General features: G+C 45.3%; 47 protein-coding genes (1 of these 47 running past the window's edge). 10 read left to right on the top strand and 37 right to left on the bottom strand.

What is annotated here, in order from left to right; all coding sequences use genetic code 11:
* The 3 genes in view from AC3WQ3_RS22840 to AC3WQ3_RS22830 are tightly spaced (at most 42 nt apart) and all read left to right on the top strand, a layout consistent with a single transcriptional unit that may run on beyond the window.
* A protein-coding gene (locus AC3WQ3_RS22840; RefSeq protein ID WP_492473717.1) for an ABC transporter permease crosses the window boundary here: on the top strand, positions 1–49 show its 3' end. It extends 875 nt beyond the left edge of the window; 49 of the gene's 924 nt are visible here — the last part of the coding sequence; its start codon lies off the left edge, out of view; the stop codon is at positions 47–49.
* A 19-nt stretch (positions 50–68) separates the two neighbouring features.
* Positions 69–950, top strand: coding sequence for a carbohydrate ABC transporter permease (locus AC3WQ3_RS22835; RefSeq protein ID WP_492473663.1), 882 nt, complete (start codon positions 69–71; stop codon positions 948–950).
* A gap of 42 nt (positions 951–992) precedes the next feature.
* Positions 993–2,504: an extracellular solute-binding protein gene (locus tag AC3WQ3_RS22830; protein ID WP_492473662.1), complete on the top strand. Its 1,512-nt coding sequence runs from the start codon at positions 993–995 to the stop codon at positions 2,502–2,504.
* 99 nt (positions 2,505–2,603) lie between these two features.
* On the opposite strand, the gene AC3WQ3_RS22825 is transcribed toward AC3WQ3_RS22830, so the two are convergent.
* From AC3WQ3_RS22825 to AC3WQ3_RS22790, 8 genes are all read right to left on the bottom strand, one after another.
* Positions 2,604–4,877: a helix-turn-helix domain-containing protein gene (locus AC3WQ3_RS22825; protein ID WP_492473661.1), complete on the bottom strand. Its 2,274-nt coding sequence runs from the start codon at positions 4,875–4,877 to the stop codon at positions 2,604–2,606.
* A 112-nt stretch (positions 4,878–4,989) separates the two neighbouring features.
* Complete coding sequence (locus AC3WQ3_RS22820) at positions 4,990–6,987, bottom strand: glutaminase family protein (protein ID WP_492473660.1); 1,998 nt, start codon at positions 6,985–6,987, stop codon at positions 4,990–4,992.
* 172 nt (positions 6,988–7,159) lie between these two features.
* A complete protein-coding gene (locus AC3WQ3_RS22815) occupies positions 7,160–8,812 on the bottom strand; it encodes an extracellular solute-binding protein (RefSeq protein ID WP_336780019.1) in 1,653 nt (550 codons plus the stop codon).
* A 67-nt stretch (positions 8,813–8,879) separates the two neighbouring features.
* Positions 8,880–9,776 carry a carbohydrate ABC transporter permease gene (locus AC3WQ3_RS22810; protein WP_127535806.1) on the bottom strand — a complete coding sequence of 299 codons (897 nt, stop codon included), beginning with the start codon at positions 9,774–9,776 and terminating at the stop codon, positions 8,880–8,882.
* Positions 9,777–9,788: 12 nt separating this feature from the next.
* Complete coding sequence (locus tag AC3WQ3_RS22805; protein WP_336780017.1) at positions 9,789–10,715, bottom strand: ABC transporter permease; 927 nt, start codon at positions 10,713–10,715, stop codon at positions 9,789–9,791.
* Between the two features lie 37 nt (positions 10,716–10,752).
* Complete coding sequence (locus tag AC3WQ3_RS22800) at positions 10,753–13,848, bottom strand: alpha-mannosidase (protein WP_492473659.1); 3,096 nt, start codon at positions 13,846–13,848, stop codon at positions 10,753–10,755.
* Between the two features lie 40 nt (positions 13,849–13,888).
* Positions 13,889–16,093 (bottom strand): hypothetical protein, encoded by a 2,205-nt coding sequence (locus AC3WQ3_RS22795; RefSeq protein ID WP_492473658.1) that lies wholly within the window; start codon positions 16,091–16,093, stop codon positions 13,889–13,891.
* Between the two features lie 160 nt (positions 16,094–16,253).
* Positions 16,254–17,402, bottom strand: a complete 1,149-nt coding sequence (locus tag AC3WQ3_RS22790) for a GntR family transcriptional regulator (protein ID WP_492473657.1) — start codon at positions 17,400–17,402, stop codon at positions 16,254–16,256.
* Positions 17,403–17,713: 311 nt separating this feature from the next.
* Between AC3WQ3_RS22790 and AC3WQ3_RS22785 the strand changes: the two genes are divergently transcribed.
* Entirely contained in the window at positions 17,714–19,771 is a 2,058-nt protein-coding gene (locus AC3WQ3_RS22785; RefSeq protein ID WP_492473656.1) for a GxGYxYP domain-containing protein, read from the top strand.
* A 142-nt stretch (positions 19,772–19,913) separates the two neighbouring features.
* On the opposite strand, the gene AC3WQ3_RS22780 is transcribed toward AC3WQ3_RS22785, so the two are convergent.
* From AC3WQ3_RS22780 to AC3WQ3_RS22745, 8 genes are all read right to left on the bottom strand, one after another.
* Positions 19,914–21,065, bottom strand: coding sequence for a glycoside hydrolase family 76 protein (locus tag AC3WQ3_RS22780; protein ID WP_492473655.1), 1,152 nt, complete (start codon positions 21,063–21,065; stop codon positions 19,914–19,916).
* Between the two features lie 33 nt (positions 21,066–21,098).
* A complete protein-coding gene (locus AC3WQ3_RS22775; RefSeq protein WP_492473654.1) occupies positions 21,099–21,986 on the bottom strand; it encodes a carbohydrate ABC transporter permease in 888 nt (295 codons plus the stop codon).
* Between the two features lie 10 nt (positions 21,987–21,996).
* On the bottom strand, positions 21,997–22,944 hold the full coding sequence (locus AC3WQ3_RS22770) for an ABC transporter permease (RefSeq protein WP_095287251.1): 948 nt from the start codon (positions 22,942–22,944) through the stop codon (positions 21,997–21,999).
* A gap of 115 nt (positions 22,945–23,059) precedes the next feature.
* On the bottom strand, positions 23,060–24,697 hold the full coding sequence (locus AC3WQ3_RS22765; protein ID WP_336780009.1) for an extracellular solute-binding protein: 1,638 nt from the start codon (positions 24,695–24,697) through the stop codon (positions 23,060–23,062).
* 212 nt (positions 24,698–24,909) lie between these two features.
* Positions 24,910–26,565, bottom strand: a complete 1,656-nt coding sequence (locus AC3WQ3_RS22760; RefSeq protein WP_492473653.1) for a sensor histidine kinase — start codon at positions 26,563–26,565, stop codon at positions 24,910–24,912.
* Complete coding sequence (locus AC3WQ3_RS22755) at positions 26,534–27,286, bottom strand: response regulator transcription factor (protein ID WP_336780007.1); 753 nt, start codon at positions 27,284–27,286, stop codon at positions 26,534–26,536. The genes AC3WQ3_RS22760 and AC3WQ3_RS22755 overlap by 32 nt, the downstream gene beginning before the upstream one ends.
* A 249-nt stretch (positions 27,287–27,535) precedes the next feature.
* Positions 27,536–28,042 (bottom strand): GNAT family N-acetyltransferase, encoded by a 507-nt coding sequence (locus AC3WQ3_RS22750; protein WP_336780006.1) that lies wholly within the window; start codon positions 28,040–28,042, stop codon positions 27,536–27,538.
* Positions 28,043–28,149: 107 nt separating this feature from the next.
* Positions 28,150–29,064, bottom strand: coding sequence for an arginase family protein (locus AC3WQ3_RS22745; protein WP_492473652.1), 915 nt, complete (start codon positions 29,062–29,064; stop codon positions 28,150–28,152).
* A gap of 105 nt (positions 29,065–29,169) precedes the next feature.
* Here AC3WQ3_RS22745 and AC3WQ3_RS22740 point away from each other — a divergent pair, with 105 nt between their 5' ends.
* Positions 29,170–29,508 (top strand): winged helix-turn-helix transcriptional regulator, encoded by a 339-nt coding sequence (locus AC3WQ3_RS22740; protein ID WP_492473651.1) that lies wholly within the window; start codon positions 29,170–29,172, stop codon positions 29,506–29,508.
* A 16-nt stretch (positions 29,509–29,524) separates the two neighbouring features.
* Here the strand turns inward: AC3WQ3_RS22740 and AC3WQ3_RS22735 are convergent, their stop codons facing one another.
* From AC3WQ3_RS22735 to AC3WQ3_RS22695, 9 genes are all read right to left on the bottom strand, one after another.
* A complete protein-coding gene (locus AC3WQ3_RS22735; RefSeq protein WP_492473650.1) occupies positions 29,525–30,556 on the bottom strand; it encodes a phosphotransferase enzyme family protein in 1,032 nt (343 codons plus the stop codon).
* Between the two features lie 256 nt (positions 30,557–30,812).
* A complete protein-coding gene (locus AC3WQ3_RS22730; RefSeq protein ID WP_492473649.1) occupies positions 30,813–31,271 on the bottom strand; it encodes an NUDIX hydrolase in 459 nt (152 codons plus the stop codon).
* A gap of 143 nt (positions 31,272–31,414) precedes the next feature.
* Positions 31,415–31,891: a GNAT family N-acetyltransferase gene (locus tag AC3WQ3_RS22725; RefSeq protein WP_336780002.1), complete on the bottom strand. Its 477-nt coding sequence runs from the start codon at positions 31,889–31,891 to the stop codon at positions 31,415–31,417.
* A 791-nt stretch (positions 31,892–32,682) separates the two neighbouring features.
* Complete coding sequence (locus AC3WQ3_RS22720; protein WP_492473648.1) at positions 32,683–33,384, bottom strand: ankyrin repeat domain-containing protein; 702 nt, start codon at positions 33,382–33,384, stop codon at positions 32,683–32,685.
* A gap of 9 nt (positions 33,385–33,393) precedes the next feature.
* Entirely contained in the window at positions 33,394–34,902 is a 1,509-nt protein-coding gene (locus AC3WQ3_RS22715) for an S-layer homology domain-containing protein (RefSeq protein ID WP_492473647.1), read from the bottom strand.
* A 119-nt stretch (positions 34,903–35,021) separates the two neighbouring features.
* Positions 35,022–35,714, bottom strand: coding sequence for a response regulator transcription factor (locus AC3WQ3_RS22710; RefSeq protein WP_127535826.1), 693 nt, complete (start codon positions 35,712–35,714; stop codon positions 35,022–35,024).
* 5 nt (positions 35,715–35,719) lie between these two features.
* A complete protein-coding gene (locus AC3WQ3_RS22705) occupies positions 35,720–37,189 on the bottom strand; it encodes a sensor histidine kinase (protein ID WP_336779999.1) in 1,470 nt (489 codons plus the stop codon).
* Positions 37,190–37,396: 207 nt separating this feature from the next.
* Positions 37,397–37,987, bottom strand: a complete 591-nt coding sequence (locus AC3WQ3_RS22700) for a sugar O-acetyltransferase (protein ID WP_492473646.1) — start codon at positions 37,985–37,987, stop codon at positions 37,397–37,399.
* A gap of 36 nt (positions 37,988–38,023) precedes the next feature.
* Positions 38,024–38,986 carry an ROK family protein gene (locus tag AC3WQ3_RS22695; RefSeq protein ID WP_492473645.1) on the bottom strand — a complete coding sequence of 321 codons (963 nt, stop codon included), beginning with the start codon at positions 38,984–38,986 and terminating at the stop codon, positions 38,024–38,026.
* Between the two features lie 297 nt (positions 38,987–39,283).
* Between AC3WQ3_RS22695 and AC3WQ3_RS22690 the strand changes: the two genes are divergently transcribed.
* Positions 39,284–39,895, top strand: coding sequence for a TetR/AcrR family transcriptional regulator (locus AC3WQ3_RS22690; protein ID WP_492473643.1), 612 nt, complete (start codon positions 39,284–39,286; stop codon positions 39,893–39,895).
* Positions 39,896–39,936: 41 nt separating this feature from the next.
* Positions 39,937–42,252: an MMPL family transporter gene (locus AC3WQ3_RS22685; RefSeq protein ID WP_492473642.1), complete on the top strand. Its 2,316-nt coding sequence runs from the start codon at positions 39,937–39,939 to the stop codon at positions 42,250–42,252.
* Between the two features lie 177 nt (positions 42,253–42,429).
* Here AC3WQ3_RS22685 and AC3WQ3_RS22680 read toward each other — a convergent pair whose 3' ends face one another.
* On the bottom strand, positions 42,430–42,903 hold the full coding sequence (locus tag AC3WQ3_RS22680; protein WP_492473641.1) for a GNAT family N-acetyltransferase: 474 nt from the start codon (positions 42,901–42,903) through the stop codon (positions 42,430–42,432).
* A 116-nt stretch (positions 42,904–43,019) separates the two neighbouring features.
* Complete coding sequence (locus AC3WQ3_RS22675; protein WP_492473640.1) at positions 43,020–43,223, bottom strand: DUF6366 family protein; 204 nt, start codon at positions 43,221–43,223, stop codon at positions 43,020–43,022.
* Positions 43,224–43,453: 230 nt separating this feature from the next.
* On the opposite strand from AC3WQ3_RS22675, the gene metE reads away from it, so the two are divergent.
* Positions 43,454–45,748, top strand: a complete 2,295-nt coding sequence (gene metE, locus AC3WQ3_RS22670) for a 5-methyltetrahydropteroyltriglutamate--homocysteine S-methyltransferase (RefSeq protein WP_492473639.1) — start codon at positions 43,454–43,456, stop codon at positions 45,746–45,748.
* Positions 45,749–45,839: 91 nt separating this feature from the next.
* Here metE and AC3WQ3_RS22665 read toward each other — a convergent pair whose 3' ends face one another.
* The 8 genes from AC3WQ3_RS22665 to AC3WQ3_RS22630 all read right to left on the bottom strand — a co-directional run bounded on the left by AC3WQ3_RS22665 (position 45,840) and on the right by AC3WQ3_RS22630 (position 53,123).
* Complete coding sequence (locus AC3WQ3_RS22665; RefSeq protein ID WP_492473638.1) at positions 45,840–46,676, bottom strand: alpha/beta fold hydrolase; 837 nt, start codon at positions 46,674–46,676, stop codon at positions 45,840–45,842.
* 232 nt (positions 46,677–46,908) lie between these two features.
* On the bottom strand, positions 46,909–47,964 hold the full coding sequence (locus AC3WQ3_RS22660) for a YhgE/Pip domain-containing protein (RefSeq protein WP_492473637.1): 1,056 nt from the start codon (positions 47,962–47,964) through the stop codon (positions 46,909–46,911).
* A 129-nt stretch (positions 47,965–48,093) separates the two neighbouring features.
* The gene (locus tag AC3WQ3_RS22655) at positions 48,094–48,525 is read right to left on the bottom strand and encodes a MarR family winged helix-turn-helix transcriptional regulator (protein ID WP_492473636.1); all 432 of its coding nucleotides are present in this window, start codon (positions 48,523–48,525) and stop codon (positions 48,094–48,096) included.
* A gap of 174 nt (positions 48,526–48,699) precedes the next feature.
* Positions 48,700–49,374, bottom strand: coding sequence for a bacillithiol biosynthesis deacetylase BshB2 (gene bshB2 / locus AC3WQ3_RS22650; protein WP_336779989.1), 675 nt, complete (start codon positions 49,372–49,374; stop codon positions 48,700–48,702).
* Positions 49,375–49,397: 23 nt separating this feature from the next.
* Entirely contained in the window at positions 49,398–49,742 is a 345-nt protein-coding gene (locus tag AC3WQ3_RS22645) for a YojF family protein (protein ID WP_095287272.1), read from the bottom strand.
* A gap of 147 nt (positions 49,743–49,889) precedes the next feature.
* Positions 49,890–51,287, bottom strand: a complete 1,398-nt coding sequence (locus tag AC3WQ3_RS22640) for an ATP-binding protein (RefSeq protein ID WP_492473635.1) — start codon at positions 51,285–51,287, stop codon at positions 49,890–49,892.
* Positions 51,288–51,484: 197 nt separating this feature from the next.
* Entirely contained in the window at positions 51,485–52,063 is a 579-nt protein-coding gene (locus AC3WQ3_RS22635) for a hypothetical protein (protein WP_492473634.1), read from the bottom strand.
* Positions 52,064–52,355: 292 nt separating this feature from the next.
* The gene (locus tag AC3WQ3_RS22630; protein ID WP_492473633.1) at positions 52,356–53,123 is read right to left on the bottom strand and encodes a hypothetical protein; all 768 of its coding nucleotides are present in this window, start codon (positions 53,121–53,123) and stop codon (positions 52,356–52,358) included.
* Between the two features lie 261 nt (positions 53,124–53,384).
* Between AC3WQ3_RS22630 and AC3WQ3_RS22625 the strand changes: the two genes are divergently transcribed.
* Complete coding sequence (locus AC3WQ3_RS22625; protein WP_492473632.1) at positions 53,385–54,164, top strand: DUF817 domain-containing protein; 780 nt, start codon at positions 53,385–53,387, stop codon at positions 54,162–54,164.
* A 156-nt stretch (positions 54,165–54,320) separates the two neighbouring features.
* Here the strand turns inward: AC3WQ3_RS22625 and AC3WQ3_RS22620 are convergent, their stop codons facing one another.
* Positions 54,321–55,067, bottom strand: a complete 747-nt coding sequence (locus AC3WQ3_RS22620; protein WP_336779984.1) for an SDR family NAD(P)-dependent oxidoreductase — start codon at positions 55,065–55,067, stop codon at positions 54,321–54,323.
* Positions 55,068–55,393: 326 nt separating this feature from the next.
* Here AC3WQ3_RS22620 and AC3WQ3_RS22615 point away from each other — a divergent pair, with 326 nt between their 5' ends.
* Positions 55,394–55,840 carry an Lrp/AsnC family transcriptional regulator gene (locus AC3WQ3_RS22615; protein ID WP_127535846.1) on the top strand — a complete coding sequence of 149 codons (447 nt, stop codon included), beginning with the start codon at positions 55,394–55,396 and terminating at the stop codon, positions 55,838–55,840.
* 76 nt (positions 55,841–55,916) lie between these two features.
* Here AC3WQ3_RS22615 and AC3WQ3_RS22610 read toward each other — a convergent pair whose 3' ends face one another.
* A complete protein-coding gene (locus tag AC3WQ3_RS22610; RefSeq protein WP_492473631.1) occupies positions 55,917–57,470 on the bottom strand; it encodes an acetamidase/formamidase family protein in 1,554 nt (517 codons plus the stop codon).
* Between the last annotated feature and the right edge of the window lie 201 nt (positions 57,471–57,671).

The following is a 57,671-nucleotide window of genomic DNA, read 5'->3' as shown; positions in this document are numbered from 1 at the left end:
TGTAGCCAATCATCTGGCCAAGAGGTTTGGTGAAGAAGGAATTTACTAAGGAAGGAGCTCATCAAGGAATGCCTATCAAACCTAGCGTGGGAAGTCGAGTTTTCGATGTACTGAATATACTGCTGTTGACTGTATTTGCTCTGCTCACTGTACTACCCTTCATATATGTTATTGCTGGCTCCTTCGCCACCCAGAAGGAATTATTACTACGTGGGTTCATTTTGTTTCCAACAGAGTTTACACTGGATGCATACAGGTACATCTTTTCAACCCCCACACTTGTCAAAAGCTTGCTTGTTACCATCTACATTACCGTGTTCGGCACGCTGATCAACATATTTTTGACCTGTTTAATGGCCTATCCATTGGCTCGAAGGGACATGGACTTCCGCAAACCGATACTCATGCTGATCGTTTTTACGATGTTATTTAGTGGTGGCATGATTCCAACGTTTCTCGTGGTCAAACAGTTAGGTATGATTAATACGTACTGGTCCTTGCTTATACCTGGAGCCATTAGCGCTTTTAACTTGATCATTATCCGGAACTTCTTTCAGCAGCTTCCCGAGAGCTTGGAAGAGTCAGCCAAGATCGATGGATGCAATGATGTAAGCGTATTTTTTCGCATCGTTCTGCCTCTTTCCATGCCGGCAATCGCTACTTTCTCCCTGTTTTATGCGGTAGGCCATTGGAATACTTACTTTAGTGCTGTGCTTTATATTAACGATAACACCAAATGGCCAATTCAAGTGCTATTACGTCAGTTCGTTATTTTGGCTTCTGGTGGAATCGGGGACTCCACTGCCATGGAATCAGACTATGTTTCCCCACCGGAGCAATCTATCAAGATGGCTGTCATTGTTGTATCCACTCTACCGATCCTGCTCGTGTATCCATTTTTGCAAAAGCATTTCGCCAAAGGCGTATTACTTGGTTCTGTAAAAGGCTGATCGTAACTTAAATCATGAAATCACGATTAGGGGGATTTGAATATGAAGAAACCATATCGGAAGTCGTTGATTAGCACTGGAGCTCTTATCGCTTCATTAAGCTTAATGATTACAGCATGTGCCAGCAACAATTCCAACGAGGCTCAGGAGACAGGTACGGGCGGTGCACAAGGTACTCTCTCCTTGAGCATGATGCTGCCAACGTACAGTGCGGAACAGATGAATGCGAACAGCTCCATTTTGGCTCTGCTTGAGGAGAAAACGAACACGGATCTAACTGTGTCCTGGGTCCCCTCCTCATCCTACACGGATAAATTAAGCGCTACCGTTGCCTCCGGCGAGCTGCCCAAAACGTTCGTTGCTTTGGAGCCAAAAGCTTCTTTTATCATCAATGCTGCCCGGTCAGGCATGTTCTGGGAATTGGGAAAGTATCTCGACAGTTATCCAAATCTGAGCAAGATGTCTGATGTCGTGTTAAGCAACTCATCCATTGACAACAAAATATATGGCCTGTATCGCGAACGGGATATTGCCCGTTTCGGTCTGATGATTCGACAGGATTGGCTGCACAATCTGGATTTGGAGGCTCCGAAAAATGTGGATGAACTTTATGACGTATTGAAAGCGTTTGCCACAAAGGATCCGGATCAAAATGGCAGACAGGATACCGTCGGTCTTGCGGTAGGCATGCAGGGAAATAATATCGCTGGATTCAAAGACATCTTGGTCTATCTGGGAGGCCCAAATGAATGGGAACTGAAAGACGGACAGTTAATCCCGGCTCACATGACCAGCGCTTATATGGATACCTTGAAGTTTTACAAGAAACTATATGATGAGAAGCTTATCAATCAGGATTTTGCGCTCGTTCAGGACGGTCGATCGGTGATGTACAAAGGTAAGGCAGGATTGTGGATTGACAACATGGTGGATGGAAAGAACATTGAAGAGAATGTCAAGAAGGTCGCCCCCGATGCCAAAATCAATCTGATTAACCGCATCTCTGGCCCGAACGGAAATGCCACGCGAGCAGGCACAGGTTATTTGGGAATGTACATGATTCCGAAAACAAGTGTCAAAACGGAAGATGAATTGAAGCAAATTCTTGCTTATTTCGATAAGGTATCGGAGAAGGACATGCAAAACCTTTTAAAATATGGCGTTGAAGGCAAGCAGTACTCGGTTGAAAATGGAGAATACAAACAAAACCCGGATCCCAAGTTGCGGTCAGAAATGACGGATAGCAACCAGTTTATGATATTGCAGGATCAGGTGGAGAACTTCGGTACCGAATTGGAGAAGCTCAGCACAGAATTGTTCAAAGACAACGCCACTTTTGCCATTCAAAATCCTGCCTCTCCTTATATCTCTAATACTGCCATTGAGCTCGGTAATGAACTCAATAAAATCATACAGGATGCCACAGTCAAGTACATTATGGGTACCGTTAGCGAAGAGGATTGGAATCAGGCGGTGGATAAGTGGCTGCAAGGTGGCGGAAGCAAAATTATTGAAGAGATTAATGCAGATTACGCCAAATCTGTGAATAAGTAATATCGGATACATTCTCATAAAATCACAAATAGCCCCCAGGACGATGATTTATCTCATCACCTAGGGGCTAATTTTGTCTAAGAAAAGTATGGTAACAAGTTATTGTTCTTCTCTGTACTTTCCGGGGGTTGTTCCTGCAATTTTCCGGAAGGAGCGAATAAAATTGGCCGAATTATTATATTGCAGACGCTCTGCAATTTCAGCAATTTTCATATCCGTCTCCTTCAGCCACTTCTTGGCCATATCCATTCGGTACATTGTCAGGTACTCCCCGAAGTTTACCCCCGTCTCCTGTCGAAACACCCGACTCACATAATGAGGGTGATAATTGATTCGTGCTGAGCAGCTTTCCAAGGTTAATTCCGAGTCGAACTCCCGTTGAATCATGTCGACGATGGCTTCCGATATATGCTTAAACTGCGATTCTCGGCGATGCTCCAGCTCCTTGGCGTATGGCACAACAAATAATGTCCAAAACCAGGACTTCATCTCCGTAACGTTCCGCAGCTTAAATAATGTATCAATTAAAGAGGACTCATCTCCCTCAATGCCTTCCATTGGAATAGAAAGCTCATGACCGAATTTGAGGAAATTCACCAGCAGCCTCAAAAGTGACAAATGATAGTGCTGAAATGGTGTTTGGGCCGGAAACAGTTCCTCCATAAAATGTTCCAATTCGATCTCGGATTGGGCCAGGTCTCCTGCTCGTATGGCATCGAACAGCGCCTGTTCTCGGTGATGTGGAAACCTGCCCGGATCATTTTTCTGCGGCTGCACATCCTCTATAAACAGAATGGATTCTTGCCCAAGTCCTACACTAAACTTCAGTGATGTCATGGCTTCATGCAGCGCATTCCTTGCCTGGTCAAAAAAGTGAAATGGACGGCTAATTCCAATACTAACCCGGATTCCGAGATATTGGGCAATCGCCTTCTGGACGTCCACACACAACATGAACAACTCTTCCTTAAGCTCTGCACCCTCGTTGGATGAGCCGATCAGGGTAACTTGGTAATCAGTGGCCACTACGGGTACCAACCTGCTATCACTTGGTATCAGTTCACCGACCATATTACTGATTGCAAACAATAATAAATCCCGATTCCTCTCCTCATAGCGGGTACCTATAAGGGTATCCATCTGGATCGCAATCAGGCTCATGGACGACCATGTTTGCTTAACGCCATACAGACCCAATTTCTCTTCAAAATCGGTATGAGCAATCTCACCCTTTAGCAATTTATGCATGAAGAACTCTTTCAGCTGTGATTGTTGGCCCTGGAGCTCGTTCATGACAACAGAGTGGTTACGAATCAGATCGTTTACCCGTTCACCGATCACTTGCAGTTCTCCCGAAGCTCTCTCCCTCCCTGCTTCCGGGGTGGCTACAGCTGCAAGGGTCGAATAGATGGATCGAATCGGGCTGTACATTCTCTTCGAACCAAACCACGCCAGAATTAGAGTAATGAGCAAGATCAAAAAGCAAACGAGCAAGGTAATCCAGCCAATGATCTGATTTTGTTCGTTCACTTGTTCATTAGAGGCCACCGAAACATAAACCCAGCCATTGTAGGAAGATTTACGATAGGTAACGGTTACCGTCTCCCCCTCATGCTTGGATATGTACTGCCCGGTGGTGGATTCGGTTTCTTGAAGCTGTTGAAGATAGGACTCCCCCGACATATTGCTTCCTGGTGACGCACCTTCATCACTTCGATGAATAAGCTTTAAATCGCGATCCAATATGAAAGCGCTTGCTATTTTCCCGTTTTGAACGGATAACGTTCTCCTTATCACGTCGGGAGACAACGCTACACTGATCAGGCCTTTGGGATTCGCAGCGTTAAAAGGATATTTTTTGACGAAATAGACAGACTCCGACGAATCATTCAGATTATCCTGCCCTCTGCTCCAGAAAGATCCAGCCTGTTCACGAGAAAACATCTCGAGTTGTGACTTGAATTCAGGGGAGCTGTATTCATTCACACCGGTGCTTGTGACCAGCCATTTATTGTTCAAACTGTACAAATAGATCTCCTTAATCCCCAGCTCGTACGTTTGAATTGTAGCAATACCCTTATACAGCTCATGAACCATTTCAAAATCCTCATTCGTAATCGGCTTGCTGAATGCCTGTCTAACGATCGGGGACTGCAAGAATTGCGTCGCCGAGTTATCAACGGTTCTCAGCATTTGCTCTACACCCATCTGCGTTTGCTGCAGCAGCAATTTATTTCCTTCATTCACCTTTTCCTGAACGGACAAAGAGGAATTATAGTATGAAAAGGTACCCAGAACAATTACCGGGAGAGTTCCTATGACAATAGAGAATAACAATAGCTTCCACAAAAAAGAAAGGGAACGTAATTTCATAATGCCTCCTCGGGAATTCCGGTTCATTACATTATTACATTAGTTCCCAGATGAGGATACGTCAATCCTTTTTAACTTTACCTCGAGAGAGCGCATGTCTGTGAAAAAGGAATTATTTTAACAGATGAATAAAAAATCCCCCAACAACGGATCGATTCTGAAAGTTCAGCTGTTTACCGGTTAGGGTATCGTACCAGTCGGTTACTGGTACACGACTTGTTGTCTCATTCATAAATTGCCATAGTGGCAAAATCATTTGTTCAAACTGCTCTTGTGTTTCGCTCATGGAGGCACACCATACAAGCCAATCGGATTTGGTATACGTATCCCGGCTATCCAGAGGCGTTCCATATCGATTTTGTTGACGTGCATAATAATTGAGTTCTTTCACAGCAATTTCTTTTGGGAACAGATTGAAGCCTAACAGACGATCCCACACCAAATTGTACTTCATACTCCATGATTCATTGGAGCTGTCAAACGTCAGCTTATAGTGTTCATCGGCATCCGCCATGGACACCCACTCTTTTGCCATCTTTGCAGCCGCTTCGCGGTATACGGCTCCTTCTTTTTGCATCTCGAGCTGATCACACATATATGCGTAGGCAGCAATGCCCAATATCGCTTTGATGGAAAGATTGGCGTTATGTGCTAGATGGCCTGCGAAGTCATCGGTGCACAGCTGATTGTCCGGGTCCAAACCATGCTGCAGCAGATAAGACGCCCATTTCGTCAGAAGATCCCAATGCTCTCGGGCAAATTCAGCATGCTCCTCATATTTGCTTACCGCCGCCGCCATCAAAAGCATGTTGCCACATTCTTCGATCGGCATCTGGTACTCCAGCTTGTTCTCCCCATATACTTGCCCGTTCGCTTTGGGGTAAGTCCCGACGTCATGGGGCGCAAAATCAAACGTCCACTCACTGCTTTTGGCATATTTATAGATGGGACGCATCATGCCTTTAACCATTTCAGGATTATATTTCAGAAACAGCGGAATCGACGGGTAGCTTACATCCACCGTGGCAATGCAGCCATTACTGAAGTTTTCCTTGGAGAAAAATAAGACTTCGCCCGCTTCATCAACAACCAGCTTATGCGCAGCAATGGCTTGACGATAAGTGAGCGCCAGAATGTCTCGATAAGAAGCGCCGCCCGCCTCCTTACTTTCCTGCAGGAGTTCATGATTAAAGCTGTCGCATCTCTTCCTAATCTCTTCATACTGTTGCGCTGCCATAATCAGCATGTCATGAAAGGTCATTCCATCTTTTCTCCAATAGGCGTTCAATGGTTGATGAAAATATTCAATCGAGTGAATGTCATCATATGCTAACATCAGATAACCGGTAATCGTTTCTTCATGGATGTGACCCATATCCATCTCGGTTGCCATGACAGGCATATCATCAGATACTGCCCTTGGCTCATGGCCATCCTCGTTTACTTTCAACTCTCCTGTTCGAGCATAATGCTCACGACCTGATACCGATTGAACAACCGATTGGCTTTGGGGGGACAGGGGAACGGCCAGATACATATATCCCCAGTCTATTCTTGTATCATCACCAGCAAGCTTCAATATGGGCTGTTCAACCGTTCCCATAGTCAATGCATGCAATTGTTGATTGATTACAGAAGAAGACCAGGTCACTTGCTGCTCTGGTGTGTTCACACACCATTCTCCTGTTACATCAAAATAAATCTTCAATTGGTGTTCTAGACCATCAATCGCACGAGCAATGAATGTAACATACGTCACGGGTCTGGATAAGACCTCAAGATCATCCAGTAGTAACGGCGTGGTAAATTCAACCTGAAGCTCAATGCCTTCCCCTTCAAACGTGTAACGAGTCGTCACAGGTTCGACAGTCAGATTCGTCTGTACAAGTGTAGCGTTTTCCTCCACATCTGCAGAACGATCGAGTAGATCTATTTTCCCCATAAATCTTCGGATTTTCCCATCGATCACTGCCATGCCTACCATGCCTTGAGTTTTGTTGGTCCAGTGCCGAGTGTGTTCTTCATAGAGATGATCGGCTGTGGACCATACGCTAAAATACGGGTCGACCGTTACAAGCGGCACCGCTGGCGGCCTGAAACTTGTTGTCATGACGCTACACTCCTTCATATGATTGGTTGTCTTTTCTGAATATTAAAATGTATACGCACGTTAAACTTCTACAGGTCGTTGCTCTACTCATCCATAAGGGCTTCGTTTGCCTTCCTGACAAGGCATTACAAAGCCCATGGACTCTCTCATGTTAGTTTACGAGTTAGAAAGATCAGTTCGGCATCTGGACGGTCACGACGTCTTTTCCTTTCAGATTTTCATTGGTAAACTGCATCGCTTGATCGTATCCGGTATTCTTCAGCTGATCCCTCAATTCGTTAATGATGCTCAAGGCATCTTCATCCGATTTTGCAAAAACAGCTTCCTTCCAGGCATCTCCCATCCGGTCCATGGAAGGCTTCAACATTTCCCATTCTGGGGCTTTGGTGATGACATCCCCCGGATTATAGGCGGTAATAACCTGAGTACCGTTTGGACGAAGTATTTTACGAGCATGATCCATGGCATCCAGTCTGTCCTGATCTGCCCAGATATCTCCTCCGGCATATGAGTTGATGCGATCAAGTCCGGTTAGCGATTCCAAACCAATGCCAATACCTACACTCTTGCGAACTTTACCAGATTGATCAGCTGCAAATTGTTCAAACCATTCCTGATTGGCTACAGGTTTGCCATCCTTCATATCCCAGTGAACGCCTTGCACCCCATATCTGGCCAGCATAAAGCCTTCGTCAGAAGCCATGTAGTCCAGAAACTTAAGTGCTGCATCCACACATGCACCTTGGCAGCTTTTGGTGATAACCGTTACGTTGTTGCCCTGAATGCCAAGGTCCACGGGGCGACTCGGATCAACATCAGCACGCTCTAACGGTCCAACCGGAATGTAATCGCTTCCGGGATGAGAGGTGACATATTCCTTCGAAGCATCCAAGATGGCCGGATAATGTGCGGCGAGGATGGCAATCCGGCCTTGATTAATCTTTTCTTTGGCGATGGGGTCGGTTTGGGTAAATACATCCGGATCGAGCAGGCCTTCCGCCAACAGTTTACGATAGAACAGCATGTATTCTTCATAACCTGGAGTGAAGAAACTGTGCTCTAGGGAACCATCGCCTTTGTCTACGTAACTTGCTCCAGAATAGAACATCGTATTGCCAATACCTACTGCCCAACCGTTACTGAATCCGCCCAGTGGAAATACGGGCTGTCCGTTTTCCTGCAGGTTGGCGTCTTTTATTTTTTTGAGAAATGCATAAAAATCCTCTTTCGTTACCACCGACTGCGGGTCCACACCTACCTTTTCAGCAATGTCCTTGCGTACATAGAACCCGTAGAGCCAATCAATACCGTCTTCGTTTGTAGCGGGCTGATTCTGCAAAAGCAGATACTTTTTGCCGTCATATGCATTGATCGCTTTTTCATATAATGCTGGCGGCACATTTTCTTCCGCAATCGACTTGGCCAGGTTGGGATAGTTATCCAACTTATCGGATATGTCGACTAACTGACCTTCTTTGGCGGCTTTGATGATCCCATCAAGCTCCCCTCCCCAAGCAGGTCCAGTATATATATCTGGCAAATCCTGTGTGGCAAAGATCTGATTCACCTTCTCGGTCTCACTGCCTTTGGTATATTCCCATTCCAGAGTCACTCCGGTCTTTTCCTTAATGACTTCCTCTATAGGGGTGATTCCATTATCCGATCCGCCCGAACCATTCCAATTATGCAATATTTTTAGCGTGTTTCCGCCACCCTCTCCATCGCCTTCCCCGTTCCCTGATGAATTCATACAACCACTCAGCAAACTTCCAGTCATAATGGATACGAGTAATACGGAAATGCCTTTCGACCAAATCCTATTCACACCAATCGCCTCCTGGATATGGATATCAATGAATCAAGGTTAAGCCTGATAGATAGAACTGATATGATTAACCTTTAACCGAGCCGATCATGACCCCTTTGACAAAATAGCGTTGAAGAAACGGATAAATGCACAAGATTGGAAAAACCGTAATAACAAGCAGGGCCATGCGCATGGATTCCGGTGTTGCTCCTGCCCCGCCGACTCCACCTATCGTCTGGCCTCCTTGCTGCGCTGCCCGCTGCATGGAATTGGATAATGCTTCTGCTTCCGTCAGCATTTCTTGCAGCAAGGTCTGCACCGGGATCAGATTTTTGTTGGATACGTAATAGGCACCAGAGAACCAGTCATTCCAATGAGCTACTCCGATAAATAGCGAAATGGTTGCGAGCACAGGTCCTGAAAGAGGCAGGATGATTCTCACAAAGATCTGGAAATCGCCATAGCCGTCAATACGGGCAGACTCCTCCAATTCCTCCGGTATGCCTTGCAGAAACGTACGAATAATGATGATGTGCATGAAATTAAATAACAGAGGCAAAACGTACACCCAAAAGGTATTGATCAGATGCAGTTTTTGAAGTGTGATAAAGAACGGAATGAAACCCGCACTGAAAATCGTGGGCAAAAAAATGTAAAAGGTAAAAAAGGAACGGCCAGGCAATGTTTTTTTGGAAAGTGCATAAGCCATAAGGGTACACAATATCACGTGCAGGAACGTACCCAGCACGGTACGCATGAGGGTAATTTGGTATGCCTTCCAGATGCGTGCATTATCAAATACCTCGGCATAGTTCTCCAAAGTGAATTTTCGGGGTAAAAAATAAATTGCCCCCTGCATCGAGTCCTTACCTTCATTTAATGAGTAGGCCAAAATATAAATAAAGGGGTAGATCATGGAGAAACCGACCAACGCAAGAAAAGTATAGTTGAACACTGAGAATACAGACCATTTTCGTTCCATATCGTCACCTCCTTAGAACAGGGATACATCACTGACTTTGCGGGCAATGCGATTGACGGTCAGTACCAAAATAAGTCCTATAATGCTTTGGAATAACCCAACAGCTGCGGCATAACTGAGGCGCCCTTCGCGAATCCCGGAGTTGATGGCATGAACATCCAGTACGCTGCCAATGCTCGCGGTAGCAGGTCCATTCAGAAGAAGCAGCTGCTCGTATCCTGCACTCATCAAGCTGCCTACGGCAAGAATGAATAAGAGGATCGCCACACTGCGAATGCCGGGAAGTGTCACGTGCCACATCTGCCTGAAACGTCCTGCACCATCAATCTTGGCAGCCTCATAGAGCTGCTGATCGATCCCTGCGATGGCGGCCATGAAGATAATGGAGTTCCAGCCGATGTTTTTCCAGATGTCCGATCCAACAATTAGTTGATAGAACCAGGTTGGATTGTTCAGAAACTGGATTGATTCTGCCCCCATCGTTCCCATGAAGTCATTGACTGGTCCACCATAGGGTGTCAACAGCCTCTGCATCAGCGTGACCACTACGATCCAGGATACGAAATAAGGCAAGTAGGATAACGTTTGAACAGTCTTCTTAAACCGGATCATGCGGACTTCATTTAACAGGAGTGCAAGAATAATGGGCATCGGAAAACCGATCAGCAGCTTCATAAGACTGATGATGATCGTATTGCGGATGATGTCACCGGATTGATAGTAATTGAAGAACTGTTCGAAATACTTGAAACCCGCCCATGGGCTTCCGGTAAATCCACCCATAAAGTTGTAGTCCCTGAAGGCAACCTGGATTCCGTACAACGGGACATAAGAGAAAAGAAAAAACCAGACAATACCTGGCAGCATGAACAAATAAAAAAGTTTATGCTGCCAGATTCGCTTCATCAATCGATTGTTGGTTGCTCTTGGCTTGATCACATTCCCACCTCTCCTTTCTCCAAATGACGAACATCTGCTACCTCTTCTGTACCTGCAACAACTTCAAACGCAGAGTCATGATTTCAAATGGCTTAAATGATAGCGATATTTGGGATGGATCTGTCATCGGAAGTGGCGATATGATGTTTTCCATCAGATCAGCTTCCCAGGCCTCAGCGGTATCGAATCCAAGGTGAATGACCGTATGAGCATGTGTTCCAGACGTTTCATACAGCCGAACGATGATCTCGTCACCATCTTCAGCCTTTTTGATGGACTCAACCATGACATGTGTATGGTCAGGTTGCAGAAATGATTTTGAGAAAGGCAGATTTCCATCCTGTTTAACGCCTACCGAGGGTAACGCCACTACACGCAAAGGGATGTTCAATTCATTGCCTCTTCGATAGATCTCGGCTTGAACGTGATTCCCTTGATGCGGATATAACGAGTAAGTGAATTCGTGTTTAGCACGATCTGCTTCCGGATCAGGGTACGAGCTGCTGCGCAGCAGGTTCAGGTCAAGCACGTTATCAAAGGCTCTGTGACCATACTTGCAATCATTGAGTAACGCCACACCGTAATCAGGCTCGGATATATCCATCCACTGATGTGCGCAGATCTCATCCTTCGCAAAATCCCACATGGTATTGCGATGGGTCGGTCTGGACAGACTGCCAAACTGAATCTCACAATGCACCTGATCTGTGCGGACGTTCACTGGGAAAGACGTACGCAGCATCTTGGCGTTTTCTCGCCAATCCACCTTGGTTACAAAATCGATTCTCCGGTTGCCCTGAGTAAGAATAACGCTCTGAGTCAACTCGGATTCGCCATAGCTGTATTGGAAGATCAGTCCAATCCTAGGCCCTTCGCGAAGTTCACGAATTTCATGCAATGTTGGCGGCACACCGGCCTTCACTGAATAATCATGGCTGAAATCCCATGCATCTCCTTCATCATGATACACACGCAGTTTATTTCCCTGATGTCCCTGTGGAATGACTTCTCGTGCTTCTGCTTTATCCAAGATAGAGAGAATGGCACCGTTCGGATCAAATTTCACGAGGAATGAGTCGTTTTCTATGAAACGTTCTTCCACATTTACATGTAACTCTGAATCCAGTATCCCTGATTCCTGTTCAATGCAAGCTCCGGACTCATCCATGCTGTTCTGGTTCGAATATTTAGGAACAACTGTGTATCCCATGGAGGGAACCTGAACCTTCATCCACCGGCCTTGCATGTAAAGCCATTCCTGGCGGTCCCAAGGCAATGAATTAAACACCACTGCAGATGCGGAGGAAGACTTCTCGCTTGGAGCCATCTGATCTGCCAAACGGCTGTAGGTATCTGCAATCATGTTCTCTGTTTGGATGAACAGCTCTTCATACCTGATTAGCGATTCATCGTATACCCGCTTGATCGATGATCCCGGAAGGATATCATGAAATTGGTACAACAAGACTTCCTTCCAAGTGGTTTCAAGTAGATCAGAGGGATAAGAGTGACCTAACTGGGCTGCAGCCAGAACGGATGCAAATTCCAATTCACGCAGCGCTTTCTCCATTTTCCGGTTATACCGCTTGCTACGCGCTTGACTAGTCAAGGTACCCTGATGCTTTTCCAGATACAGCTCCCCGCGCCACGTCTGGAATTTCTCTCGTTCTTCATTGAGCTTTTCAAAAAATGACCATGAAGGCTCCTGTATAACGGGAGACAAGCCGAGCAGGTTCTTGGTCCGTTCAAGCCGTTCCAGATGTTCTTCACCCGGTCCTCCTCCCCCATCGCCTATCCCGAAGAGCATCAGCGCGTGTCCGGATACATTTTTATCCAGATATCCCTGCTCAGCCTTGGCAATAGAACGGGGTGCTGCCGGGCTGTTGTACGTATCCTCGGGAGGCATATGCGTTAATACCGCTGAGCCATCAATTCCTTCCCATATAAATGAATGATGGGGATGTCTATTGTACTCACTCCAGGAGAGTTTCTGGGTCATCATATAATCGACTCCGGATTTCTTCAATAGTTGGGGCAAGCTTGCCGAATAACCAAATACGTCAGGCATCCAAAGTGATTTCATCTCCATCCCGAACTCTTGTTGAAAATAACGTTTGCCATACAGAATCTGCCGTACAAGGGATTCTCCGCCCGGCACATTCGTATCCGACTCCACCCACATGGCTCCCTGCGGCTCCCATCTTCCTTCACGTACTCGTCCCTTGATCTGATCATATAACTTGGGATAATGCTGCTTCATCCAATCGTACAGCTGGGGCTGACTCGCTCCAAACACATAGTCCGGATAACGTTCCATCATGCGAAGCACGGTCGAGAACGTTCTAGCCCCTTTACGGATCGTCTCACGGATCGGCCATAACCAGGCCAAATCGATATGTGCATGACCTACAGCACTCAGGGTTAAGACCGAATCTCCCCCTTGAAAACTGAGCTGCTCATGCGTTTGTCTCTTCGCCAGTCGGATACGCTCTTCGGAGAATTCGGTCAGCTGCAAGGACACGTCATAGAGTGTCTGGTAGATTCTTTCCTTGCGAGCTGTACCCGCTGGGAGATGTTCTGCCGTCTCCAGTAGAACTTCGGTGTCATAGTACAAACTACGAATGTCTTCTCGGCAGACTGCGATAACAGCCTCTCTCAGAGAGCCGCCCTGATACTTGCCAAACAAATCGTTATTGCCTGCTTCTGCCCATACTTCGATCTCATCTCCTCTGATACATGCTTCACGGAGCTGAACGACTCGCTTGCCAGGCAAGCCCAAGGAGAAGTCAAATTCGGAGTTAATGGTCGTCAACCCCTGAACAGGCGTTCCTTCGTGGTCGACCAGACATAGTTCGCCGCTGACGTCCAACAAGAGAACGATGCTCTCATGACTGTTGACTTTATGGGCTGGCGTTTTGCCCGTGAAACGGAACCAGGCACAGTCCCATAGCTCTCCCCAGCGTTCTCCTGGATGGAGCGTAACTTCCGTTCCCGACATCCGGGATTCATAGGATACGGGCTCTGGCGTAACCCAAGCTTTTACTTCCAGCTCGGTAATCGGCTCATATATGGCTTCTCGAAGTTTATTTATCATCTGTTTTAACCGTTCTGGCCTAATCGGTTCGTATGGCATGATCGTTGCTCCTCTCTGTTAAGGTGATTGGGCTATGAAATCAGGAAGACCATCTCACATGTACCTCTGTATTGTTTTCATTTCCATGCTCGTATTGAACAAGCACGGTCTGTGAATCCGGATCCCATTCCCAAGCTGCGGATACCGCTTGACCTTCAACAATGTAATGGGCCGATACAGGCTCAACCTTGCTGTACAGCCGAGCGGTTGCTTGCAGACGGGCAGGTCCTTTCGCCAAAAATTGAAAACCTGTACCCGATTCGGACAAAGATTCGATTCTGGAGGAAGCCGCGATGAGAGAAACTTCTCCAGTTGCTGGACGTCCTGACTCAACATCATAGAGCAGCGCCTGCTCTCCAGGTTTCAGAACCACCTGGCTTAGTACAGAGAGCTTCGAATCGAATAAATCCACCACCGGGCCCGATATGACCAGAGGTTCTTCGCTTACCGACTCATTCAAAGTAGATACGATGATGTAAGGGCCGCGCCTCATTTTGAAATACGGTCTCGGTTCCCACCGGATAGCTGGTGGGTTGAGCGCGGCAATGATATCGTGAACCGATTGACGAAGGCGATCAGCAGCTGCACTGGATCGTGTAAATTCTGCTGGATGTTCGTTCAGCCAGACAATCCCTCCCTTGCCTATCCGGTGGGCGCCGCCCGCTTTCTCCTTCAGACCAAGTTGCTCGAACAAATGCTCACGCGGGGAATGATATTTGGTCCCAGACCTTCCCTCTTCCTGATCAAGATTCCACCACGCGCGAATATCATGATAGGGGTCACTATCATCGCCAACATAAATCAGTGCCCCGCCATCCTGCACCCACTGTGCCAGCACATAATGAACATCCGGATACTGTGGCTTGATAAACTCATAGCTCAGGACAAGTACACGGTAGGGCGCCAGATAACCCGGATACCGCCGCACATTATCCAGTAAAAGGGGACGGACAGGCAATCCGTGTTTTAGCAGTGGAAGCGCGAGACCATAAAAAGGAGAGAAATCGAGCAGTTCGGTATCCCCCTCTTCCTGAAACCCTTCAGGATCTGTTCCATCATACTTTCCTGGATTAGGCGCCTCTGGATCCGGCTTCATTCGCTGAAACATAGCAGAATCGGCAATAAGAACACCAACCTGCAGCGGATTCTTATCGATTTCGGTCACATTCTGGTCCAGGTTACCCAGCGTATGCATGACCTGAAGCAGCGTTGTTGCATAGTCTGCGGGGATTCTCTCCTTGCCGGAACCTTCTTCCGTTGGGTAAGTCCCTTGAAAGATCCTTCGTGGCCATGGTGCGACTTCGTAATGGGCAACCCCGGGATGCAGAAGCGAGGCGACAACGGTCTTTAGATAGTTCTGTTTGTAATCCGCCCAGGTGTAATTCGGGTTATCCTCGATCGGATCATGCAGAAACCACATGCGCCTGTCGGTTCCGCGTACCAGTTCCTGCATCACGCCGTATTCAAGGTAAGCGGTTTCAAAAGTGCGTTCCGCTCGAACCCCTTCATACACATTGGCTGTACGCGATGTCCCTGTCCAGATCTGTGCAATGTATCCATCGATGGAAGCCAGCTCAACAAGTTGTGATTGCGGACTGACGATTCGCCACTGCGTGTAATTGATCAGGCTGTGCGTTGGGACATAGAAGCGGAGGACACGGCCATATCGCTGCAATGCATAATCCTTCATCTCGGCACACAACCGATCAAGGGCCCGGGTATATAAATAGGCCTTTAATTTGGAAGCACGATATTGGGCATCCGGCGAAGCATGCGGCGGAATCCAGGACTCCTTGTAATATAGCTGCCATTCCCTTTTAAAAGCTTCGGAATATCCACCATTCACCCAGAATTCAGGCTCTTCCAGATGGATAGCCTCAACGCCCGCATCTACAGCGATTCGAATGCGCTCGGCTAGATAACGTCCAAACGAAATGGTTGGTACCATGTACGGAATAACCGGTTTATTTCCATGAAGAATCATCTGCTGGTGACGATCCATCTGAGCCTCATCCCAGTGGGGTATGCCATCTACCTCACCATCCAGGTAATCGTTGTATTCTCCCCAGGCAACCCCAGTCATGAGATGCACAATATATCCTTTGTCTTTCCATTGCTTGATGCGTTCCGGCATGGATTCGTCGATGCCATAAACCATTACAAAGTCAGTCTGCAAATCATAGTCGGGATGATACGGAGCAGACTCCTGAAATCCGGTGCGCTCTTCCTTGCGGTCTCGTGACACATTCTAACCCCCTTGTTTTAAATGTGGTTTGGACTGTGTTGTATGATTATCCATCATTTTCTAGACTATAATATATGGATTGAATATATTCAATATGTTTTTTAATAAAATAAAAAAACCTTTCCGTCGTTGACGGAGAAGGTTTTTATGTTCATCCATATCAGGTTTGAGGAGCCTTGCCAGTGGTCTGACGTATCATAAGTTCAGGTTCAATCAGTATTTTACTATAACTTTTCGATTCTTCATGACCATGCAACACTTTGAGTAATTTAACCGCAGCCTGGTATCCCATATCTCGTTCAAACTGATTCACATGGGTAAAAATGCTGAATTCCTCCACAATGGATGTGGGATCATCAAAGCTTACTATGGATACATCTTCAGGCACCCGAAGCCCTGCTTGCTTCGCCATTTGATAAATTTGCACACCTAGCCTTCCGTTGAGCGAAATGTATGCCGTGACCATTCGGTTTACAATATACCTGTATAAGGGGTGGGTTTCCGCATCTTTAAGCACACTTAAGGGTTGGAAATCTGTAATCATATGCGCTGGATTAATTAACGATCCTTTGTCTTTCAATGCCTCAATATAACCTTCGATCCGCTCCTGAACCGTGACGGTTTGCAGTGGCGAATCCGAACAGATGGCGATATCGCGGTGGCCAAGCTCCCACAGATGCTCTACGGCAAGTTTTGTACCGCGTCGTCCATCCGCCGCAATATAGTGTGTCTCGACACCAGGCAAATAGCGGTCGATCAGTACAAAAGGAAAACCGGAAAGCTTCATGCCGAGGATCTCCTCGTTATAGTTTTCCTCATCGACAGGAAAAATTAACAGGCCTTCAGCGCCGAGTGCCTTCAGTTCCTTGATGGCATCCTTCTCTTTATCCAGCCTGCCTTGTGTAAACATGACCATGCTGCGATAACCTTTTTCGCTAAGGGCCTGTTCAATTCCCTCAACAAGTCTTATGGCAAAGTAATCATGGATTGAAGGCATAACCACACCGACCATCCCGGTTGCCAGTATACCTTCTCTTCCCTTCAATGCGATCGCCGTTGCTCGCGGCGCAGGTACGATATCGTTTTCTTCAGCCACAAAACTCCCCTTGCCGGGCACCCTGTCGATCAACTTTTCATTCGCTAATCCGGTCAAGGCATTGGCCACGGTGATTTTGCTGACCTGAAACTGATCCATCAGTTCCTTTTCTGTCGGTATGCGATCGCCGGGTTTCATCTTTTCTGTAGTTATAATATGTCTGACATAGTCCTGGATTTGCTGATACAACGGAATTCGTTCGTTTGTACTCATTCGGATCACATCACCAATTCATTCATAATATTTGAGATATATAATATATCCTTTCACAAGCAAGCGCAATAAACAAGCTGAACTTAACCGCAGTATACTATAACTTTTCCAGGTAAATATCGGGATCGGAATGTCGCTTTTCCTTAAATAAATGGGAAGTTTTGTCGAAACCCTTGCAATAACATATATGAATATATTTAATATATCTTGAAATGAGATGTGTGTCTGGCTTTTGGCCGCAAAAGGAGGATGAGATAACTGAGGGATACACACGCTCTAATTTTTGACTACAAACAAGGAGTGAGATCGCCATGGCTCGTAGATTCAAGATGTTCTGTTTAGCCTTCCTATGTGCTTTTTCCTTAACTGCTGGAGCGGCGTCTGCTTCGGAAACCGTTGTACAAACCACTAAACCTGTGGATTCCAAAGTCAACCGGGAACTACCCAGTTTCAAGAAGCCGAAGCATCTGGATGCAGCTGATATCTATGATGCGCCAGGTGATGTCAAATTGCTCTTTGCAACGTTGCAGGGGATCGTTAACAGGAAACAACCGCGGATTTATCTGATCGAGTCCCAGGAAGAAGGAAAAATGACCTGGCTCAATGATCTCAATGTACCCTATACGCTTCATCAGGATTACTGGAAAGTGTTCTCGGCATACCGTAACGATGTCAAAGGCATGATTGTGTATGACCCGAATTTGCCTGATTCAATTAATGTGGCCACCACTCTTGCTGGTCTGAAAGATGCGGTTGTTGCCAGTCCAGAGCTTGCCGCCCAATTGTCCAAAGCTCCGTATAAACTGAAGATCCTTGATGATCTGCAGGGCAAATTCAGCAGCCGGCTTGATGCTTATACCTGGCAATATGAGAATCTGTGGAAGAAAACGACCCAGCAGATGTTAGTCGGACTTGGTCCGGATACAGCGATTCGGATCCCCTCTGGCCTTCCGGAGTCCTTTGTGACCATTGCTGAGGAAAAGCAGCCAATACGTGATGCCAGCAACCGAGACACATACTCCCTTGACCTTTCTTCCCTACTTGGCAAGTCCGAGGTATACCTTCGGTTTGATGACGCCGTAACCCAGGATGGCTGGGGACCGGCGGTACATGAAGTTACAGTGAAGGCAGATGGCAAAGTCATTGCAAACTTCGTTGCAGGCACCCCTGAAGAAGAAGCATTTCTGTATGACAGACAAAATTCCAAGGTGGCTGAGGGTCAAGGCGGTCATCGGTTCGCCGATAATGGCAATTATTTTGTGTATGAATTCAGTCCTCCTGCAGGAACGAATGAACTGACGGCTGAAGTGGACATGTGGAACCAGTATAAGGTATCCGCTGGGAATATCCGTCCTCTCTCTGCAGAACAGCGTGAACCCTATGGTTATTTACGGGACTATGCGGTCGCCAATAAAGCGATGGTGTTTTGGCTTGACTCTAATGTACCTGAACAAAAAGCTCTTTTTGAGAAAATCATGTCTGATGTAAAATCGGGAACCCCCTACCTTGGCTGGTTCAGCAATGATGTGGAAGGTGAATTCAGCTCTGTTGAGATTGCCTCCCGTTATGGCGTTTACGTACTCGCTGCCGACTGGTTCAGTAATCTGACCGTATTCTCGGGAACCGAGCCGAATTTCAAGCCTGTCAAAAAATCTCCACGTCCCCAGCTGGAGAACAAAATTTATGTAACGTATACCTTTACTGAAGGCGATAATTTTCAGTACAACCAGCATCGCATGCGCGTGATGTGGGACGATCCGGCGAGAGGCAAGGTTCCACTCAACTGGACATCAAGCCCGCTTCTCTATGAGGGCGCACCAGCGATATTGAATCATTATGTGAATACGGCGACTACCAATGATCTGCTGATTGCCGGACCATCCGGTGCCGGATATTTCTATCCGGGTGCATGGCCAGATTCGAGCTTCCGGCAATTTTTGCAACAAACCGAAAAATATCTCAAAAAGACTGGCATGACGATCTCGTATGTTTTAAACCGGGAAGACAGCGAAAATATACCACTCACCCCATTTAAAGCAAACGCTTACGAGAAAGACTATCACTCACCAGGTCTATTCATTAGTTATGAAGATAACTATGGCGTCGAGATCGTTGGCAAGAGTCTGCCGGTATCTACGATTCGCGGGATAAGTACAGCCCAGGATGGGTTACAGGTCCTTAATGAAGCAAAAGCGAACTGGGATGGAAAGTCGCCGTTGTTCATTTCTCTTGGGTTGCTTGCCTGGAGCATGACTCCATCCGATGCACTTGCACTCACTGAAGAGCTGGGAGAAGAATTTGAAGTGGTTCGAGCGGATGACTATTTCTCCCTCATTCGAGAAAGTAAGCATTTACCTGCTATCAAATAGCCTTCATAATAGTCTTCATACTTCATACGGTATAGTACCCCAACGCTTAAAAGCATCGTAACCCTTAATAGGGATACGATGCTTCTTTTCCATGGTGTGACAACCCGAATTGCTCATGCTCAAAAGGTTTCAAAACAAACGCTTATTTTAACTGCTGCTGTTTCTGTTGTTTTCCTGACTTGGAACGTTTACCTGTCTCCAGCTTCGCAGCTGCCTCAAGCAGAAAGACACCGCTTAGCTGGGCCGTAAGATGGAGCGGATTCTGGGCCGGTTGACCCCAGGCCTGACCGAATAATCCATTTTTCCGGCTGCCTTTCCATAACGCATCTGCATTCCGGAAGATTGCTTGCTTCAGAGTCTTGTTATGCCCGGCATCATACAGTTCTACCATGTAACGGATCAATATGCCTTTGAACAAGGCACCATCTCCATCCCCATCCTCTAAGAAAATTCCGGTTTTCTCATTCGTCAAGGACTTCAGGGAGCCTGCAGCTGTCTTCTCTGCATCCTGCAAATACACCTGATCTCCCGTAATCCGGTAGAGCTCCACGCCGGCACCTATGAATGTGCCCTGGTTATAGGTGAAGATCCACGCTTCATTCACATCAAGTGTACCGTCTTCACGCAGCACCAAGCCGTCTGCGACGAGTCCTGTTTGCGGATTAACGAGATAGCGTTTTTCCCATTCGTATATTTTTTGAGCCCATTCCAGATCCTGAGGATCACCAAAACGCTCATACAGCCTTGCTGCCAGAATCGAAGCCGGACCACTTGAACACGCATTACGGTTGTATCGCTGGTCCTTCTTCCAAGCCATGCCTCCCAGGTCATCTTCCCACCAGGCTGTCTTGATATCTGCCCAGAGTTCCAGCACGTAATCTTTCATTTTTTCACTGCCTGTGGCATCGTAAAGACGGAGAGCAGCAAGAGCCAGCCATTCCATATCATCATAAAATTCATTATGAAGCGAACCATTGCGTTCAATAATACTGCGCACCAGCTTTTCCGCCCGTTCCGTATACGCTTCGTCTCCTGTTCGTTCGTATCCGTCTACCAGTGCATCAACAGCATGAGCCTTCCACCAATAATTCAAAGGCTCTTCACCTTCCGGTGTCGAAGGATAAGCGTTATTCATCATTTGTGCTTCATCGTTCCAGTAATATTCATCCAGTTTCTCTTGTGCCCACTGTGCTTGATTGGCATAGTGCTTTTTGCCTCCACCACTTGCACCCATCGTAGTAACCAGAATAATACTGAGAACCACCGTCAGACTTACGATTTTTTTCTTTCGCATTTGCATATCCCTTCCTTTCTTAAAGTCATCAGATTATTCCTTCACTGCCCCGAGGACGATACCGTGGATCAAATAACGCTGTAGAAAAGGATAGATTAATAGTATAGGGATCATCGAGACCAGAATTTTGGCAGAATTCAATGTCGTGTTCGAAATTTTATTGTACTGCTGCAGCTGTTCAACAGAGAGATTCTGCATTTGGTCTCGCGTTAGACTAAGCCGCTGCAGGTAAGTCTGTAGTGGTATTTTAGAGCTGTCGTTAATGAGAATGATTCCGTCAAAGAAGTTATTCCAATGTCCAACGATGACAAATAACATAATAGTCGCCAAACTCGGCATGGAAATCGGGATGAAGATGTTAAGCAGAATTTTGATCGGCCCCGCTCCGTCAATAAAGGCAGCCTCTTCGAGTTCCTTGGGTAGGCCTTTGAAGAAGTTCATGAGCAGGATCACATTGAATACGGGTACCGCACCCGGTAAAACCAATGCCCAGATGCTGTTAATCAGCCCTAGCTTGCTAATCACCATGTACCAAGGAACAATACCTCCGCTGAATAACATCGTAAACACGATAATCCACATGTATGTGTTCCGGGATCTGAACTGTGAAATACTGCGTGACAAGGGGTAGGCCATAAGAATGGTCAAAATCATATTGATCGCACCACCAAGCACCACCCGTTCAACCGAGATCAGAAACGCATTCCAGAACTTCGTATCTTTCAAAATCTGTGCGTAGGATGAGAAGTTCAGCTCCACCGGGAGAAAATAAACCCGGCCTGCATTCACTGCCGTACTGCTGCTGATGGAAACCATAATCGTATTTACAATCGGGGCCAGGGACATGAATGTAATCAGGATCAACGTGAACATAATCAATAGTCGGGATAGCCTGGAACCGAGTGTTTTGGATTGAATCATGCTAACCCTCCTAGAAAATTCTGTACCCCGCATACTTGGAAGCCAGTTTATACGAAATGACAATCAGAACAAAGCTGATCACCGATTTCATCAAACCAATGGCTGTTGCGAACGAATACTGCATATTGATCAGACCCATGCGGTACACAAAGGTATCAATGATATCACCCGTTTCATATACGAGCGGATTATACAGGTTGAACACCTGATCGAATCCGGCATTGAGTACGTTTCCGAGACTCAATGTACCCAGCAGGATAATGGTTGGGAACATGCCTGGCAGCGTAATGTGGAGCGTCTGCTTCCAGCGATTCGCACCATCCATTGCAGCGGACTCATACAAGGCAGGGTTAATGGCCGTTAACGCAGCCAGATAGACAATGGTTCCATAACCAAACTCCTTCCAGGTATCCGTTACGATCAGCAGCGGTCTGAACCAATCGTTGCTGGCCAGAAACATAATGCGTTCCAAGCCGAGAAGCTCAAGGAAGTTGTTAATCATGCCGTCAAAAGAAAATATCATAGTCAGCATCGTGCCCAAGACAACCCATGACATGAAATGCGGTAAGTACACAATCGTTTGAATCGAACTCTTGAACACTTTCAGACGAACCTCATTAAGCAGAAGGGCGAATACAATAGGAACAATCAATCCCAGCACAATTTTCCCGACAGCAATGACCAGCGTGTTGATAAAAATCTGCTTCGCGTCCGGCAGTTGAAACATATAGGTGAAGTTGCTAAGCCCCGCCCATTTGGAACCGAATATGCCTTTGGCAGGAATGAACTTCTGGAACGCCATGATTACGCCGAACATGGGCACAATCGAGAAAATAAACAGCATCACCATGCCAGGCAGGAGCATAAAATGATAGGTCATTTCGTCAAATCGCTTACGTTTCTTCTGGACTGAGCGTAGTTCCCTTTTGGGTGGTATCGTCGTTTCTGCTTGCGCCATTGCCTTCTCACCTCCATCTTGCTATATCTATAGGCATGTCATATCGCTAAAGGCAGGTGCGGAAGTCTGGTATCAGGCTTCCGCTATGCTACAGTCCTGCTTCACACAGCCTGTATTACCTTTGAGCCATCTCGTTGACTTCCTCCGTAATCTCATCTCCGCCTGTACGCTTCCATGTGTCGACAAACGTATCAAATTCATCAATAGGAGCTTGCCCCATAATGATCTTGAGAATTGTTTCCTCTTCCAGCTTTTGCAGGTTCGCCCATTTCAGCTTCATCGTCTCTGTCGTCCCGTAAAAGCCTGCAGGAGTCACTTCCAGATTGGGGTTATTTGCTTCTCGTTGTCCTTCAATCCGAGATAGATATTCGCCATAGGTATTGACGTCAACGGCATTGCCTTTCTCTTTGAATTCCTGATAAGCCTTGAACGAGACAACACGGTCTTCCTGAACAGCGGAAGCATCTCCGGACTCATCGGCTTTCATGAGATCTTCGTAATAGCGCTTCAGCACATCGTCATAATCGACCTGCATTGGAATCTGAGTAGGATCGTTATTCCAGCGGCTCGCATCAGTCAACATCTCATCGGGATGTTCCTTCTTGTAGTTGATCGCATCATCCGTTAAGGAATAAAGGAAATCCGTAGTCAGATTGACCGATTTCATTATGGCTTCTGGATGGGCGAAATTCTTGTTCACAACAACGATTCCTCCCCCCACAGGATCCTGACGAATCGTTCTGAACTTGCCGTCCTGATCCAGTGGTGCAGATACCGCGACCCATACGGCTTCGGGATTTTGCTTGATGGAATCCTTGTAATTGGTATAGCCGATCCACCATGGATTAAAAACAATTCCCGCCTGTCCGTTGATCACCAGTGCTTCCTTCTCTTCACTTGACCGGACTGCAAATTGTTTATCAATCAAGCCTTCTTTGTACATGGCGCTAACTTCAGCAAGTGCCTGCTTCATCTCGGGCTGAACGGACCCGTATACCACCTGACCATCCTTCTCGATCCAATTCGTTGGAAACGCGCCATGCGTCGCGAACATTGGGCTAAAATTCATCGCATTTGAATCCATGACCATACCCACCGTCTTACCTGTGCCGGATACGTCCTTTTCCACAAATGTTCTGGCAAGATTCCACACATCTTCGGCCGTTTCCGGCAGCTTGGCACCCACCTTATCTACCCAATCCTTCCGAATCCACAGCAATTGGTGCTGATTACCGATGTTTGTCATCGGAAGCCCCATAATTTTGCCATCCACCTTCACTTGATCAAGCAGCAAATCACCGTAGGAGCCATAGATGTTCTTCACACCTTCGGATGCTGTCTTCTCATATACCTCAGTCATATCGGCGATCAGATCATTATCTACCAACTGATTAAATATCTCCCGGCTAACTAACATGACGTCAGGCAATTCACCCGTGGTCATGGATAAGGATAGCTTCTGATCCATATCGTCTGTTTCCCAAGCCACCTTCGCTTTGACATTCACCCGATCTTCTACATACCGTGTGGCCAAATTGTCCTCAATGGTGTCACCAGGAGGCAGGTTATTCACATGATTGGTATTACGGCCGATCGTGAATTCGACTGGCGTCTCATATTTGCCGTAAGGTTCGTAGTCCTGCTCTGATATCTGCGGCTGTGCGGTATCACTGTTCCCCCCGCTGCAGCCACTGAATACAACGAGCACCATACAGGCCATCAGCAGTGAAGCGATCTTGCTGCGTTTGTGCATCCTGTCATCCCCTTTATGTGATTTACTTGAATAATCAAATTGTATGCGTTTTCATTTTTCGCGTATATGCAATTATTTTCGGATATGTATCACTTTTTTCATGACCTCAACCATCTTGTGGGCCTTGTCATTTCTAACTCAGAAACCAAATAAGCGGCTGCCGAAGCAACCGCCTTCAATACTTAGCATTTTATTTGAAGTATTCCTGCTGCTTACGGTGAAGATGCCGGAATCACCATGGATACTTCAGTTCCGTAACCGGGTTCACTACGAATCACGAGCTCATAGTCCTGCCCGTAATAGAGCTTCATTCGGTCATTCACATTTCGCACACCGCATCCCCCATTTTCACTGGTTAACAGCTGTGTGATCTGTTCCGAAGTCATGCCTACGCCATTATCCGTAACGGCTAATCTGATGCCTTCACCCACTCGCTGAACTGTAATCTGAATGCCGTAATCCTTCGCTGCTGCTCCCACAAAACCATGCTTGATGGCATTTTCCACAATGGGCTGCAGTACGAAATGAATGACTTGTTCCTGCTGTACCGCATCATCAACATCATAATCCACGTCAAACAGACCATCATTCATAATGAGCTGCAAGTCTAGATATGCCTTAATATGCTGAATCTCAGCCTCAATTGTGGTCATATGCCTTCCTTGGTTCAACGTCGTTCTGTAGAAACGTGCTAATGCAGATACCATATAACTTGTTTCAATATCGGCCTTCTTCTCGGCCCTCCATCTGATAAAAGAGAGTGTATTATACAGAAAATGAGGGTTAATCTGACTGATCAGCCTGTAATACTCACTTTCCTTCTTGGCAATCTCGGCGCGATAGACCTGTGAGATCAGACTGTTGATCCTTCTGAGCATCTTCCCGATCCCATTCGTCAGCTCACCAAATTCATCACGGGAAGAACTCTGAATGATCACATCCAGATTGTTTCGTTCCACCTTGTCAACTTTGGTCTTGAGGCGAAGAATTCGGCGTGTAAAGTTAGTGGAGATGATATATATCAGCAGAAAGGTAATAATCAGACTGAGGATGATAACGAATAGCGTGATTTGAAAAATACTCATTGCATTCGCATAGGCATTGGTATTCAGCAAATTGTAATAGATCGTCCAGCCATTGCTGGCAAGGGATCGACTTAAACTCAGGTCTGTCATCTGCCTTTTCTCCAAATCAACAGCACCAATCCGCTTTCTGTTTTCCTGAAAAATGATATGTTGTTCCGGATCTTCCATATGAACGGATACGTGCTCAGACAGATTATCCAGATTTCCAAAGATGCTGTCATGCTGTATGGATATGACCATAAAGTTGCTGTCTTTTGGATTGCTGATCAGTTCCTGAACCAGGTAGAGCTTCTCTCCGTCCACAATCCAGCGTCTGCCCCGAAAACCATCGTACCAAGCCTTGCTCCTTAGCTCCCCTATGGGCAAAATGTTATTGCGAATTCCGAGCAGTTCTCCCGATGTGTAGAAGGTGATCCCTTCAATATCATCGTCCATCAATTTGATGTTCGAGATCATCGGCTCCATAGTGTCACGAAAATCCAGGTACATCTGATAATAATTTTCATCATAGTCTTTGGTGAATATCTGAGAGAAATCCCGATTAAGTACCATAAACTCGCTTAGTGTATTGTAACGATTGATTTTGTAATCCATAATGCTGGCTACCTGCTCGATGCTTGCTTCAGCTTCGCTTCGCAGCTCTCTCATCTGAATACGATAGGATTGAATGAAGGAGAGTAGTCCAAGCAGAAGAATGGGAATGAGTGCAATGACCAGATGAGACAGCAATAATTTGTTGCGGAACCTGATATCATTGAACCTGCTCTTGATCCACCCGATCATGAAGCACCCCGCACTCTCTGAACTGTAACGGACTAACGCCGAACTTGTTTTTGAACAGCTTGGCAAAATATGAATGGTTGTCTATACCAACAGCCACCGCAACATCATTAATTTTCATATTGGAGTGAACAAGCAGGTGGCTCGCACGGCTCAACCGGTAATCCGTGAGATATTTGGAGAAGTTCTCTCCGGTTTCTTTCTTAAACAGAATGCTTAGGTATCCTGGAGACAGATACACGTCGTGAGCTGCTTCTGTTAGTGAAATATCTTTCTGATAATGATCCTTCACATAATCCTTCACCTGCCGGATCACCTTCATTTCCATCGTTTCAGGCTCAGGCTTCCCCGCATACGGACTCATCTTCGTAATATCCACCATCACCTGCAAAAACTCTTCCTTCATAAGCGGTTTAAGCAAATAATTGACGACGCCGAGCCTTAGGGCACTGCGTGCGTATTCAAACTCATCATATCCGCTGCAAATAACGATATCGATATTTTGCTGTGTTTTGCGTGCGATCCTGCTAAGTTCCAGTCCGTCCATGAGCGGCATTTTGACATCGGTAATCAAAATATCAATTGAATTTCGTATCAATAGCTGCTCTGCTTTCTTTCCGTTCTCCGCTTCCATGATGTGAAAAGGAAATCCATACAGGGCGATCAAATCCTTGATTCCTTCTCTTTGAACACACTCATCATCCACAACAAGAACATTAAACATTCAGACATCTCCTTTGCGCGTGAAAGTGAGAGGATAACCAGCACAAATATCTCTTCCGTTATTCATGGGTTGTCAGTTACAACGTAGTATATCATAGAATGAAGAAAGGGCTTTCATTTATATGCGTAATTTCAGATCCGTGTTTTATGCAATAAAAAAAGCCGCTATTTAAGCGACTTCTCCTCTTATGCTGATCAATAAATCATTCATTGTCTGACTCATCCTATTGAACTGACCTGGAAGCTTCGTTTAAGCAACGTGGATTGCCTTCTCCATAACAAAATCATCCATCACAAACCCATTGCCGATATCCGCAACCTGCTCCCGGACAGTCCGGAATCCTTTTTTCTCATAGACAGCAATACTTGATTCGTTATGGCGATTGACGGTCAACCAGATCAGGTTAATGCCTCGTTCTATACATTGCTGCTCCAGAAAAGCGAACGCCAGGCTGGCGTAGCCTTGGCCTCTATGTTCCTTGCCGATGTAAAACTTACTCAGGAACATTTTGCCTTCCTCTACTTTTACAGACATGTATCCGACAGGCGTATCATCACGTTGCATGAAATAATATTCATAGCCCTGTTCTTGGATTTGTTCTGTAACAGCTGATGCCGATTGATATTGTTGAATCATGTAATCGATCTGTTCAAGCGTAATGATGGATACGTAGTACTCCTGCCAAATTTCGGCGGCCAAGCGGGACAGCGCAGCGATTTCTTCGGGTGTACTAACTTTCGGAAAGATAAGATTCATGGTCAGCCTGCCTTTCTTAGCTCTCTATCAAATTCATTCAGACTCCCTACATCGTATCAAATATTCCGATAGAATGTTAGCCACACCTATGTTCGAAGCTCTGCACCTTACGTATTTAATATCGGTATCTCGCTGAGCAGATCTCTCATATGAATCGCATCCCACGGCATATGCTCGGTTATACCCAGTCCCACGACCTCTGTTTCTTCTGACAGCTCCTTAAGCAAATGCAGAAGTTGAGGTAACTGCATGGTTCCGGCAGGTGAGAAAACATAGGGTTCGTCAGGGTTAGCAAATAGTAGAGAACGGAATTTTTTGGGGTCCAGCACATCCAGATCCACGTGAATGGCAAGATGTTTGATTCCACTTTCTCTGATCCATTTCTTAATCACTTCAGTGCTGCTCGAGAGCTCCTCTGTTCCGGCTGTTTTGATTCCCAGTCTCTGAATGACTTCTGTATCTGATTCCTCAGCGTATACACCCATTCTTTCAAATGCTTCCGAAATCACTTCCATCTCTTGTTCTGTAGGAACTGCCAATCCCGCCATAAAGATATTTTCGGGCTTCAAAGGAACCTTCACATGTCTCGAGAACTCCTCGTCTCCCTCACCCAGAAGATTCCCGAGTGGCAGCGTATGTCCGTTATCATAGCCAACATATCGAACCAGGTCACTGTGTGCATCAATCCAAATTAACCCAAGGTCCCCTCCATATCGTTCGTTAAGATAGGCAAAGGGTGCTTGTTCGACCAAACAGTCGCCGCCAAACATAACAATACGATCCGGCTTGTGAGCCTGGATGATATGCTGGGCAGCCTCCAGCTGTTCCAGCAGTTGTGTTCTTCCATTCATGCCGTTCTCGTTCACAAGTGGTGTTCCATCATAAGCATGAACGGGTACCTTAATTAGGGGTTGATCATTATCTGGTGCCAGCCAGGCTAACAGTTCGGATCCAAAAGAATAGTTAGGATTGTTGCCCCCCTGCCATTGCGGCATGAGCAAGCGTATTGTTTTTGTAGACATATGATACTCTCCTTTACTTGAAAGTAAGGCTAGTATAAACTGAACGAAAATATAATCGTAGTACGCACTTTAATGATAGGTACTACCCGGAAGGATAGTGTACGTATGAGCATGACTGATTATAAAGGTAAAGTGAAGAACATTCAGGATACCCCTTTTGGGTATACGGTGTCTGTCATCGGGGGTAAATGGAAGATGGTGATCCTCTACCTTTTGGCTGAAGGTCAAACCGTTCGATTCAATGACTTGAAGAGGCAGATTGGAGCGATAACCTATAAGATGCTAAGTTCACAACTCAAAGAATTGGAAGCCGATGGTCTGGTGAACCGGAAGGAGTACCCGCAAGTTCCACCCAAGGTCGAGTACAGTCTCACCGCCAAGGCAGAGAGCTTGCTGCCGATTATGGAAGAGTTATGTGAATGGGGAGTTAAGAACCAACCATAACACGTATGTTAGAAATTCACTGTTGAACCTTATCTACGTCCACTGGTTCAATCGGAACAAACAAAAACGGGTTTCCGTTTAAAAATTCTCTGATTAATGCTTGAGCATAGGGTTGTTCATCCAATAAATTTGACGTTTCTTCTGGATTAGAGGCGTGATGACAGTAGTTCTCAATCATGAACATAATGAAGAAACATTCCAAGTCTCGAATATAATCAGTTCCCAGTTTTCTCACGTTCTCGTAACCTTGGATAAAAGTCATTCGCTCTCTGGGATAGAGTCCAATTAAACTGCCTGCCAGATCATATAGAAAATAACCAAAGCCACATCTTCCAAAATCGATTGGATACGGTAAACCATCCTTGAAAACGATGTTACCGGCGTGCAAATCAGCATGAATCATTCCGTAGTTTTGTTCATTGTTGTCCATATCAGCAAGTCTACTCAATATTTTCTCGACAGCATGTTGATATTCCGTCCAGGCTTGATCGGACAAAAATCGGTTATAATATCGATCAAGCTTCACCAACTCACTTCGAAAAGAGTCTGCTCCCCAGACCGGACGCACAAAGTTGGGAGGTAAGTGAACGCCCGAAACAGCTTCATGAAGCTTTCCCATCATTTCTCCCATTCTAGTAACTATAGTTCCCGTCATTTCACCATGTATATGCTCCCCTTCGACCCATTTCATCACCGTAACATACGGTCGTCTATAACCCTCAATCGTATCCATCTCTACTACACGAGAGCCTGTAAGAGAAGTGATCCCCACTGGGACATGAATGTCATCCACTGTATTCAAGGACTGAAGAAATAGAAGTTCAGATTGTATTTCTTCCTTGCTCCAACGATCGGAATGAATCCGAAGCAAATAAGAATCGGGTGTATTTGTTTCAACTTTGTACGTGATCGTATCGGATAAGTGTATAAACTGAATGCGTTCCCACGCCAGATCATACTGCTGTAATGCAGTTAGTGCCACATTTCTGGCTCTAGCTAGCAGAGATTCTCTTTCTTCCATCGTGTCATAGCGAAAAAAGTCCTTCATTTGTTTTCTTCACTCCACTTCATTCGTTAAATTGGTCATGTTCCTCATAAGATAATTATAGGTATCCTGTTGTTTGGGATATAGGTAACGTTTCATTAGAAACTGATTTTTACCTGTCAGGAGGATTAATATATTCCATGTTCCTCAAGCCATGAGAAAAACCATGACATCAGGACTGTCATGGTTTTATCTTTCAAGCATTCTGAAAAGATCTTTTCATATACGATAAGATCTTATGTAACTTCATATTATCAGGCTATCTAGTAACCCCTATACGGTTATTTTTAAAGTCGTCAAAAGCATCTTTGTGCTGCTGGTTAAACAATTCCGGCATAAAGTCAGGATGGAAAAATTTCAGTTCAAGGCTCTCTTCATTGCAAGCAGCTAATTGTCCTCCAATCACTTTTCCATGATACATAAATGCAATGGTCTGAGCCTTATCTCCATTAGGATATTCATCAAAATACTTTGTATATACGCCAACTAGTTCCCCTATGGATATGATTAAACCCGTTTCCTCTCTTATTTCTCTAACTGCTGTTTCTAACGATGATTCTCCCAGCTCCATTGCACCTCCGGGAAACCCCCACGCATTTCGATCCCGCCTTCTCTGGAGTAAAATCTCTTGTGCCTCATTCTCTATGATCGCACCTGAAAAATTTAGAATAATCATATCTTTTCCGACCTTGCTTCTGATCCATTTTATATAATCCATGGTCCCTCCGCTCTGCTCTCTAGTGATTGAACTCAAACACAAACGGATCTTTATGATGAGTACAATACTCAATTTGTTCTTTAAAAAATCGCCGAGTCACCGATCTGCTTCGCCTATTTAAGAAATAACGACTACAATTATTATTAGAGTTCTAATATCGTTACAAGCTCGCCATGACACACTTCACCGTTCTCGTTGAAGCCTAAACTCTCATATAACTTCTTGGCAGCCAGGTTATCTGGGCTATACGGAATCCAGCAAAGTTTCGCCGGACCAGCTGGAAAAGTGCGAATGAATTCAATAACCTTATTCATTGCCTCACGGCCATAACCTTGATTCTGGTGCTGCTTGTCGATCATGAGCCGTAATATGCAGTAGTTATTATCAGCGATGCTGGGGAGATCATAACCTGTAATTCCATACGTAATCATTACAAACCCAACAGGTTGTTCATCTGCGTAGATTGCAAATGGAAAAGGCGAGCCTCCATTGGTCGCTAAAACATAACAGGAAGCTATACTTGAAAGATTGGATGCCACATATTTTTGCTGCTCTTCTGCAACTTCCAGGTTAAAGATCGTACGTCGGTTATCCAATGTAATCTTTCTGAGCGTTATCACGGCTAGTTGATCCCTCCTTATGAAATATCCAGTCCTTATTGAACTGAATACTTACGTCAATGTCTGAAAAAATTTCTTTTTTACTTCTAACTTATTGTGCTCTGCCCATTGGTGAAGCTGCTGTAACCCTTCGCGTTCTTCATTCTTATCAAAAAAGAAACATAATTCCATTGGCACTAACCACCGGCCATGCAGTTTGAAACCAATTCTCTGGTTATTCATGTAGATACACTTGATTTGAGAAGCTTCGAATTTCTTTCCCTTCGAGGAAACAACGTAATCTGTTCCGAACGTAAACGTTAGTTTCGTAAATAACATTTTTAACAGCACAATGATATAAGTCAAAATGTATATGGTAAAAAACGCGAGAAAAATCGTAGACCATCGCTCATCGCTCCTGTTGAGACTAACAAAAAAATAAATTCCCAATAAGGTCATGGTTATCAAATTCCATTTCACTCTTGAATAAACCGTATTAAATGTTCTTTCCACTTTCCCGTTCCTTTCCGCCTAAAATTCACACCACAAGATTCAATCCTCTCAAATGATAACCCATAATACACCAATAAAGATATATTTTTATAAATGAAATGGAATAAGTAACCTTCTCAGTACTGACACGTGAAACGAAGTAATTTGGCCTGTATTCATTTCAGCTTTCAAACTTCTATGTCTAAAACAAAGAAAGCCGCCATATCGGCGACTTCTCCTAGAATCATATGCACAATAGATATTCCACATGCTACGTTGCTATGCTGTTTCTTTTCATATTATCGATCTTCCCATATACTTTATTTCGCACCTGCCTGAAGCAGAATCTCCTCGATTTCCTTGAAGCCCTTTTTCTTGGCATGACTCAGAGGCGATACACCATCAGCATCCGCAAGATTCACATCTGCTCCATGGTCAATGAGCAGCTGTATCGTTTCCTGCTGCCGTGTATTCCCATCATTCAATAGGATCGCTTCAAGCAATGCCGTCCAGCCTAATCGATTCACATGATTCACATCAACTGAGGTTTGAGTCAGAAGCTCCCGTATCACATCCACATATCCGTGCTCTGCAGCGGGAATCAGCGCTGTTCCTCCATATCGATTCGTCATGGCTGGGTCGGCTCCCGCATCAATTGTGAGCTTCAAAATATCCAAATATCCTTCAGCGCCAGCGTACAGAAACGGATTATTCTTCATCTCGTCCTGTATGTTAACATCTGCACCAGCTTCAATCAGCAATTGAGCCGATGCCTGATCATTGTTGTAGGTCGCAATCATCACAGCTGTTCTTCCGCTATCATCTTGAGCATTGATATCCGCACCCTCTTGAATTAGACGTTCAATCCTCTCAGGATCTGATCCTCCTGCTGCCTCTAGCAGCTGTTCATTCAGGGAAGTTTCCTGCTCCTTCACCATGGAGTTGTTATTTACTGCCGGAGCACAGCCTTGGACGACGAACATCGTGCTGATAAGAATAGCTATTAGGATTGACTTACTCATACTGCCTCCTTACTGTAGCGTTACGGTTACCTCCGAAGCGACACTCCAATCACCCACTGGGCTGATTTCATAGGTCGTGTCCGGATTTAATTTGCCATCGTTAACGAGGTCGAAAACTCCTGTTGCGCCTTTCCGGCTTGAATATTTATAGGTTGCCGTCAGGGTGTCACCGCTCGGGGAGGTTAACGTTACGCTTCGGCCCGAAAACAGCTCATCCCCAGGATCTTGAGCAAGTGTAACTTCAATGGAGGTTTCACTCACGGCCTGTGCACTGGTAACTTGCAGCGCATCAAATGATTGTGCGGTGAATGTTGCATTATCGATGTTCGCCCAATCCGAAGATACGGTATATTGGACACCGGATTGCAGCGTTTGTCCTTCAGGCAATCTGAACTTCGGTTCTTGTTTGCCGTCTGTTGATTGCGTAAACGGAACGTATCTGGCAACGATCGGTTCTCCGCCTTCCGGCGTAATTATGACTTGTCTTGCCTGCATGGATGAGATAATCTGATACGTTTGGCCTCCAGCTTGTTCCTTCTCATCCAGCACGAACGCATTAGCTCCTCGACCACCGCTGTATGCCGAAATAATATAGCCATAATCAACGACACCGTTTTCCTGCAATGCTTCAATCTCGAACGTATCGTTCGTTACTTGACTAACCTTCGTCATGTTTAATTTCGTTCCACTGCCTTCGAAGGAACCCGCATCTTGCCCTTTATAAGTAAGGTTATATACCTCGCCAGCTTTTTGAACAGACGTTGGAACGATGTATGTTGCAATGGATCCTGTCTTCAGACGAGGCATATTGGTTAATGTCAATCCGCCACTTAGCGCAAAATCCGTTTGTGCTTTGGCAAATACTTCATCTGCTGCTGTGAGTGGTTTATCAAAAGTCACAATCAACGTAATGGCATTCAGTGATCGTACACTCTCGATCTTAGCCTGCTCGGAAGGAATGGCCTGGCGGGCCGTGTTCAGCAGCACCGCTGTTTCACCACGAGTAGACGACCCATTCTCGGCATAGAACGTGCTCATCCAATGGTGAACGGATTTCACGTCACGCTGCATCGCTTTGGATACAACTTGCTCAAGTTCGGCATCGGAAACTTGGCTTTGCGGATTGAATTGACCGTCATTTGCCTCCATGATGCCCAGTTCAACGAGCTTTGCTGCATAAGGCGCATACCATGCAGACGGATTAACGTCTGTTAAATCTACGCTCTCTCCCGTCTTGTCTTCCAAACTAAAGGTTTTATACACTAGTGAAGCTAGTTCTGCGCGAGTAATGGCTCTTTGTTCACCCATGGATTGATCGGCATATCCGTTCATGATTCCCAAGCTGTTCAGTTCCTTGATGGCAGTGTCGATCTGCTGACTGCTAAGCTGTGCCGTTGTTGCGGCAGCGTTTGTAACGTATGTAGCTGCATGTACTTGGTTCGCAGCAAGCGGTAATACTGCCGTACCTAATGCAGTTATGGTCAGAAATGCAGCGATTTTTCGGGTTGTCGGATTCATGGTTGAATTCCTCCTCTATAGGTTGGTCTTGCTTGTATCTATAGAATAGAGGACAAAAAGAAACTCCCAAGGTCAAAATGATTAACAAAATATAAACTGAAGCTAATTTTTATCGAAACTTATACCGTAAACCGGTAGCCCGCACCCCATACGGTCTCAATGTAATCCGGATTTTTGGGATCTGTCTCCAGCTTACCGCGCAGCTTGCGAATATGAACCGTAACGGTTGCGATATCACCGCTGGAATCCATGCCCCAGATCCGCTCGAACAGATCGGATTTACTGAACACACGGTTCGGATGACTCGCCAAAAATACGAGCAGATCGAATTCCTTGGTTGTAATTGCGACCTCTTCCCCGTTCAAGAAAACGCGGCGTGATCCTTTGTCGATATGCAGTCCGCGAATGTGAATCTCATCCTGCTCAACGGGTTTGCTCATGCCCAGCAGTCTCTCGTAGCGGGTTAGATGAGCCTTTGCTCTAGCAACCAGCTCGCTTGGGCTGAACGGTTTGGTAATAAAATCATCGACGCCCAAATTAAAGGTTCGGATCTTGTCTATCTCCTCTTTTTTGGCAGAGACGACCAGAATCGGTACTTCCTTCACCTCACGAATACGCCTGCAGCATTCGAAGCCGTCAAGCCCCGGAAGCATCAGGTCAACAATGATCAAACTGTAATCTCCCTCCAGAGCGAGCTTCAGGCCTTCCTCTCCATTATGACAGAGCTCCACCGTGAATCCGTTAAGCTCAAAATAATCGCGTTCCAGTTCGGCAATTGTTGTTTCGTCCTCAATGATTAATATGCTTGTCACTGCCGCTACTCCCCCTTGTCCATCAGCCTTTTCAATTGAATATAAATCGTTGTACCTTCACCAGGCATACTTTCTGCCCAGATGAATCCTCCGTGTCCATCAATAATTTGACGGGCAATCGCAAGTCCTAATCCGCTTCCCCCGGTTGAGGAATTGCGAGATTGCTCTGCCCGATAGAAACGCTCGAAGATGTGAGGCAGCGCCTCTTCCGGTATTCCCTTGCCGTTATCCTTAAACGCCATCGTAATCCATTCGTTATCTGCTTGAAGTGTAATGCCGAATCGCTTGTGTTCATTCTCCATGTACTTCAGTGCATTATCGACTATATTGACGACAGTCCGTTTTAGTTTGTCGAGATCCACTGAAGCCATAACAGGACCTGACGACTGGTTATCCCAATCAAGTGCGACCCCGTTATCCTCGAGATCGTATCTCAGCTCTTCAATGCTGTCTTCAAGGAAATCAACAAGGTCTACGACCTTGAACAGGAAAGGCTCCTGATTTAAATCCAGCTTGGAATAGAGGAACAACTCATCCACCAACTTATCCATGCTGACTGCCTTCGAGTGAATGATATTGACGTAGGTCTCCATTTTCTCGGGCGTGTTTGCCACTCCATCACGAATCCCCTCAATATAGCCTTTAATGTTTGTGATCGGTGTCCGGAGATCGTGCGAAATGTTGGAGATGAGCTCTCTGCGATTGGCTTCGTCCTGCTGCCTTAGTTCATTGGAACGCTGCAGCTGGTTCCGCATGCTCTCAAACGCTTCGCTGAGCTGACCAACCTCGTCATTGGAATGAAGCTGGAGCTTGAAGGAGAGGTTCCCTTCCTTAATCTGCTCTGCGGAATTCCTCAGCTGATTCAACGGCTTAATGAAGCTGCGAGTAATCCAGCGGAACAGCAGCAGATTTGCAATAATGAGCACCCCGATGAGCAGGATTGACATCACGGGCAGCAGCTTACGGGTCAATTCGGCAAAAGGACTCCGTTCACGAATGACGAAGATGCTTCCCCGTTCCCCATCCGTGTACTTAAAGTCAAATTTGGCATAGGCATAAAAGCGTTCACCAATATTAAACGTACTGCGTATCTGATAGTTGTTCAGATCATAGGCAGGCAGTGCCTGCTTCAGTTCAGGCTGATTGAAGGTCAGCGATTCGAAGATCTGGCTGTTCTCGCGTCTGACATAGAGACCTGACTTCTCGGCTCGAAGTTTCATGTCGTATTCACGCAGCAAATCTTTGTTTTGCAGCTCATCCGGTTCATTTTTGGCCATAAACTTCATCTCTTGAAAGATCGATTCTCCCTGTTCAGTCAGTGGGTTAATCTGATAATGCACCTTATAAATATCACGAAAGCTCTGCAGATCTCCTGTTGCCGCAATCGTGTACAGACTTGCCGTAAGCAGGATAAACAGCAAACTTATCACGAGCATGCCCGTGAAGGACAGCAGCATTTTTATTCGAATGGACATGGGTTCCCCTTTATAAGCATGGTATAGGATTAGTTAGTGCACATGTTAACACAAGATGGATTCAATTGCCCAGATGCAAAAAAGCCAATATGGAACGCTCTCCATATCGGCTTAGATTTATTTCTATCACCCCATCATGCAGATTTAGCTGTCTACCACGAATCTCAAAAATCAACAAGCTGTTACATAGATATGCGTTCTCAGCTTTCAATACAGCATTGGAGGTTCTTGCGAAACTTCAATGTTCTTGATCACCTTGGCTGGATTTCCTCCAACAACCACGTTGTTCGGAACGTCCTTGGTTACCACGGCTCCGGATGCAATGACTACATTATTGCCAATGGTGACTCCAGGATTAATGATCGCTCGTCCGCCCACCCACACGTTATCTCCGATTGATACTGGCTTACCATATTCGGGCCCTTCATTTCTCTCCAAAGGATCAATGGGGTGTGTTGCCGTATAAATATGAACACCTGGCCCAAACAAGCAGTGACTGCCGATCCTCACCTCACAGACATCCAAGATGGTGCAATCGAAATTGGTGTAGAAGTGATCACCTACATGGATATTGTAGCCATAATCGAAACGGATATTGGGCTCCATGCTCAGATGCTCACCCGTTGAGCCCAGCAATTTTTTCAGAATATCTGTTCGAAGTTCCTCATCTGTTTCGGTGCTCTGATTATACATACGAGTCATCCGTCTTGCGTACGCTCGATCACGCGTCAGTTCAGGGTCCCAAGCTTTATAGAGCTCTCCAGCCAGCATCTTCTGTTTTTCCGTTTTCGTATCCATATATCCAGCATCCTCTCCGTATTGTAATAGTCTTCGTTACCTCCGTTTTTCCACAAGCTGCAGCGAATACGAGAGGCTTTCCAGAGTCATCGATATTAATCCAAACATATAATTCTCATCTGGGTCATTCAATAGCCTCATCTGAGGCATATGCATCTCTGGTATGTACTTCAAGCATTCTTTCCGGATAATCTCTACATCCTCCGGCTGTACCAACGTACCAGTCAATGCAAGGGTCTCGGGGTTCATTACAGCAATCAGACTTGATACGGCACGTGCAGCAATCGAATGAAATGTATCCCGATTATGGAGTAATCTAAACTGCTCATCATGAGAGAGACCGAATGGCAAAAAGGCGATCTCTCCGGCAAACTGGGTATTCCCCCTGTGAATATGCCCATCAATCATGATTCCTGCACCTGGTAAGGAGCCTTCAATGAAGGTCGCGACAATGATAGACTCCTCATCTTCATATTCCTGTTTCTGATATAGACCGTACACCGTCAGGTTCATGTCATTCTCTACAATAACCTCGACCCCATGTCTTTTTCGGATGGAATCGGCCAGTGGAACATGGACCAGGGTGGGGATATCCGACACATTAATGATGCCTTGATGAACTGCACCTGGGACACCGATACCCACAGCTCGGATCTGCGGATGGTTATCGATGAGGCGATCAATGAGCTGAATGATGAATGCTTCATTCATTTGATCCGTTTCCGTATGCAGTTCCCCTTTTTCCACAGTTTCCCCTGTCAGATTAACCACGCCATAGGTGATGGAGTGATGGCTGATTCCTGCCTTTACGATGAGACCAACAATGTAGGCATAGTTTTCGTTGTACTTATAGATCTGAGCAGGCCTGCCCCCACTCGATTCCTCCATATCCAGTTCCACAAGTTCACCTGCATTCAAGAGATCGATTAATATGCTGCGGCAGGTAGCGACACTCAACCCTGTTGCTTGTGCAACCATAGATTTGGTACCTTGTCTCATTGTCCTTAATGTTTGCCGGACCAATTCCTCATTCATCTTCTTCACTCGCATGGTGTTGTTAGTAATAGGTCCTTTTGTAATCCTTCTCGCCCCTCACACTTATGAAAATACTTTCGTTAAGTATTAACATAATTGTTTTTCACATCGCTGTCCACAAATTTCATCAAGCATCTTCCTAACAAAACGATTAAATTCCTTTTGCGCAAAATTACCCTTTGGGTAAAATTGCACAATGGGCAATGAGTTGATATGATAGTACCATTCACACATTCAATGTGGAACTGGAGGTGAGACCATTTGAAACAAAGCTTACGAGCCATTAAAAAGGAAGCGACTGCAAGTGCCCTATCTGAAGCTGCGTTCCAACTCGCATTAGAGCATGGAATGGACGGATTTGTGGTTGAGGACGTTGTGCAGCGTGCCGGATACTCGCGAAGAACGTTCGCCAATCATTTTTCCTGTAAGGAAGAAGCCGTCGTCATGGCCGGTGAGCACTTTCACAGGATGGAGGAATACTTCGATATGATCAGTCAGCTGCCTGAGGATACAACACCGCTTGAGGTGATGTATCAGTTCATTAAGATGCAGTTGACTGAAGTAGTCCTTCGAAGAATTTATCAGATTATAGAACTGTCAAAGAACTATCCAAGCTTAATGCCTCATACGCTCACCCTGCTGAATCGCTTGCAAAACGGTGCTAAATTGATGTTAAGTGAATTATTCGGAGATCGTTACCCCGCGGGTTATAATCACTTTCTTGCTGGCGCTGTTTGTGCGGCAATTATCCCTATGCTGGATGGGAGTGTACACGTACAACTTCCTGGGCTTCCTTCAGGAGATAAGGAAGAATCTATTTCATTCGATGAGTACATAGATTCTATGTTTACGTATTTGCGAGATGGATTTTAGAAGAGGCGAACATTAGAGATAGAAGGAGAGAAATCATTTCGATGTCAAAATTACTCTACAGGCTGGGGAAAACGGCCTACGATAAACCGTGGTATTTCATTATGGGTTGGATTTTGGTGCTTGGCATCGTCGGAACGGCGCTTGGCATAAACGGTGTGCACGTGTCTTCAGACATCAAACTTGAAGGAACCGCATCCCAGAACGTCTTGGACAAATTGGAAAAGGAGCTTCCTCAAGCCTCTGGTGGTCAGGGCAGCGTAATCTTTAATATTCCTGAAGGCGAGCGTTTGGATACGCCTGAGAATTTGGCAGCTATCAGTAAGGCAGTAAGTGAAGTTTACAAACTGGATTATGTCATTAACCCTGCTGAGCTCGCTGCTGCAAGTGGCGCCGATGCCTCAGCTATGCAGGAACAGGCGAGTCAGAGTGCTGCTGGAGCAGGCGCGCAAAGTGCGGATCCAAGCAACCTGCCTCCTTATGGACCACTCATGATTGAAGGAATGCCAGTACCTGGCGTGTTGATCTCAAACGCTGGAGATGTTGCGCTGTTCCAGTTCCAATTCACAGTGCAGCAAAACTCCCTGCCTAAAGGTGTCACGGATTCGGTTGTGAATGCAGTAAGCGAAGCCGAACAAGGTACAAACATCTCGGTTTTGCCAAGTGATTCCCTGAAAGAAGTGGGCATACCGATTGGAACCAACGAAATCTACGGATTGGTCATTGCGGCAATTGTGTTGTTCATGACACTGGGATCCGTTGTTGCCGCAGGTTTGCCGATTGTCATTGCCCTGTTTGGGGTTGCGGCTGGTGTTGGTGGAGCATTTGCTGTCTCCAACTTTGTCAGCATGACATCCTTTACACCTGTACTCGCTCTCATGATCGGGCTTGCCGTTGGTATTGACTATGCATTATTCATCGTCAATCGTCAGCGTAGACTTATTTTCGACCAGAACCTGAATGCACGCGAAGCGGCCAGCAGAGCTGTTGGAACAGCAGGAAGTGCCGTGTTCTTTGCTGGATTAACGGTTATTATTGCACTTTGTGGAATGCTGGTTATTGGTATCACCTTCCTGAGCATGATGGCTATCGTCGCCTCGGTTACCGTACTGTTCAGCGTACTGATTGCCCTTACTCTTCTCCCGGCATTGCTGGGTCTCCTCGGTGAGCGCATCTGCTCTCGTAAAGCAAGAGAGAAAAATCAGGACAACGCACACAAAAAATCAAACGGGTTTGCCAATCGCTGGATCTCTGGTGTCGTTAAATTCCGCTGGCTTGTCATTGTAGCTGTTATTGTCGTTCTGGGTACGGCTGCAATCCCGGTCGCCAAAATGGAACTGGGGATGCCTTCTGGCGCTACCGCTAACCTGGATACTACTGCACGGCAAAGTTACGATGCTATTACGAAAGGTTTTGGTGAAGGATTCAACGGTCCCCTGCTCATTGTTGCTGAACCTACTGACGCTTCCCAAACCGTATCATTACAAACATTGGGCGCCATCGCCCAGGATCTGCAACAATTTGAACATGTCTCTGTTGTCACACCAGCAGGTGTGAGTGAAGATGGCAAAATGGCCATCCTAAGTCTTGTTCCAGATTCGGGTCCAACCGACGCAGCAACCAAACAGCTGGTTGAAGAATTGCGTTCTCCTGACTCTACCATTGCAACCAATCACGATATGAAGCTTGGCGTTACCGGACTTACAGCGGTCAATATTGATATGTCAGCCAAATTGGCTGAAGTCTTCCCGGTATATATCGGAATTATCGTTATTCTGTCTCTGGTCATCCTGCTCCTGGTCTTCCGCTCCATCCTGGTTCCGATCAAGGCAACGATTGGATTCCTGCTTAGTATTCTGGCTACATTCGGTCTGACCACTGCCGTATTCCAGTGGGGTTGGGCGAAGGCGTTGTTTGATTTTGACACGGGCGGTCCTCTGCTCAGTTTCATTCCAATCATGGTAACAGGAATTCTCTACGGTCTGGCTATGGATTATCAGGTCTTCCTTGTTTCTTCGATGAGAGAATCCTATGTACACGGAAATCGTGGTAACCAAAGCGTTATGAATGGCTATCAGATGGCCAGCCGCGTTGTGGTTGCAGCTGCCATTATCATGGTTTCCGTATTTGCAGGCTTTATTTTCACGCATGATATTATGATTAAGCAGATTGGATTCGCCTTGGCCTTGGGTATTTTGATTGATGCATTCGTTGTTCGAATGGCGTTGGTTCCGGCAGTCATGTCTCTCTTCGGGGATAAAGCCTGGTGGCTGCCAAAATGGCTGGATCGTTCGCTTCCTAACCTGGATGTTGAAGGTGACAAGCTCATTGCTGAACTGAATGCTAAGGAAAAACAGTAAGACAATTAGGATCGGATTTCACCTGTCTATTGTGTCATTCCTGGGCTAATCTCGTAGGTTATTTACACTTTGTTTGTTGTATTTATTAGCAGTTTTCAAACCAAAATAAAGCACTTTCTTGGCTTCTACTTGTCGTACGGCAAGCTAAAAGCCTTGAAGGTGCTTTATTTATATTTTTCAATTCACTTGCTGATGCACCAGGTCTTTCTGAAAAGCCAGAACCCTGTCCCAGTCGCCACTAAAAATCGGAATGCTGTAATACCCTACTCTTTCATATAGCGCTGCAGCTTCTGGCTGAAGTGGCCCAGTCTGAAGCTTCAGATTGGTATAACCAAATTCCGCAGCAAGGCGCTCCGCTTCCGCAAGTATGGCCTGAGCAACTCCTTTACGGCGATAACCGGGTCTGGTGTACATACGCTTAACCTCAACGGATTGATCATCCAGCCGCCTAATGGCTCCGCACCCAACCGGATGCCCATCCAATCTGGCTACAATAAAGGCAGCACGAGGATTTTCGACGTCCGATGGTTGAAAGCCTGCGGTTCCATCCCCGCCGTATAACAAGCCCAGCTCACTGCTTAATTCCCGGATCAACTGCACTGAATCTTCGCTGCGTACGTCCTCAGCAGCCGCTTGCACAACCAACGACATGTGCAAAACCCCTTTACTCTATTGGTTTTATAGGCATTACAGATGTGTATAAAATAACACCTGATGATCGCAGCGTCAATCATTCTATCGATAGATCTTTTGTATAAGTAAGACAATTATTTCAACCATACAAAAACAGCAATAATTACTACGATAACCACGCCTGTACCGACCCATCCCAGACTGCTTGCCAGTTCCCCCAGATTACCGAATTGCGCACGCTCCAATCCATTCTTGAACGTACCCGCAGCATGATCGTGCTGCTCTTCTCGTTGTAGTCGCTCTCTCATCATCTCGGGAGTTTCTTGATCTTTGTTCATCATTTCCCCTCCAATGGTTCAGATCGATGACTTACTCTCACCAGAGCCAATTTTTGTGTATGTGTTTAGGTAATCATACCATATGGAGTAAACTTCCAATTCTTTTTTCGCCAATATCCCCTCTTCTGATATAGTCTCAGGCTATAGCTAGATATAATTTAATGGAATTACGTTATAACTTCACAACTGTGATAACTTTTCTGTAACACATTTGAAGAGGGGTTATGTAAATGACTAAAAGCAGTGTATTGGGTTACCCGCGAATTGGCGCTGATCGGGAATGGAAAAAAGCTCTGGAAGCCTTCTGGTCGGGCAAACTGGATGAAATCACGTTTCACACCCGTTTACAGGAGATCCGGTTAGGCCATTTGCGCAAGCTGCATGATCAAGGAATTGATCTTATTCCAGTCAACGACTTCAGTTATTATGATCACATTCTTGATACTGCCGTGATGTTCGGTATCGTTCCCAAACGATTTACATATGATGGCGGGGCCGTTCCTTTGTCGGTGTATTATGGCATCGCACGAGGCACCAAGGACGCTGCAGCCAGCGAAATGACGAAATGGTTCAACACTAACTATCATTACATCGTCCCAGAGCTAAATGACGTAACTCCCGCACTTACCGAAAATAAACCTCTTATCGCTTACCGCGAAGCCAAAGAAAAGCTCGGGATTGAAGGCAAGCCGGTGATCGTTGGACCCTTAACCTTCCTGAAGCTCTCCAAAGGTTACGACAAATCCGAGACGGAAGCCTGGCTGGAACGTTTGCTTCCACTCTACACGCAGGTGCTTCGGGAACTTGCAGAAGAAGGTGTACAGTGGGTTCAGATTGACGAACCTGTTCTGGTTACCGAATTAAGCAAGGATGACTTACAGCTTCTGCAAAACATCTATACGACGTTTGCAGACGCAGTCCCTAACTTGAACATTCTATTGCAAACTTACTTTGAATCTGTGGAGAATTATAGCGACATTATAAGCCTTCCGGTACAGGGAATCGGACTGGATTTCGTCCAAGGGCTCTCCGGCAATCTGAAATCCATTAAAACTAAAGGCTTCCCGGCTGACAAGATTTTGGGCGCAGGCATTATTGATGGTCGTGGAATCTGGAAGGCTTCACTTCAAGAGAAATTGTCCCTGCTTGATGAGCTGATCGAACAGGTCGCACCTGAACATTTAATTGTGCAATCGTCCTGCAGTCTGCTGCATGTGCCTGTTACAACAGAACGCGAGTCGAACCTCGATCCTGCGCTCAAGAGCTCGCTCGCCTTTGCAGATGAGAAGCTGAAGGAAATTGCTCTTCTAACAAAAGCATGCACATCAAGACATGCCGACATTCTGGAGGCGATTGATAAAGCAGATGAGGCGCTGCTGCCTCTTAAGCAGTCACAGGAACGTAATCGCATTGACGTGCAGCAGGCTGTTGCAGCATTGCGTATACAAGAGCCAGTGCGCTCTCTCCCGTTCGCTAAACGTCATATTGCTCAGCAGGAAAAATGGAATCTGCCTCTTTTTCCGACAACTACGATCGGCAGTTTTCCTCAATCTGCAGAGGTACGCAAGACCCGGCAGCTATGGCGCAAGAGTGAGTTGAGCAACGAGCAATATGCCCAGTTTATTCGCGAGCAAATTGATGCTTGGATTCAAATTCAGGAAGAGATCGGACTGGACGTCCTCGTTCACGGAGAGTTTGAGCGTACAGATATGGTGGAATTCTTCGGTGAGAAACTCGCAGGATTTGCCTTCACTCAGTATGGCTGGGTACAATCCTATGGTTCCCGTTGTGTAAAACCACCGATCATTTTCGGTGACGTTGCGTTCGTTCAGCCAATGACGGTTGAAGAAACCAAGTACGCTCAGTCACAGACCCAGCGACCGGTAAAAGGCATGCTGACCGGACCGATAACCATTATGAACTGGTCCTTTGTCCGGGATGATATTCCGCGTGAGCACATTGCTTATCAGCTGGCATATGCACTCAGACAGGAAGTGGAAGCCCTTGAGCAGGCGGGTATTGGCATGATCCAGGTGGATGAACCTGCTGTTCGTGAAGGCCTTCCACTCAAGCAAAATGAGCAAGCTGATTATCTGGCCTGGGCGGTCAAAGCTTTCCGCATCTCCACATGTACGGTACAAGATACAACGCAAATTCATACCCATATGTGTTACTGTGAATTCCATGACATGATCGATTCCATTGAAGCCATGGATGCTGATGTCATCTCCATAGAAACATCACGAAGTCACGGCGAGCTCATTCACAGCTTTGAATTGAATACGTACAAACTCGGCATAGGGCTTGGTGTGTACGATATCCATAGTCCTCGTATCCCGAGTGTGGAAGAAATGACAACCATGATTGAGCGCGCCCTGCGTGTGCTGGATCCCAAGCTGTTCTGGATTAATCCCGATTGCGGCCTGAAAACCCGTGGACGTGAAGAAACGGTCGCTTCCTTGCGCAACATGGTTCAAGCGACCCAAATCGCACGTGAACAACATCATGCCATCAAAGCAGTTTAAATTAAAAAGAGCAGGACGCCCCTCCTTCATATGGAGTGTCCTGCTCTTTTCATTTCTTGCTTTTTTTCAGAAGCCTTCAGTCCAGTTAAACTTAACCCTGTAAAAAATCAATCAATGCTGCATTAAATTGTTCAGGGTGAGTCGCATTAAATCCGTGTGGCCCACCTTCTACAACCACCAGACGGCTGCCAGGGATCGATTCATGTGTACGTTGTCCGCTCACTTCGAGCGGAACGATAGCATCGGAATCACCATGGATAACCAGTGTCGGAATACTGAATTTCTCCAGATCCTGACGGAAATCGGTAAGAGCAAAGGCAGCGATACAATCCAATGTCCCTTTAGGAGAAGCCACAGCTGCAATGTCCCGGTTATAGATACGGAACGGTTCGCTCACAAGGTCCTTACGGTCTCCTGCGGCGAAAAAGTTAGTAGTGAAGCCTTCCAGGAATGCCAGACGATCCCCTTTTACGCCATTTTGGAATTCTGCAATCGTTGCATCATCCAATCCACCTTGAGGATTGTCTTCAGTTATATAGAGATAAGGAGGAACTGCTCCCGCAAATACGGCTTTGGAAACACGTTCGGTTCCGTAAGTTCCCACATAGCGAGCTACCTCGCCGCCTCCCATGGAGAACCCAACCAGTGTAACCTCATGCAGATCAAGGTGCAGAATCAATTTATGTAAATCCGAAGCAAAGGTATCATAGTCATAACCATCCCAAGGTTGGGAAGACTGACCAAAGCCACGACGGTCATACGTTATAACACGGTAGCCTGCTCCGATCAGGGAAGGTACTTGCTTCTCCCAGGATCGTCCGCTCAATGGCCATCCATGAATAAGGATGATGGGTTTTCCCGCGCCATGATCTTCATAATACAGTTCAATTGGTTGTGCATTCTCTTCGCCTACATTTACTTTAGCCAAGGAAAATCCCTCCGTTAGTTATTATATTTTTGTTTGTTACTATTTAAATGTTACATATGTAAACGTTAATTGTCAATCGTACCCAAGAATTAGATGGAGTATGCCATTTGAACTGAATACAGTGAAAAACCTTTGAAATGACACCTGTCATTCAAGCAAAAAAAGCCGCCTGCAAGGCGACTTATCATGCAAACATATTCTTATTTCTGTTCGTATATATTGCTTGTCATGTTTAATGAGCGTTAGTGTTTGCAACGCCAGGTGCTGGTGCTCTATGCAAAGCCATACGTGCACAGCTTATTCCCCATGTAACCAGTGCAATCAAAATAAGATTAATCACGATTGAAGTCACTGCTGCTCCGCTATAGATAAGTCGGACGTATCCCCGGACAGCGTTGGATGCAGGCAGGAAATCCCCGATATGACGATAGAATGGTGTGAGCATTTCGGTTGCGATAATGTTGCCTGCTGTCATGAGCTGGAAAGGAATCAAGGCTACGTTGAACAGTGCGCCCAATCCACCAAATAACACAAATGACATTTGAGTCAGGCATACGCAGGCGATGTATACGAGAATATGGAATCCCCACATTTCCCAGAAGGAAGCGACAGGTGTGACAAACAACATGGCTACAGTCGTTATAATGAGAGGCGCTACGATACACACCATCAATAACAGAAGCTGTCTGGCCCAGAAAATTTTCCATCGGTCGTACTTGTGACTTAGGATCATGGTTGACAGATTCAATTGAATATTCATGGTCATCACTGCGATATATGTGATAAACCCAAGGATCATGGGCAGCATGCTGAGTGCAAAATTGGTGATGTTGTTAGACTTGACCACATTTGTCGTGACTACTTCTTTTTGAACGATTCCTGATAGCTGAGCACCTACGCTGGTAGATATCCCTTCAGCTGATCCTTCCAATATGGATCTGGAAACTTCCGAAGCTGCCTGATTGACATAATACGTTAATTGTCCTTCCCCTTTGTCCAGGTTCGCAGCGAATTGGGCAGGAATGCTTACGATCATACCAATATCCCCATCATTCATGACTTGCTCAGCTTCCTCAAGAGATGAATAGTTTTCTGTTTTGAAAGGGACTGTTTCCTGAATGATCTTTTCTATTCTCTGTCCATTCGCTCCGTCCAAGTTAATAATACCTATTTTAAGTTGGTCCACTCGTTCCGTTGCTCCGTTGTATCCCGTCAACCAGACAATGGTGAATATCAATGGAACGACCAAAGCAAAGACCAATCCAATTTTGGTTTGTAGAATCCTCATAAAATCTTTTAATACTGAAAAAACAGACATGTATTTCTCTCCTTCTTGGATATGGCTCCAATTTCAAATTAATAGGCTAACATATAATAGGCTATGCATGTATATCCACAAAAAAAGTCAGCTGACGAATCAGCTGGAGATTCCTTCATAAATTTTGTTGAGCAGTACGGCAAGTTGTTCTGCCCCTTCCGGGGTAATTAACTCCCTCAATGACTGATCCATATCATTCATCAGAGGAACTACCTGTAAATAAAGCTTTTTCCCTTCCTCGGAAAGCCGCAGCAGGATGGCTCGCCGATCAACAGGATCGGTGCTTCGAATAATAAGATCCTTATGTTCCAACCGCTCCAATGTCTTGCCGACACTTGTTTGATCTTTACCGTGGAGTTCGGATAACTTCTTCTGTGTAATGCCTTCGTTCTGATACAGCTGTTCGAGCATCCCATATTGTTCAGGTGTTATGCCGTAATCCTGCAGTAGATGGGTAACTCTTTTTTTGTGGACAAAATAAGTTCTGGATAATAGCAATCCAATGGGATCTTTGTCTTGATGAGTTGTCATCAGGTTAAGCCCTCCCCGAGATACTAGCATAGCCTATTAATAATCTTTAAGAAGAATATCCTTAATTTGAACCTTTGTCAATCTAATGTTTCTGAGCCATACGTTTTTCTCGTTTAAAAATGAAAAGCCGCCTTGAAGGCGGCCCGCTGTTCTTCCGTTGGTAGGGGAAGCTATTTACTCGAAGCGATACGTCCAGAATGCTTCTCTGCCGAATCTGCGCTGGATTTCTTCATCATCCAATTTCCGGTTACCGACAAGCTCTGCAGCCTGAAATTGCGAACGGTGAGCCTGAATGGCTCCCATTTTTTGCTCCAGATATCCCCTTACATCAACATGTACATCTGGCTTTCCGATGGCTTGCTCATGGTTTTTGGAGAAAGCAACACAATATACGATGGGTCTCTCTTCTGCCGGCAGCCGGGAAATCGTCCGTATGACTGCAGCACCCGTAGCATCATGATCGGGATGCACGCTATAACCTGGATAAAAGGTAAATACGATGGTTGGTTTGAGTTCCTCTATCAAATCCATGATGCGGCTATCAAGCAGATGTGCATCCTCGAATTCGATCATCTTGTCGTGAAAACCAAGCATTCTCAAGTCATGAATACCAATCGCCTGAGCAGACTCTTCGAGCTCCACCTTGCGGATGGCAGGCAGAGTGACCCTGTTCGCAAATGGCGGAATGCCCATATTGCGGCCCATCTCGCCTAAAGTCAGGCAGGCATACGTAACGTACGCACCGCCATCAATATATTTTGCGAGCGTTCCGGCAACGGAAAAAGCCTCGTCGTCAGGATGGGGATATATTACCAAAATGCGTTCATTTTCGTATGATTTATTGTTCATGCTGTTTCGATCCTCCGCTTCCATCAGAAACTCTCCCGACTAAGTTGAAAGGCCACAACCAATTTCCCCTGGCTGTCATGACCCGCCAAAATCAGTCGATCCTTTTCATTTTCATCAATATGGGTAAGGCCTTCCGCATAAACCCAACCCGTCGTCGTTTTTAAGCCTACCCGGTATGGGTTCGTGCCTGAAATGGATCCCTGTGTGTATCGAATGGCCGCATTGGAAATGAAAGCCGAAGCAGGGTGACGTGTACTATCGTAGTGATTGGCGTACGCACCTGTCGTCATTTCGAGGTGTAAGTATAGATCCTGATCAATGAAACCATTGAGCCGGGCTTGGACATCTTGAGGTTGTATAAGTTGCATAGTGATCTCCTTATGTGGTCTGAAAGATAAATACTTCATCCATTTTACCATATGTCCATGGAGAATTAACAATTCGAAATCAACTGACCGCTTATATTCATCAGTGAGCACTAATATATCTTCTAAATGAGCCTCTAAGTAAAAGATTTATTGCATTCCTAATGCTGTATAACTATCAAATTCCGCAGTGAAGGTAATTGTGGTCCCGCGCTCAGTCAGATCTTCCGCTTCAATAGTAATTTCACCATTCATTAACTGTACAATCCGATGACATATCGCTAATCCGAGACCTGTACCTTCCGTCCGGCGAGTAACACTGTTATCAACTCGGTGAAATGGAATAAACAAATGACTCCGTTTATCCTGAGGAATTCCGATCCCTGTATCCCTGACCGTACATTGAAGCCGGATCCTACCAGCATCTATGGAGAGCAGTCTGGCCTCCAAGGAAATGTCACCTTCATCCGTGAATTTCACGGCGTTTCCCAGCAAATTAAGAATCACCTGTCTGAATCTTCCATCATCCCCAATCAGAATCTCTGGAATATCCGGATCAATGGAAACGTTAACTTGCAGTTTCTTATTCAGAATTCCAACCCCAAGGATATCAAACGTCTCCGCTACGGCTTCCCTGATGCTAAAGGCTTCCTTCAGGAGCTGTTCATGATTTGAATCCAATTTGCTGTAATCCAGAATATCATTGACGATACGCAGCAGAGACTTCCCGCTTTTTTGCAGTGTGGCTACATATTCCTTCTGCTTATTGGTAAGATCGGTTGCAGCCAACAGATCCGTGATTCCCATCACGCCATTCATCGGGGTCCGAATCTCGTGATTCATCGTGGTTATAAACTCGCTCTTCACCTGGTTGGCCATTTCCATGGCTTCCTTCTCGATTAAGAGATGCTTCTGTTCGTTAAGCAATCTCCTCTGTACTGAAAGGGAAGGGAATACAACCTCGTCCGAAGACAGATGGCTATATAAGGGTGATTTCACAAATTCCACGTCAGTCATCATGTACTCATGCTCTCTCATCATCTTAAGCTGCAAGGACGAAGAAATGGCGGATGCGTTATATGCGCATACAGATACCATCCCGTATTCACGGACTACGCCGCAAGTCTGTCGCTCATAATTGACCAAATTCCCCTGAATCTTGTCCTCGCTATGCTCCCCCCACGTCATTACATTGGCCCACGTACGAATGGACATGTTATTCTCTTGTACCATTCCCATTACTTGGTGAAAATGAGTGAGAATATGCTCAAAACTAAAATCTCCCCGTGATCCGTAATAATCCACGTTGTTAGCATAATGAAGATACTGAAGCTGGTCACCAGAGATAACATCGTTAAGCTTGTTATAAATATCATGATATGTGTCTGCTTCTTCTATCAATAAGATGTGATGACCTTGGTCTATACCCGTTAGAATATAGGATACCGCATTATCAACATAACGATCGAAATCCTCGAACAAATAAATGATATGGCCTCCATCCGTGACACTGGTCAACGAATTTAACGGTACTGCTTGTTTGTTCATATAAGGACTCCTCGGATCTTGCTTTTATTTTCTACTATAAAGGATATAAATTCATACGTCACATCTATTATGGAAAAAGTACGAAACTGTCGATGTAATCGAAAAAAAAGCCGCCATATCGGCGACTTGTATCGTAGCTATCTTTGCTTATTGTTGCTTATTGGACATCATATATCCTTCAATAACATTGTCCTTGTTTATTCTCTGAACTCTGTCATGATTTTGATCAATTCCTCAAAATGAGGCTTCATTGTTCTCATAGTTAGAATCTTCAATTGCTCCGTGGTCGCAAACTGTCCCCATACCATCTCGTGTGCGGCCTTTTCCTTGAACTGTAGAAGGGTGACATCCATGGCTTGTAACTCTTTGGCTATGGAAGCAAGCGTATTTTTTGTTTTCTGCGGGATTTGCTTTGGTTTATCTTTCCAATAACTGTAACTGACTTCGTACATGATCCTGAATACATCCGCTTGCATTGCAAGGATAAATAAATCCTCCTGCTCCTTGGAAGTCATCACTGTTCGATTCACCATAAACTGAGGGGTAGAATCGTTCACATAATTATCACTAAACTCTACAAGCGTAATCAGAAATTGTGTAGCTTCGTCCGCTTGGCTCTTGGCCCGTTCGATAAGCTTCTGCACTTTAGCAGGATCTTCCTGATCGGTTACTTTGCTGATTTTCTCAAGTGTTTCGGCCAAGGGAATAACCGAATGTCCTTGTCTCAAAAGTGTCAGAAAACCACTATTATTTTTCGCTTGGTAAAGTTTCTTCAAATTTTCCGATTCTTCTCTCGCCGTATTGAGTTGATAGTTGTAGAATCCAATAAGGATTAAAATAAGGACTACGAATATCCAGACCAACTTAGAATTTTTTTTAATCAAATGATCATCTGCCGTTTCTAGAGATATTATATACCAGAATATGAATGCAATAATTGGCACATTTGAGAATTGTAGCATACGGGGCGGCCCGTCTAATACAGGAGATTATTGCCATATGTTTTGTCCAAAAATAACAATCCTGACAACAAGATTGCCCGGACCAGCTTTCCTTATCGTAACTGCGTTACTTGTCATTCATGGTCATAACTAACGTTCGTGGTGTCCCGTTCTTAACGTCGATTGAATAGCGACCCTCATTAAAGTTAAAGCTTTTACTTTCCAACGTCTCCACATCAATGTCCTTATAACTTGTCAGGATTTGATCAATGGTTTCCTCACTAACGTTCAGCGCATGTAACACCAGAACAGGATATTCAAGATCTGCACCAATATAGTAGATCTCGTTTAATGTCCCATCTTCTTCGATTTCAAAATGCATCTTGTTCGAATATTGATTGGCATCATTGATCATTGCTGGGTCGGATACCGTAATAATCGTGCCTTGTCCATCGTAAAAGGTTGTTCTCTTGAAATCCAGGCCTTCCGTCGAAATCGGCTGAAGGAACTCCACGTCTTCATTTTGAATGACAAGGTTATTGAATGCGGTGATGAACTCCTTCAGTTCTCCTTCCGGAGTGTATTTTTTCTCTTCGGCCGTGGGAGCCTCAAACAGCTTTTTCTGAGATTTGAACAAAACCAGATCCTCTTTGGAAAATTCAATTCGCACTGTTGCGCCTCGTTCAATTCCATCTTGTCCATCATAGATCCATACATCATAGGGATTATTGGTTTCTTTCTCAGCTGGCTGACCTGCTAGTTCTTCTACCTCGGGCTGACTCATGCCTTCCTGAATTTGTTTGTACACTTCCGGGGTTACCCCCTTTTGCCCTCCGCAAGCAACAAGTAATCCGAATAGCATGAATGTTAATAAAGGGGAATGCCATTTCTTCAACCTAATCTTCCTCTCTCTCATATGTATAAATCCTAATTTTCCCTCATGAAGAAACTTTTGTATATAGATTTAAACTAGTTTAGGTCATTTGACACGTATATGCCTAAACGAAAACAAGAAGAGATTCATCATTTAATTTCTCTTTTTTCTTCGGTTTCGTCTCTGTATGATTAACGATAGCTCTACATATGTACTTATAGAAGAGAAACATGTTTTCCACATCATTTTTAAGAACAAGGTACTGGAAGGAGATCTCCCGATTTGAAAGCTTTTGTTCAATTGTTGCATTTCGGCTATCATCAGGCGATGAGCTGCATTTTCCCTGTGGCCATCTTCGGAACCCTAGCCATCACCAGCGTGATCGAGGTTCCATTCTTTCATCGCTATGATGCCATTCTACTGATCTTGCTTGGTGTTCAATATCTCATGTACCGAAGTGGGTTGGAGACCTTGGACGAAATTAAAGTCATATGTGTGTTTCATATGATTGGCCTGGTACTTGAACTGTACAAAGTAAGCATGGGTTCATGGTCATATCCAGAGCCTGGATTCACCAAAATATTTGGAGTGCCGCTGTACAGCGGCTTCATGTATGCGAGTGTGGCAAGCTTTATGTGTCAGATCTGGCGCAGATTACGCATGGACATGACAGGATGGCCTGGTTTTGCACCCTCCTTTCTGCTCGGAGGAGCCATCTATCTCAACTTCTTCACCCACCATTTCATTCCTGATTTTCGTTGGTGGCTGACTGCTCTGGTCTTTATCGTATTTTGGAAAACATGGATCATCTACCGGGTACGGACCAAGACATATCGAATGCCTTTATCGCTCGCATTTGTCATTGTAGGCTTCTTCATCTGGGCTGCCGAGAATATTGCTACATTTTTTAATGGCTGGAAGTACCCTGACCAGCACGATGCCTGGCAATTGGTTAGTTTCAGCAAAATCAGCTCCTGGTTCCTGCTCGTAATCATTAGCGTCATCATTGTCGCCCAGCTTAAATATGTCAAAGCCAATCGAACGAGCACTGGCCCCAACTAAGTATTGAGACTGACAAATACAAGCTGATGAATTTCGACAGCAAAGCTTTCTTAAAGCTTACTCCTCAATAACAACAACTCTAACGATTCCGCCCGGAAGTTGAAATAACAGAAATTAAAAAGGCTCCCTTTAAGGGAGCCTCTTCTTATTAGAATCTTATTTTGCCAGGTATCCGCCATCAACGAAGACGGTTGTTCCAGTAACAAAATCATTTTCAGCCAGGAATACAACAGCGTGAGCAATTTCCTCCGGTTTACCCAGACGTCCAAGCGGATGTTTGGCAACCAGGCCGTCGTAAAATTCACCCAGTGATTCTTTGTTTACCATGCCGCTTTCCACAAATCCAGGAGCAACTGCGTTGACGCGGATGTTACGATCCGCATACTCCAGAGCGAGTGATTTCGTAATTTGGTTGACCGCACCTTTACTAGCCGCATAAGGCATGGAAGTTGGTTCACCAACAGAACCCAGGATCGAGGAAGTGCTGATTACAGATCCTCCGCCCGTTTTCAGCATTTCACGGATCGCATATTTCGCACCGTAGAATACACCGTCCTGATTGATTGCAATGACACGTTTGTATTCTTCGTCCGTTAATTCATGTGAAGGCTTTTGAACACCAATGCCTGCATTATTGAAGATGACATCCAGTTTACCAAACTGCTTCACTGTCTCTGCTACCAGGTTTTCAACTTGTTTTTCGTCGGCAACATTAACTTTGATGAACACGACATCATCATTATATGTTTGTTTTAATTCCTGCTCGGCAGCTTTGCCGTGCTCTTCATTATAATCTGCAATAACAACCTTCGATCCTTTATCCAAGAAGGCTTTTACTGTAGCCAAACCAATTCCGGAAGCTCCGCCTGTAATGATAGCAACTTTGTCTTTAAGATTAGTCATGGTGATTCCTCCAGTAATTGTTGAATTTTAGACAAAACTAACATAATTTTATATGTAACCATAATCATATGATTTAGTCATAATGTAAGTTTTGTCGTTTATTTAACACAATTAATCGTATTCCTTTTAATGAGTATTGTCAAGTTACTATATATTTACTAGTTAACATGCCGAGTGATAGTAAGCGGAAATATTGAAGCAACTCAGCAGAGACACTTCACCCCACGACGGTTGTTAGTGTGTTCCAAATCTCAGGGATTATGTACCCCGCACGGGCGGGCTTTCTTTTTTTCTGTTACAATATGAAGCGGAAAGGAGTGAAACTCATGTTAGATTCAATTGATAGTCATATTTTACGAAGACTGGCTCAAAACAGCCGGATATCCTATACCGATTTGGCTAAAGAGGTTGGATTGTCTGGTGTTGCCGTCAAAGAGCGCATAGACCGGCTTGTCAATCAAGGAATCATTGAACAGTTCTCCATTGTAATTAGCGCCGAAAAGCTCGGCAAAAAGATATCTGCCTATTTGGAGCTTGAAGTGGAGCCAGCACATTTGAATGAGATCATAGAGGCGTTGAAACATAACGATAAAGTCGCTGTGTTATACGAAATGACTGGCCCCTGTATCCTCCATATACATATTCTTGTCGAGAGTATTGAAGAGATGGAACAATTCATGAACGAATCCATATATTCGCTGAAAGGTATCGTCCGTGCTGAAACGCAGATTCTGATGAAACGACACAAAAATCAGGATGGATTGAATATATAAAAAACAAGAACCGTCAGGCATTAAGACCAACGGTTCTTGTTATTAATATGAAGGAATTATTGCTTTATGAAATGGGTTAGTTCGTCTTGGAAAGCTTGGCTTGATAGAAATTGACGAAGTACTCGCTTACCTCTGCTGACTTCTGGGCATTTAATTGAATAGGAGCAATCAGTCTAACGGTTTCTCCATTGAATGAAGCCTTCGTTTCTCCAAGTTTCGCTGTTAGTGTATTGCCATTATACAGGATTGAAACCATTTTCGTTTTTGGCTCCCATTCAATCTTGGCACCAAATTGTTCAAAGCTGCTGCGTAATGGTGTCATTTTTCGTTCAGCTTCTCCAAACAACTTTTTGTCAATAATTGCATGAACTCCCCAGTTTCCATCGACTACCTGTGTAACTCCAAAATCGGTAGTTACCGACATTAAAGAGTAAGCCTCGTCTTCGGTTAGTTCCATGCCTCTCATTAGAAAAGCCTTGGTTTTATGCGCAGCATCTTTCATCGCCTTGTCGAGGGAAGATTTATCGAAGATTTCCTTCTGGGCATCCTCACCCAGTTCTTCAAGATAGTTCGCGTAGCTGAAACCATGGACCACCCACTCGTTCTCATTTTCCAGCAATGGGAAGTTTAATGACTTTAATTTGTTATCCAGCTTATCTTTTTTATGAAGAATAATCTGAACATCTCCAGTTACAGACGTTTCAATGGCTGTTCCATTTAATTCAGAGTCTCCTTGCCCTGCGTGTGGATCACCGATCGACAGCAGCGCTCCCGGGACAGAAACCGGATAGTACATGGTTGCTCCTTCCGTAACACGCCAGTCATCGATATTTCCGCCATAATAGGAAGGTGGGACCGAATCAACAATATCCGCTTCCTTCGGAGCTACGCTCATGGTACCGAAATGGAGTCGAACAGGCACTCGAACATCTTTCAGGACATTGTGATTTTCCTTCACCGTTGTATGATCGACTACCACACCAGGATAATCTATTGTAGGATGCACATTTCCATCCGGATCGGTTTGAGGAGTCCATCTATAGCTATATAATGCCTTAGCGTAATCGGTACCGCCTTCAGAATCCATTTCGTAAATCGTCACAACCTCACGTGTCACCGGTTCTTCTTCCATCTCTCCATATAGAAACCCCCAGTTTGCAGCCACGTTGGAACCATATGTTTTCCCTGCATATTCGCCGTTACCATTAGGACGAAGTTTCATATCCAAAATCTTCACTTCCAGTACGTCTCCCGGTTCTGCTCCTTCAACCGCGATTGGGCCTGTCATGATATGTACTCCCGGACCACGATCTGCTTCCGTCTTCTCGGATTCGGTCCAATGAAAAATATCTTCGACGCCAGCGTCACCTTTGATCATTCGTTCATAGTCATCGCCGGAATGGTGAGTAATCGCATCCACCGTAACGATATCTCCGGAGTTGACGGTTAGTACTGCTTCACCCTTGCCGATATTACCCCACCGGACATTTTCGGAATTCGCCTTCAGAACATGTGTCTTTGGCTTCACGGACACTTGATCAATGTCAGCATTGACTACATTCATACCTGGTATTAACAGTGAACCAATGGATAAAGCAGCGAAAACCTTCCATTTTAATCGATTTCCCATTCATAGCTCCTCCTGTCATCTTCTCATGTCATATTAGTTAACTTGTTATGAACCGAAGTATAACAGACAATCTAAAAGTTAACAATATAAAGTTATAATTACTTTTTGATTTATTTTCTTAATAAAACAATAGAAATATATTAATAATATTAACTTTTACAAATCCACCCGAGATTTTATGATATATAAAAAGAATAAAGA

Source organism: Paenibacillus sp. FW104-T2, from assembly GCF_058789975.1.
Note: the sequence above shows the minus strand (reverse complement) of the source record. Positions and strands in the feature narration are given on the sequence as shown.

Excerpts from the sequence above, each read along its gene's own strand:
- AC3WQ3_RS22835 (WP_492473663.1), top strand. The coding sequence starts at position 69 with ATGCCTATCAAACCTAGCGTGGGAAGTCGAGTTTTCGATGTACTGAAT.
- AC3WQ3_RS22830 (WP_492473662.1), top strand. The coding sequence starts at position 993 with ATGAAGAAACCATATCGGAAGTCGTTGATTAGCACTGGAGCTCTTATC.
- AC3WQ3_RS22825 (WP_492473661.1), bottom strand. The coding sequence starts at position 4,877 with ATGAAATTACGTTCCCTTTCTTTTTTGTGGAAGCTATTGTTATTCTCT.
- AC3WQ3_RS22820 (WP_492473660.1), bottom strand. The coding sequence starts at position 6,987 with ATGACAACAAGTTTCAGGCCGCCAGCGGTGCCGCTTGTAACGGTCGAC.
- AC3WQ3_RS22810 (WP_127535806.1), bottom strand. The coding sequence starts at position 9,776 with ATGGAACGAAAATGGTCTGTATTCTCAGTGTTCAACTATACTTTTCTT.
- AC3WQ3_RS22800 (WP_492473659.1), bottom strand. The coding sequence starts at position 13,848 with ATGCCATACGAACCGATTAGGCCAGAACGGTTAAAACAGATGATAAAT.
- AC3WQ3_RS22790 (WP_492473657.1), bottom strand. The coding sequence starts at position 17,402 with ATGAGTACAAACGAACGAATTCCGTTGTATCAGCAAATCCAGGACTAT.
- AC3WQ3_RS22785 (WP_492473656.1), top strand. The coding sequence starts at position 17,714 with ATGGCTCGTAGATTCAAGATGTTCTGTTTAGCCTTCCTATGTGCTTTT.
- AC3WQ3_RS22780 (WP_492473655.1), bottom strand. The coding sequence starts at position 21,065 with ATGCGAAAGAAAAAAATCGTAAGTCTGACGGTGGTTCTCAGTATTATT.
- AC3WQ3_RS22775 (WP_492473654.1), bottom strand. The coding sequence starts at position 21,986 with ATGATTCAATCCAAAACACTCGGTTCCAGGCTATCCCGACTATTGATT.
- AC3WQ3_RS22770 (WP_095287251.1), bottom strand. The coding sequence starts at position 22,944 with ATGGCGCAAGCAGAAACGACGATACCACCCAAAAGGGAACTACGCTCA.
- AC3WQ3_RS22765 (WP_336780009.1), bottom strand. The coding sequence starts at position 24,697 with ATGCACAAACGCAGCAAGATCGCTTCACTGCTGATGGCCTGTATGGTG.
- AC3WQ3_RS22760 (WP_492473653.1), bottom strand. The coding sequence starts at position 26,565 with ATGATCGGGTGGATCAAGAGCAGGTTCAATGATATCAGGTTCCGCAAC.
- AC3WQ3_RS22755 (WP_336780007.1), bottom strand. The coding sequence starts at position 27,286 with ATGTTTAATGTTCTTGTTGTGGATGATGAGTGTGTTCAAAGAGAAGGA.
- AC3WQ3_RS22750 (WP_336780006.1), bottom strand. The coding sequence starts at position 28,042 with ATGAATCTTATCTTTCCGAAAGTTAGTACACCCGAAGAAATCGCTGCG.
- AC3WQ3_RS22745 (WP_492473652.1), bottom strand. The coding sequence starts at position 29,064 with ATGTCTACAAAAACAATACGCTTGCTCATGCCGCAATGGCAGGGGGGC.
- AC3WQ3_RS22740 (WP_492473651.1), top strand. The coding sequence starts at position 29,170 with ATGAGCATGACTGATTATAAAGGTAAAGTGAAGAACATTCAGGATACC.
- AC3WQ3_RS22735 (WP_492473650.1), bottom strand. The coding sequence starts at position 30,556 with ATGAAGGACTTTTTTCGCTATGACACGATGGAAGAAAGAGAATCTCTG.
- AC3WQ3_RS22730 (WP_492473649.1), bottom strand. The coding sequence starts at position 31,271 with ATGGATTATATAAAATGGATCAGAAGCAAGGTCGGAAAAGATATGATT.
- AC3WQ3_RS22720 (WP_492473648.1), bottom strand. The coding sequence starts at position 33,384 with ATGAGTAAGTCAATCCTAATAGCTATTCTTATCAGCACGATGTTCGTC.
- AC3WQ3_RS22715 (WP_492473647.1), bottom strand. The coding sequence starts at position 34,902 with ATGAATCCGACAACCCGAAAAATCGCTGCATTTCTGACCATAACTGCA.
- AC3WQ3_RS22705 (WP_336779999.1), bottom strand. The coding sequence starts at position 37,189 with ATGTCCATTCGAATAAAAATGCTGCTGTCCTTCACGGGCATGCTCGTG.
- AC3WQ3_RS22700 (WP_492473646.1), bottom strand. The coding sequence starts at position 37,987 with ATGGATACGAAAACGGAAAAACAGAAGATGCTGGCTGGAGAGCTCTAT.
- AC3WQ3_RS22695 (WP_492473645.1), bottom strand. The coding sequence starts at position 38,986 with ATGAGACAAGGTACCAAATCTATGGTTGCACAAGCAACAGGGTTGAGT.
- AC3WQ3_RS22685 (WP_492473642.1), top strand. The coding sequence starts at position 39,937 with ATGTCAAAATTACTCTACAGGCTGGGGAAAACGGCCTACGATAAACCG.
- AC3WQ3_RS22680 (WP_492473641.1), bottom strand. The coding sequence starts at position 42,903 with ATGTCGTTGGTTGTGCAAGCGGCTGCTGAGGACGTACGCAGCGAAGAT.
- AC3WQ3_RS22675 (WP_492473640.1), bottom strand. The coding sequence starts at position 43,223 with ATGAACAAAGATCAAGAAACTCCCGAGATGATGAGAGAGCGACTACAA.
- metE (WP_492473639.1), top strand. The coding sequence starts at position 43,454 with ATGACTAAAAGCAGTGTATTGGGTTACCCGCGAATTGGCGCTGATCGG.
- AC3WQ3_RS22660 (WP_492473637.1), bottom strand. The coding sequence starts at position 47,964 with ATGAGGATTCTACAAACCAAAATTGGATTGGTCTTTGCTTTGGTCGTT.
- AC3WQ3_RS22655 (WP_492473636.1), bottom strand. The coding sequence starts at position 48,525 with ATGACAACTCATCAAGACAAAGATCCCATTGGATTGCTATTATCCAGA.
- bshB2 (WP_336779989.1), bottom strand. The coding sequence starts at position 49,374 with ATGAACAATAAATCATACGAAAATGAACGCATTTTGGTAATATATCCC.
- AC3WQ3_RS22645 (WP_095287272.1), bottom strand. The coding sequence starts at position 49,742 with ATGCAACTTATACAACCTCAAGATGTCCAAGCCCGGCTCAATGGTTTC.
- AC3WQ3_RS22640 (WP_492473635.1), bottom strand. The coding sequence starts at position 51,287 with ATGAACAAACAAGCAGTACCGTTAAATTCGTTGACCAGTGTCACGGAT.
- AC3WQ3_RS22620 (WP_336779984.1), bottom strand. The coding sequence starts at position 55,067 with ATGACTAATCTTAAAGACAAAGTTGCTATCATTACAGGCGGAGCTTCC.
- AC3WQ3_RS22615 (WP_127535846.1), top strand. The coding sequence starts at position 55,394 with ATGTTAGATTCAATTGATAGTCATATTTTACGAAGACTGGCTCAAAAC.
- AC3WQ3_RS22610 (WP_492473631.1), bottom strand. The coding sequence starts at position 57,470 with ATGGGAAATCGATTAAAATGGAAGGTTTTCGCTGCTTTATCCATTGGT.